This window comes from Flavobacterium ajazii (assembly GCF_010614725.1).
Classification (GTDB): domain Bacteria; phylum Bacteroidota; class Bacteroidia; order Flavobacteriales; family Flavobacteriaceae; genus Flavobacterium; species Flavobacterium ajazii.
Genome location: NZ_JAAEHL010000001.1, coordinates 288,356 through 346,026, shown reverse-complemented (window position 1 = coordinate 346,026; position 57,671 = coordinate 288,356). Strand labels below are relative to the sequence as shown.

The window sequence follows — 57,671 nt, the reverse complement described above, 5'->3', positions numbered from 1 at the left end:
AAATTATCAATACTAAATAAAAATGATATTTCGGGCAGAAAAAAAACCAGCCTCCGTCTGGCGGCATTTCCATTCAAAAAATAAAGAGTATGTTCAAAACCGGGTCTGAAATTCTCAATCTTACCGGCAGAATGGGTAAAAATTGGAGCATAGGGCAGTTTCTTGAAAAACTTCAGCAGGTCATAGTTAAATACCCAGATAAAAACCGCTTTCAACGGAACATTTATCTCTACTGCTGACTTGATAACCTGCGTATTTAATATCATAATTTCTATAATGATTAACTTAAACTGAACTATTAAATAATAAAACACAAACATTTCATATATAACAGATTGAAGTTTTTGATAATTTTAGAAACCTCAGAAAAGCTGCCCGCGGCAGTCAGAGAATCTGAACCTGCTGTATTCTATTATGCGTTAATTGACAGCTGCCAGTTGAGCTCATCCCTGCCTTTATCGGTAGTGATTGCCAGAATATGGTAAATAAGGGCCGAAAGTTCAAGCCTGTGCACCTGTACCTTATCTGTTACATTCTCATTAATATGAAATCTAATTGTGTAATAAAATCCGATATATTCCTCTATTTCAACATCGGACCGATAATATCCCTGCTCAATGCCCCGTGCAAGATTCCTGCGCATGAAGACATTAAACATCTCATATTCGCTCGATACAACATATTTATATATATCCGGATATTTCTTTTTAAGCTGGTGCAGAGGCAGCGCTCCTACAGTTTTTACTACCCCTTTAAACAATCTGTGTATTTCAAAATGTTCTTCTACAGAATTATAATTAAGGTTCATAACCTGATTGATTTTGTCATAAAACTGTTTCTCCAGTATATAAGCAGCTTCCTGCACAAGCACTTCTTTATTGATAAAAAATTTGTACAGTGTTTTTTTGGATATGCACAATTCGCTGGCCAGATCATCCATGGTAACACTATTGAACCCAAGTCTTAGGAACAGCTCACAGGCCTTGCTGATTATCTTTTTTTTCATAATAGTCCTCTCTATGCTCATTTAGGGTTATCCTGAATTGTACTGCTCATAAATTTTAATGCAGCAGTAAAAGCCCTCTTGGTAAAACCTTCCGCGGCTTAGGGAAAATCTTAAATAAATATATCCGATCATTATAAATTCCCTATTACAAATGCGGTCACTGCAATGAAAAATCCAAAAATGAAAAGTGTATAGGAAAGCTCCATTGTAATGAATGATTTTTTGATTTTTTTCTCAAAGAGGTACATAGTCCTTACTTGTGCCCCAATTTGAAGCTCCTGGCTCCTGACCAGTTTATCATATGCCTGTTCGTACTGTTCTAAAGAAACCTCCGGTGTCATTCCGATGGCAAAAACATCTTCTTCAAGCCTCTGGTACTGGTTTTTCATTTTCTTTTTAAATCCCAGGATATAATCAAAGACCATGGGACGGGAAGCTTCCATGGCAAATGCAAGGGAAATAACTGAGGTTATAGCCAGGGAAATCCCAATGAATTTTCCATATGGAATAATCACAATATGCTTGAAAAAAAACATAACAGCAGAAATGACCGTCGTGTTCATCCTAATCATAATAGCCGCCTTGCGGTCAATCATATTGAAGGAATTGATATACGATTTATTCTGGTTGCGCATATAGGTATGCAGCATCTTTTTGGGTTCCTTTTTTATACGGTACAGCTCTTGATGGCTATTCTCTGCAGAAGGGTCTTCCATTTTTACTGATTGTTAGCTAAAATTCATATTATTTTAAAAATATCATATAAGTAAAAATTCGGAAGGATTTTCATCCTTCCGAAATAAAACATAACGGTGCTTACTTTCAAATCCAGACTCAATGTGAAGTCATTAGCGCTGCTTAATTATCACAAAACAGTAAATTTGATGCTGCACCGCTGCATTTTTGTTTTAGGAAGAAAATCTTCCTGCCCATTTCTCACGAACCCGGTCCACACAATAGTAAACCATAGGAACAATAAAAACAGTGAGACACAGGCTTGTTGTCAGTCCGCCTATAATAACCCATGCCAGCCCATTTTTCCATTCGCTTCCCGCAGCGGTGCTTGTCGCAATTGGGAGCATCCCGATAATCATAGCAAGGGTAGTCATTAGTATAGGACGGAGTCTGGTTCTGCCCGCCTCCACCAGAGCTGTCCAGGTAGTATCACCATGTTCTTTGCGGTGATTGGCAAAATCAACAATCAAAATCGCATTCTTGGCCACTAGCCCCAAAAGCATAATCATACCCAGTATGGTAAAAATACTCATAGAAGATTTCGTCAGCGCCAGAATAAGGAATACCCCAAGGAAAGCCACAGGTATGGCAAAAAACACTACAAAAGGATATACAAAGTTGTTGTAAAGCGCCACCATTACCAGATACATCAGCAGTAAAGCCGCTACAATGGCCGCAGCAAGTGAGCTGAAAGAATCTGCCTGACGCTCTGCATCCCCTGTCCATCGCATATCGATGCCCTCAGGCAGGGGTTTCTCCAGCAGCGACTTATTGATACGGTCTACCAGTTCTCCCGATGTGATTCCAAGAATATTGCTTTTTACCGTAACTGAAGAACGCCTGTCTTTACGCTCCAATACACTTGGACCGCTGGTCTGGGAGATTTCGGCAAACTGTGACAGGCTTATGAGTTTCCCTGAATCATTAATAAAGGAAATGTTTCTGACATCCTCCACATCATGTTTGTTGAAGTCATCAAATTTTACCCTGATGTCATATTCATTGTTCCCCACACGATATTTCGCCTCGTCATCCCCCGCATAGGCATTCTGCAGTGTAGCCCCCACGCTGTTGATGGTAAGGCCAAGCTGCCCCATTTTGTCACGGTCAATTTTCACCTCAACCTCCGGGTTTCCTGCCTCTACGCTCAAACTCGCGCTTATCGCCCCCGGCATTACCGCTATGCGTGATTTGAGCTCATTGGCAGCTTCCATTAATTTTTCCTTATCTTCTCCGTTTAATACAATCTGGATCGGGTCTCCCCCGTTAATCATGCTCACCATGCTCGGGCTGACCTTCACCCCCGGAAAATGCTGCGCTATCTCCTGGCTTTTTTTAAGCATCAGCTGCTCGGTGGTGCTGGTGCGCTGGGTTTTATCAATCACCGTTACTGTAAGCTCTGTTTTGTAATCTGAACCTACTCCCGCTACAACAGAAGACGTGCTGCTTCCGGCAACGTTGCTGAAAACTGTGGTTACATCAGCCTGTCTGCGCAGGTAATTTTCAATCTCAAGACTGCGCAGGTTATTCTGTTTTACTGTCAGGTTTTTATCAAACTCCAAAGCAAGCCTGAACTGCCCTTTATCACTCTGGGTAACAAATTCATTTCCGATAACACCCAGTTTCAGAACTGCAGTGATGCTTAGAAAAAGCCCCAGTATTAAACCGCTCATTATTAATTTGTGCTGCAGCGTCCATTTAAGGGCACCGACATACCAATGGGTCAGGGCATCGATTATTTTTTCAAACCACACCAGAGGCTTGTGGAAAAAATTGTCATTGTTTAAAATAGTAATCTTCCCAAAACGTGATGCCAGCCAGGGAGTCAGCGTATAACATACAAACAGGCTCATTAAGGTGGCAACTACAATGGTAACGGAATACTGGCGCAGTATATCCCCTATCGTATTCTGTATCAGGCAAAGCGGACCAAATACCACAACGTCTACTGTTGTGATGGCCAGGGCTGAAAAGCCGATTTCATTTCGCCCGTCAAGCGCCGCAGTTCGTTTGTCTTTGCCCATATGCAGGTGCCGGTGAATATTCTCCAGCACTACAATACTGTCATCGACCAGAATCCCAATGACCAGTGACAGGGCCAGAAGGCTCATTAGATTTAGTGTAAACCCAAAAAGGTACATGGCTATAAAGGTGGATATGAGTGAGGTCGGAATGGCAACCAGTACAATAAGCGAATCCCTGAGACTGTGCAGGAAAAGCAGCATAATGGCCGCAACCAGAAACACCGCAATTATAAGATCATGCACCACACCATCAGCTGAATCCAGCGTATAATCTGCCGAATCATCTGCAATGATGAATTTTACCCCGCTTTTCGAATATCTTTTCTCTATCGTGCCGATCTTCTGCTTTACCTGTTCACTGATATCCACAGCATTGGCATCACCCTGCTTTTTGATTAAAATCCCAATCCCATTCTGACCGTTATAGCGGAACACCGAACTCGGGTCTTTGGTGACATCGGAAACTGTAGCTACATCGCCTAATTTTACAGGGCTTCCTGCGGCGGGAAGTGCAACAATAACTTCTTTTAACTGCTCCACTGAGGTGAATTTTCCCGCAAGGCGCACTGTCATCTGCCCAATACTGCCTTCAGATTTAACTTTACCGGCCGGAAACTCAACATTGGCATTATTGATCGCCTGTGTAATGGATAATATCGAAAGGCCGTAATAGTCCAGTTTGTCTTTAATGACATTTACCTGAATTTCCCTTTCCTGGCCTCCAATTAAAGTAATCTCACCTACCCCTCCAATCTGCTGAAGCTGGGGTTTGATCTCATTTTTCATGACATCATAAAACGCCGCATTGGTCAGGTTTGAAGTGGCGGTAAGCTGCATAATAGGAGAATCACTCGGGGTAACCTTGGAGATGCTCGGCGTTTTTACATCATCAGGAAGCTCACTTAAAATATTATTAATTTTTCTCTGGACTTCCTGTTCCTTGCTGTCGATATCTGTTCCCACATTAAACTCAGCTGTGATAATGGAGTTTCCTTCCATTGACTGGGAGGATATTGTTTTAATCCCGTCAACCCCGCTCAGTACATCCTCTATTTCCTTGGTTACGGTCTGCTCGACATTCACCGGTGCGGCTCCCGGATACTGGGTCGTAACGACAAGTGTAGGCTGGCTCATATCGGGCATAAGCTCATAACTAAGCTTGGTGTAGCAGAAGGCCCCGCCTAAAAGAAGGACCGCAAAGATTACAATAATCAGCGACGGTCTTTTGATTGATATTTCGGTTAATGTCATATTGTTATTTTTTTAACTTTTGATACATACCGGTGCATCCGGCCTGTACAATTAAACTTATTTTGCAATGGATACTTTAGTCCCGTTGGTTAGGTTCACCAGCCCGCCCGATACAACCTGCATGCCTTTGTCGAGTCCTGCAGTAACCTCTATACGGGTTTCATTTCCTCCGCCTGTCTGAATATTACGGATTTTTGCCGCCCCGTTCTCGATCACATATACCTGCGGTTTTATAGATGATCCGATTAAGGCTGATCTTGGAATTGTAAGGGCCTGGTCCGAGACTGTGCTCTGCAGTGAAACAGTGCCGTACATACCCGATCTTAATAAAGACTTGGCATTAGGGACAAGGATTCGTATCATGAAATTATGCGAAGCATCTGCTTTTGATGCAATCAGGTCAACCTTTCCCTGAAAAGAGATTCCGGGATGCACATCGGTACTGATTGAAATACTCTGCCCTGATCTGAATTGGGAAACGCTCTTCTCAGGAACATTAATTTCAAGTTTTACAGAGCTGATATCTATTAAAGCAGCCATTTCCATACTTGGCGACACTATAGCCCCCAGGTCAAAATTACGGGTAGTGATAATACCGCTGAAGGGCGCCCTTATGGTATGCTGGTTCAACTGCTTTTTCATTTGGTCGATCTCGGCCTTAGAGGTCAAAACATCTGTTTTGGCATTGTCTATCTGTAGCTGTGTAACCCCTGATACGGCCTGCTGATAACGTCTCAGGACATTGGAAGCTTTATCATAACTAGCTTGTGCAGACTGCAGCTGGGCACGGATAAGATCATTGTCCAGCTGGGCGATGACCTGCCCGGCCTGTATATGGGATCCTTCTTCTACATTTACTTTAACCACTTTTCCTGATATCTCCGAGCCGACAATCACTTCCCTGTTTGGACTGAATGACCCCGTAAAAGAGTTTGTAAGGTCAAAACGGCCGGATTTTACTGTATCGGCCTGAACAATTACAGCCGTATTCACATCGGGGTGGTATACTTTTGAAACTACTTCTTTTTTATTATTAATAAGCTTGAAAACCACTGCGGCAAGCATGCCCCCTGCAATCACTACTGTAATAATTAATTTGGTTGATCTGTTCATTTTTATATTTATTTTAATGCTTCTAGTTTAAAATTTATATGCCTGTCCCTATCAAGGCAGGAGTTTTCCTTTTGCTTTTTTAAGGTCCAGTTCAGCCTGCTTAATGTTGATAAGCGCCGTTACGTAATTGTTTTGTGCTGTCTGCTGGTCACTGGTGGTATTAATCACATCACTTACTTTTACAAGCCCGCTTTGATACTGTACATTGATATCATTCATTACTTTCTGTGCCAGGGCTAGATTTCTTTTTTGGTTTTGATACGTAATGAGGTTACTGTTTAAATCTGCCAGTGCATTAGCCGCATCCTTCTCATTCTGCTGCAGGGTCTGCTTGGTCTGTACCTCTAATTTGCTGATTTCTATCTCTTTTTGTTTCGCCTGATACTTTATGCTGAAGCCGTCAAAAACAGGTACTTTTAATTTCACGCCCAAAGTAGAGCTTGGATAGAATTTGTCGTTTATATTCTTAAAAGGGCTGAAATCATTATAATAGCCGTTTACACCATAATTGGCAAAAAACGAAAGTGTAGGCAGGTAGCCTGCTTTAATATTTTTATACTCCAGTTCGGAAACTTTTTTGTTCTGCACCAGCTGCAGGTAATTGGTTTTCTGCGCCGCATCAAAGTCATTCAATGATGCTGAAATCAATTCTTCATCCTTAAATGGATAAACTCTCACCACTTGGTCCAGCGGCATATTCATTAAAACTTTCAGCAGGTTATAGTACTTTTCCTTGCTGTTTTGAAGTCCGGCAAGGTCTGCTTTGGTATTATCACGGGTTACAGTAAGCCGGTCCACATCTGTCTCTGTGGCAAGCCCTGCTGCCAGCTGATCCATACTGCTTTTTAATAGCGCTTCCGTGTTCTGCAGGCTGAGCCCTGTTAATTCTTCCTGTTTTAAAAGCGACTGGATATTGTAATAAGTAGCCGCCACATTATACACCAGATCTTCCTGGCTGCTTTTAATCTGAAGCTGATTGCCCGCCACAAGAAGTTTTGCCGCCTTTAAGGCTATCACTGCAGAAGCATTAAAAAGGGTTTGGGAAAGCTCTGCAGTAGCCGATGTATTCTGGGCTACACCCAGCTGGGCAGCGGAATAAGTCCCGGCCTGCCCCCCGAATGTTTCTCCCGGCAGCACCGAAGTCTGCACCTTAGGGGAATATTGATAACTTCCGTTGAGATTAATACTGGGAAGCAGTGCACTGTACGCCTGCTTTATGGAGGCATTTGTTTTATCCAGGTCCAGGGCATCTGCTTTTAATTGAAGACTCTCTCTGAGTGCTGTGGCTGTACACTGCTCAAGGGTATAAGTCTCCTGAGCCTGCAGGCTTCCGCTTATCACTATCGTAGATAAGATAGTCCAGTAGAAGATGTAAATCTTGTGTTTCATACTATTTTAATCTTTATTTATTGGGTTTATTAGGTTCGACTTTTTTGTTCGACTTTTTTGTCGAATTATGTATAAAAAATTTTTGCCTCTTCTTACAGGTCAAATGTAATATTCGACTTTTTTGTTCGACTTTTTTGTCGAATACAGAGCAAAAAAATATTACGGCAGAAATGCCGTTTCAACAAACTTAAGCAGGTATTCCCTGCGTTCATTCATCAGATTAATATAAGCTTCATCAGTGAGCTTCATAAAGGTTTTTATCGCTCCCATACCGGCAAATGGGAACATACACATTGACATTAAAGAAATAAATATCTGCTCCGGATTTCCTTTAAGCTCTCCATTAGCGCAGGCTTTTTGAATGGCGCTCATCAAATAACTTGGAAGGTCCTTATCATCACTGTCTCTTGCCATGAGCATAAGTTCAGGATTTTCATTAAATTCATTAAGCATAAATAAATCTATTTCGGGTGTTTGTATCGCACTTTCAATATATCCTCCTACAAACTGTTTCATAATGTCAATAACCGGCCTGTCCAGATCACCATAATTGGTAACTCTGGAACCTATCGCTGAGAAAAAATCTTTTAAAACCTCTGAGAACAAATTCTCTTTGCTGTGGAAATAATAATGCAGGGCAGTACGCCCGATTTTAGCCTCATCTGCAATCTCCTTTAATCGTGTCCCGGCAAAACCTCTTTTTACAAATATCTTTTTTGCCGCAATTTTGATCAGCGTCTTGGTATCTGAAGCAGATTCATCATATAACATAGTGTTCGACTTTTTTGTTCGACACAAATGTCGAATATTAATTTAACTCTGCAAACTTTTATGTCAAATTTATGAAAATTTTAAATCTATATCGATTTCAAAAAGTTTTTTAATTTCAAACAAAACAATTAATACACTAATAAACAAGCAATTAAAATTTAAATTCTGCAGATAAATACAAAATAATACTTTAAGGTTAATCTTATCCTAAACAAAGGCAATATTTAAGAGAAAAGTATAATTTTGTCACATTTGATAATCAAATCTATGAAAAAGAAACTCTGGCTCAATGCTTTCCTTATATCTCCGATAATTGCTTTATATGCGGCAAGCCCGGCATATTTTGTAGATAATCTCAGTTTAAGCTTCTCCCTTCTTTTCTTTGCTATTATTACCGTTGCCACCCTTATACTGTGGGCAGCCCATATCTATTTAGCATTAAACCTTCCTCATCTGCATCTGATATGGAAATTCTTAATTGCCCATGCTGTCATTTTTTTAACAAGATTGCTTTCCCAGGCTATGCTGCCTTTTGAGGATCTTTCCAGATACTCTATAGAAAATCAGCATCTCGTCTACAGTATTTTCATCTCGCTGCTTCCCAATGCCGTTATTATGATCTTATGCCGGACTATAGTGGCTGATTTTAAAAGAAACGCTGCCGAAAAAGAAGTTCAGGAACTCAGGCTTCAGAACAGTGAGGCTCAGAAACTGGTTTTAGCACAGCAGCTCCAGCCTCATTTTTTGTTCAATGCTCTGGGGGTTTTAAAGTCGCTCATCTCTACAAATGAGAAAAAAGCAGTTGAATATACCATACGTTTGTCCCATTTTCTACAGTATTCTATTCATTCCCAAAAAGAAGATGTAGTAATTCTGGAAAAAGAACTGGAATTTGTGAGGGACTATATTGCCCTGCAGGAAGTACGCTTTGAGGATGCCTTCTCCTGCAGCATTGATATACCGCCGGCAGTTTTCCACCACAAAATTCCCATATTTGCTTTACAGACACTCGTTGAGAATATTTTCAAGCACAATCATTTTACAAAGAAAAGGCCCCTGCATTTTTCAATCACCTATCTTGAGGATAATTTAATGGTAAGCAATATTAAAATCCCGGCAAAACATGTCGAACAAAACCATACCGGACTCTCAAACCTCAATAACCGGTACCTGCTTATAACCGATAAAGAAATAATAATAAATCAGACCGAGGATAATTTCACAGTCATAATTCCGACCATATCATAGATGAAAATTATAATAATTGAAGATGAGAAACCCCTGGCAGAAGATCTCTCAAGAACAATCTTATCTATTATACCAGAAGCGGTTATTAAAGCCGTAATACCATCGGTGGAAGAAGGTATCGAATACCTGTCCAAATCACCCGATATTGACCTGATCTTTTCCGATATCAAACTCGGCGACGGATTAAGCTTTGATATATTCAAAGAAGTCGACAATAAGGTTCCCGTTATATTCTGTACGGCATTCAACCAGTATACCCTTGAAGCTTTTGATTCGATGGGCATCGATTATATTATAAAACCGTTCTCTAACGAGGCCGTTGCAAAAGCTCTTCAGAAATTTAAATTATTACAGCCTAAAGCCCCTGTTGACTTTGCTAAAATAATCAGCACCTTTAAAACACAGTCAATGCCTTCTGTTATTGTTTATCAGGGGGAAAAAATCATCCCAATATCAGGAAATAACATTGCCTTGTTCTACATTCAGGACAATGCCGTTATTGCCTATACTTTTGATAAAAAAACCTGGGTTCTGGGGCCAAAACTAGATATCCTGGAGCAGAAATTTTTTCCTTTTTTCTACAGGGCCAACCGCCAGTTTCTAATTAACCGCAAAGCTGTCAATTCAGCCTCACAGTATTTTCACCGCAAAATAATACTGACTTTAAACATTGATTTTCCCGAAAAAATACTCGTAGGGAAAGAAAAAGTTACAGACTTTCTGGAATGGCTTTCCCAAAATTGATGCATTTTATTTTTTTGTCCACTTTATATGCCTTTCTGTCCACTTCATTTAAAATATCCTTAAAACTTAGTAATGCTTTTTCATTTTTGCTGTAAAACACAGTAATAAATGAAAACATTTTTAATAAGGCATTTTGCATTAGCTGCGATGCTTTTCTCTTCCGCTGTGGCAATGGCCCAGAAATACACCATAAGCGGAACCATAAAAGATAAAAATAACGGTGAGTTCATGATAGGAGCTGCTGTGCAGATAGCGGAAAATCCTGCTGCTGGAGCGATAACCAATGAATACGGTTTCTATTCCCTCTCAATGCCGGAGGGAGAGTATACCATACTCTGCAGTTACGCAGGGTTCGACCAGCAGCAGAAGTCCGTTACCCTGAATAAAAATATCCGTCTGGACTGGCTTTTGGACACCCCAAGGACAAATGCACTGGATGAAGTGGTAGTGGGTTCTGTAAAAAAAGACAAGAATCTCTCTCAGGCCCAGATGGGTATTGAAACCCTAAACATTAAAAAAATAGAAAAACTGCCGGTGCTCTTCGGAGAAAAGGATGTAATGAAAACCATCCAGCTGCTTCCCGGCATTAAAAGCAATGGCGAAGGCAGCAGCGGTTTCAGCGTCAGGGGCGGCGCCGCTGACCAGAATTTAATTTTACTTGATGAGGCCCCCGTTTATAATGCTTCCCACCTTTTGGGATTCTTCAGCACTTTCAATAGTGATGCCTTAAAAGATGCCAGTATCATAAAAGGAAACAGCCCCTCACAATATGGGGGGCGGCTTTCCTCGGTTATGGACGTGAAGATGAAAGATGGGAACAATCAGGACTACAATGTAACGGGAGGTATCGGACTTATCAGCAGCAGACTGAGCGTAGAAGGCCCTATCCAAAAAGACAAGTCCTCTTTTATAATATCAGGCAGAAGGACTTATGCTGATTTATTTCTTAGGGGCAGCGAAGATTTCAAAGACAGCAAACTCTACTTCTATGACCTTAATATCAAAGCCAACTACCAGATCAACAGCAATAACCGCATCTATCTCTCGGGTTATTTCGGACGTGATGTACTGGGACTGGGAAGTACATTTGGCACCGATTGGGGAAATACAACAGCGACCCTTAGATGGAACAGTATTCTCAGCAGGCAGCTCTTTTCAAATACTTCACTCATATACAGCAATTACGATTATAAATTAAATTTTGAAAGTGCAGGCAGTAATCTGGGGCTTAATTCCCAAATTAAAGATTATAACCTCAAACAGGATTTTTCATGGTTTGCCAGCAGCAAACATTCCCTTAGATTTGGGCTTCAGTCCATATATCACGGCATAACACCCAGCAAGTCTTCAGGTACCAGTGTGGACAGCTACCCTAAAAAAACCAGGTACTCATGGGAAAATGCCTTATATATTAATGACGATTTCAAAGCCTCCGAGCAGCTGACTCTCAATTACGGATTAAGGCTTTCTGCATTTACGATCATCGGCGGGGATACCTATAATATTTATCAGAACGGCGAGCTTACCGGCAGCAGGGATCTTGAGAAAGGCACTCTGGGCAAAACATACCTTAATCTGGAACCGCGTCTGACAGCCAATTACCGTATTGATGAACTCAGCAGTGTAAAGGCCGGATATTCCCGAAATACACAAAACCTGCATTTATTAAGCAACAGCAGCTCGGGCAGTCCTTCGGATCAGTGGATTGGAAGCAGTTATACAGTAAAACCTGAAATTGCTGATCAGTTCAGTGTGGGGTACAGCAGAAACTTCTCCGATAACAACTACGAGATAAATACTGAGGTGTATTATAAGGATATGCAGAATCAGATTGATTATAAAAATGGGGCAGAAATCACTTTTGATGCAGGAAAAGATGTCGAAAGCGAACTGCTTTTTGGTAAAGGAAGGGCTTACGGTGTCGAACTTATTGCAAAAAAGAAAAGCGGAAAATTAACCGGATGGGTATCCTATACTTTATCAAAAACAGAGCGGAAGATAGACGGTATTAATAACGATAAATGGTATAATACACGTCTGGATAAAACCCATGACCTCTCAGTAGTAGCCACCTATACCCTTAATCCTAAATGGTCTTTGTCCGGACTCTTTGTTTACAGCACCGGAAATGCCGTGACCTTTCCTACCGGAAAATACGAACTTAACGGACAGACGGTTTTTCAATACAGCAGCCGTAATGCAGACAGGATGCCGGATTATCACAGAATGGACCTGAGCGCTACCTACGAACCAAATAAAAAAAAGCGATTCCACGGCTCTTGGACTTTTGGCCTCTACAATGTTTACGGTCGTGAGAATGCATACACCATAACTTTTGAAGACAATCCTGATAAGCCCGGCACGACCCGTGCCATGCAGACATCACTCTTTAGATGGGTGCCAAACGTAACTTATAACTTCAAATTTTAAAAATGAAAAATATACTTTTTATACTATTCTGCGCCTTTCTTTTCAGCAGCTGTGAAAAAGAAATAGATCTGCAGCTCGATGACAAAAGCGGCACCATTGTCATTGAAGGAAATATCACAGACCAGCAGGGACCTTACTATGTCCGTATCACCAGATCGGTGGCTTTTACCGAAGATAACCAATACCCTGCAATTACTGATGCTGTAGTAACCATTAGTGATAATACCGGACAGAGTGAAACGCTTCAGTACGAAGGAGACGGGCGCTACAAGACAAGCAGTCTGGTTTCAAGCCCGGGTAATACCTATACGCTCAATGTACTCATTGACGGGGTAAATTACTCCGCACAAAGCACAATGCCCTCCCCTGTTACCCTCGACGGCCTGATTCAGGACTCCATTACCATAGCAGGTGAAACCACTTATAATATCCTGCCTGTTTATACCGATCCCTCTTTTCTGGGCAACCGTTATCTGTTCATTTTGACCATTGACGGCAAAACAGATAAAACCCTTCAGGTATTTTCTGATAATATCAACAACGGTATGGTAAACCAAAGAACTATAATGCCGTCCCTGGACGACGATGACGAAATTGTACCTGGTGATATTATAAATGTAGAGATGCAGTGTATCGATCAAAATATATATACCTATTACAGTGCCCTGATCCAAATCTCCGGCGGCGGCGGCCCGGGAGGCAGTGTGACCCCCGCAAATCCGCCAAGTAATATAAACAACGGGGCGTTAGGTTATTTTTCTGCCCATACCACTGCTTCCAAAAGCATGGTAATTCAATAAAACAGCATGAGAGACAGTAGAATTTACAGCAATAGTTTAATGAAAAGGTGGAGCATCATGGCTTTCTTTAAATTCATAACTATCTCTTTTGCCTTATTTGGATTTACATGGATCTATAATCTGTGTTCCTATGAATATGCCGCTTATTATTACAGTGAAGGTTTTTATCAAAATTCCCCGGATGATACCTCTTATGGGAAACAAAAAATAATCAGGCTTCAGGATACAATACTGCAGCGTTATACAGGCATATTTGTACTTGACACAGACTCCTCACAGCGGATTGTTATTTCACTTAAAAACAACCGGCTCTCTATAGCAAATAACAATTGGAACAAAATAATTCTTCCCGGCAGCGAGACCTTATTTTTTGAGAATTCAGAAGTACAAAACAGCTACAACTTTGTACTTAATCCAAAAACTAAGTCATATGACCTGATTATCACTTGCGCCGGGATAAAATTCAAAATGAGAAAACTGCAGTAAAAAAAGGGCTTTTAAATTATAAGCACCACACCTCTGACAATTCAAAAATTAGATTCAAAAAATACCACAGCACCAAAAATGCCTGTCAAATAATACAATACCCGCCATGGATTATCCAAAAACAAAAATCAATCTTATAATTCTGTTCTGTTTTATTATATTCAATGTGAAAGCACAGAACGATTCCATAACCAAGTTAGAAGCAGCCAACAAGTTAACGGCAACTGAAATTTTTCTAAGCCAGCCTGCCTTCAGTACTTATAAAGACAATTACTTCTCCACCGGCACCACCTTAAGGGAGCCGCCCTCCTCGGATAATTCCGATGCCAAGTTTCAAATCAGCATTAAATACAGGCTGTCTAAAAACCCTGTATTTGACAACGTATACGGCTTTTTGACCTATACTCAAAAAGCATTCTGGGACATTTACAAAGAATCGTTTCCTTTCAGGGATATTAATTTTAATCCGGGTATAGGCATGATAAGGCCTTTTATGACTAAAAAAGGCAGACTTGGGTATTATTCCTTAATGGTAGAACACGAATCCAATGGTAAAGACAGTCTTTCTTCCAGAAGCTGGAATTTTGTATCGCTGAACTGGAGCGAGGAAATCAGCCGCAGAGTACTTCTGGAAGCTAAAATTGTCCTCCCTTTCGGCTCTAAATCAGACAATCCCGATCTTTTAAAATATATTGGATACAGTGATCTGGGATTAACCTATATATTCAAACCCCAGAGGCTCTATGCCAAAATCAACCTTAAGACCGGTGCTTCCTGGTCATGGAAAGGCTCTATAGAAACCCAATTGATTATGAAGCCCAAGGAATCTTCCAACTTATACCTGATGCTGCAGGGATTTCACGGCTATGGGGAGAGTCTTCTGCAGTACGATAAAAAAGTAAGCATGATCAGGGCAGGGATTATAATTAAACCCAATTTCATGAATTTCTTCTAAAAACAAACCTCAATCAGGCCAAATACTTCATTTTAAGGCCTGCAGCAGCTAAAAATGGGTTTCTGTCCACTTTAAACATTATTTGTCCAGTTCGCATTCAATACAGTTTCATACCTGATCCCAGATGAACATTTTTGCAGTATAAAATTTCAAATTATGAACGCAAAAAAAATTATTATCAGCCTTAGTGCTATAGCCCTTATGAGTTTTCAAACTGCTGCCTATGATCCTAATACCTTAATTGGAAACTGGAAAGGTGAAGGTGAACCGGGTATTTCTGTAGAATTTTATTTAGCCACTGACGGCGCATATTACGGAAAACTAAATGACAAAACCGATAAAAATTACGGAAAAATTGTCTTTAAGAAAATTATATACAACCCGAAAGAAAAGAACTTCACAGGAACCCTTATCCCGGCCGACAAAGATATTACCCTTAGTGTAACGGTGAGCTTTGAAAGCAGCAGCAGGATAAAAGTGATCGCTAAAAAATTCCTGATAACAAGAGTGGTTTATTTTTCAAAAACAAAGCAGTCATGAAAAAAATCATTTTAATTCTAATACTGCTTATAGTGTCCCATACCCGTGCACAGGAAAAATTTACGGACCTGGACGGCCTTTTAGTATATGCTTCCAAAAACAGTTTAACGCTGCAGAGCAATACTATTAAGCTCACAAAGGCAAAAAAGGCAAAACTTGCCGCTGTTATAAGTATATTGGATCCCACAGGCACTCAGACTTTAACCTTTAAAAATAACACCAAACTGGGAGTAACATTATTTCCCGATGAAAACAATCCTGGAAAATATAATGAAATAAAGCTTGGACAGCAGTATAATACTTCCATTGATCAGACTTTAGACATCAAACTGATCAACTTTGAGGGCTGGGAAAGACTCAAACTGGCTAAAATTAATATTGACCTGACCAGCTCAAATTCAATGATAACATTAAAAGAGCTTCAGGAAAACATTGCCGCCAATTATTACAATATTGTTTCGCTGCAGGCGCAGAAAGTAAGTGCAGTGCAGAATCAGGCTGTAGCAGATACACTCTATCAGATCGCCTCAAATAAATACCTTCAGGGACAGGTGAAACAGCAGGATATAAATGATTCTAAGTCTGCTTTTCTAAATGCACAGGAAAACACCAATCAGATTCAATACCTTATTGAACAGAATTATTTAAGCCTGAAAATACTCTGCGACATTCCCGAAGAAAAAGAAATTATAATAGAGAACAAAAAAGAGGATTTTTCAGAACTTTTTGTACCCACAGTAGAAGAAAACAAACTCAATGTCGAGAATTCAATGCTGCAGGAAAAATATGCCCTGAGGTCCTTGAAACAGATAAAAAGATCCATACTGCCAAGTTTGTCATTTATAACCAATTCTTCTTCACAGCAGTACAATGATGCTTTTAAACTCTTTGAAGGAACCTGGTATAAAAGCAGTTATATGGGGCTTAAACTCTCTATGCCGTTTCCTGACTATACGATGACCTCTAAAAAGTATAATGCGAAATATGAATATGAGCTGGCAAAAAATTCTTCTCAGCAGGCTGAAATCAAATCTGCTTTGGAAGTTAAAAAACTGGAAAACGAATACAGTAAAAATAAATCCCAGTTTCTGTCCAATAAAGAGGTTTTTGCCCTGAGAAAAGATACCTATGCAAAAAACAAGAATCTGTACGCTGAGGGACTGCAGTCTCTGGAAAATACTTTAAACAGTTATAATTCAATGGTAAACGCAGAATACAGCCTTATCTCATCACGAATCAATGTTGACTTAACACTTGCAAAAATTGACATCAATAATAAAATCAGATAATATGAAAAAGTCTTTAATCATTATTGTTTTATCGCTGCTGGCAGCATCCTGCGGAAAAAAAACAGCCGAAACCAAACCTATTAGAAAAGATGTTACCGAATCCGTTTTTGCATCGGGTATACTCGAAGCAAAAGGTACTTATGATTTAACAGCCCAGTCAGACGGTTATTTATTAAATATAAATTTTGAACAGGGAGATTTAATTTACAAGGGGCAGATACTGGCAGAGCTTGACAACAGGGAAAGTGATTTCAATACGCAGAGTGCAAGTGATTTGTTCCGGATTTCACAGTTCAATATGTCCTCAAATGCTCCGGCACTGGTACAGGCACAGAGCGCTATTACTCTTGCGAAACAAAAATTGGAATTGGATTCCCTGCAGGAACACCGCTACAAATCACTTTCAGAGAGAAACAGCATTGCTAAAGTAGATTATGAAAATGTACTCTATACCTACAATACTTCCAAAAGTAATTATCAGACGGCAGTCGAGAATTACAAAAAATTAAAACAGGAAGCCCAGCAGCAGCTCATTACAAACAAAGCTGCCAAGGAAATAAATAAAATTATTTTAAGTAAAAATGAAATCAAGGCTGTCGTTCCTGGAAGGGTGTATAAAAAATTAAAACAGCAGGGCGACTTTGTAAAAAAAGGGGATGTTATTGCTACTATTGGCGATGCTGATACTATTTATGCAAAAGTAAATATTGATGAGACCAATATTTCTAAAATAAAAATCGGACAGCATGCTGTTGTCCAGCTCAACATCAATAAAAGTAAAAACTACAGGGGTGTGGTCTCTGAGATTTACTCGTCCTTTGATGATGCCACACAGTCTTTTATCTGTAAAATTTATTTTGAAGATAATATAGGCTTTAATATTGTCAATACCCAGCTTCAGGCAAATATTATTATTGGGGTTCAGAAAAATGCCCTGCTGATCCCAAGAAACTACCTTGACTTTTCTAACTACGTCCAAATTAAGGGACAAAAAGAAAAAACGAAAGTAGTCACTAATTTCATCAGCAATGACTGGGTTCAGGTTCTCTCGGGCATTGACCAGAACACCACTTTAATAACCGAAAACCTTCCGGAGAACAATATCAAGACTTCAGAAGCAGGTTCTCAATTAAAATAAACGTGTTATGAAAAACATCAATTACGACATTGCCCTCACCCATATTCTTACCCGAAAAAAGCAGACTTTAGTAGCTGCTCTGGGAGTAACCATAGGGGTAGCTATTTATCTTTTCATGAATTCCCTGGGTTCGGGATTTAATAAATACGGGACAGCGGAAATATTCAAAAATAATGCGCATATTAAAATTTATAAAAAAGATGAAACAAGCAGCGTCCTGAGCAGCGATAAATCCACTTTAAATGTTATTGTAAATCCGCAGGTAACAACCTTATCCAAAACAATAATCAATCCCCAGTCCCTGCTCAATACTGTCAGGAAAGAACCCTATATCACAAATGCAATTGAAGTTGTGGATGTCTCTGTTTTTTACAACAAAGGCAAAACCCAGCTCAAAGGCACAAGTGACGGCGTCAATATGGTTGAGTATGCCCAGATGTACAATACCAGTGCCTATATGCTGGCCGGGGATGTAAAAAATTTAAAACAGAATTTAAACGGGATCATTATAGGCAAAGGCATAGCTGAAAAATTCAGTTTAAATATGGATGATAACATTACAGTCACCTCTTCCTATGGTGTGAGTAAAGTCCTTAAAGTTGTTGGGATTTTCAGTATGGGAAATAGTCTGACTGACGATTCAAAATCATTTATGAATATCAGCACTGCCCAGCAGTTTTTAAAAGAAGGATCTTCTTACGTCACCACTATTTATGCCAATACAGTCAATTCGGATAATTCAACCCAGTACGCTCAAAAATTACAGGCGCTGACCCCTTATACGGTTGAAGACTGGAAAACCAGCAATGCTGACATATTAAGCAGTGATGTGACCAGAAAAACACTTATGACTTCCATTTCCCTTTCCATTCTTCTTGTTGCGGCATTCGGGATATACAATATCCTGAGTGCTACAATAACCCAGAAAATAAATGACATTGCCATCTTAAAAGCTTTAGGGTTTAAAGGAAAAGATGTTATTCGGATTTTTATAACAGAAGCCGTTATAATGGGCATAATAGGCAACTTTTTAGGATTGTGTTTTGGAGGTGCTTTAATCTATGTCTTATCACATATTCAGCTCAGCGGAACAAATTCCACCTTCCCGATTTACTTTGAAGCAAAGCTTTTTGCCCAGAGTTTTCTGCTGGGATTAATTATCACAATCTGCGCCGGTTATTTCCCGGCAAAAAAAGCAGCCAATGTAGACCCGGTATCAATTTTTAGAAAATAAAGTGATGGATAACAAAGAACTGGTGCTCAGCACAAACAATTTAGGCAAATACTTTTATGAACCTTCCAAATTCAAAGTATTAAATGATATAAGCATTCAGGCCTATAAAGGCGAGTTTCTGACCTTAGTAGGGAAAAGCGGTTCAGGAAAGTCCACCCTTCTCTACTGCCTCAGCACAATGGATACTGATTACGACGGTGAACTTCATATTTTGGGAAATAAAATTACAGGGAAAAAACCCGATGAACTCGCTGCAATCAGAAACAGGCATATCGGATTTGTCTTTCAGTTCCATTACCTGCTGCCCGAATTTACATGCCTGAAAAATATCATGATCCCGGCCCTGAAACTGGGAACGTACAGTTATAAGGAAATTGAAGAAAAAGCATATCAGAAACTGGAAGCTTTAGGATTGAAAGATCTGGCATTAAAACAGGCTTCTAAACTCAGCGGCGGCCAGCAGCAGAGAGTATCAATAGCCCGAGCACTGATAAACGACCCCGCAATAATAATGTGTGACGAACCGACGGGGAATCTGGACAGCAAGAATACGCAGATTGTATATGATATTTTCAAGCAGCTCTCCCATGAGACACACCAGACCATAATTGCAGTTACCCATGATAATGATTTTGCCAAAGCAAGCGACAGGACAATTGAACTCGAAGACGGACATATAACAAACCATCGAAAACTCTTATTTGATTAGATAACTTATAAAGAAACCGCGATATATACCTAAAGATGATAAATGTAAAAGTGAATTTAAAATACTGCTCTTTTAAGTAAAAATTATTTCCTGATTCATATATAAAACCCTCTTACACCACATAAATCTAAAATCCATATGCCTAATTTAATAACTGCGCTGCTCTCTGAAAAGAAAGCCATGATGATACTGAGCCTGCTCTCAGCACAACTGATTTTTTCACAAAAAATATACGAATACAATTCCCCTGGAGCAAACTGCTACAGCCAGTACTTATTTAAAGAAAATACACCGCTTCCAAAAGGGGTGCTGGTTATAGATGCAAAGGGAGCAGATTTAAAAGCGTATAATGAAAGCAACCCGTATTTAAACTCAGGTCTCTTCAAAGATTATAACTTTTTATATATCAACATCTTAAGCAAAGAAAACGAAATTCCTTTAAACTGCTACAACGTAATCATTTACACCGTAGCCTATATTCATGATGTTAATGAATCGGTTTTCTTTTTGGTCAGTGCCTCAGGCCTGACAAATCCGGATGCTCCTTTTTTCATTAAAAACAGCAGCTACCCCTTTAACATTATCAATAATAGCCAAAGCAGTTTAGAAAAATTAAAAACCGAACTCGATGCTGCACTGATCAGCAAAGCTTACAAAAACCCTAAGGTTTATACCAGTGAAGAGATTCAGGCAAAAAAAATGTTAAACTATAAACGAAATTTTGATGCCTCATTCTTTTATTCCCCTTTAGTTTTTTTTGGGCCAAAACTAAATAGTACCAGTGATGTTGTGGGGACTTACGGCCTTAGTTTTAGAAAATCTCTCTCATCACAAACTGCAGTGCTACTTAATTTTAATATGGGATCTAAAAAACCGGACAAGAGCGCTATTATGCAGCAGGTTCAATCCAATCAAAAAGGAAACATCTATTCCTTTGTTTTGTTTGGAGGGGAACTGATGTTCCGATATTATGACAATCCTGATAAACCTTTACGATTGTTTACCTCCTTTGGCTTTGGGATGTATTCCATGACCAATATCCGCATAAAAATAAAATCAACAGGGGTATCGGCAAAAACAAACGAAAACAGCTATTATACACCTGTTTTGGATGCGGGACTCGAATACCGCCTTTCTCCTGTTGTAAAAGTCAACGGTTCTGTACCCCTGCGTTATTTCATTAATAAATCAGACAACAGCGTAAACACATTCGCTATGGGAATAAATTTAGGGATTTCGGCAACAATCAACCCTGGTTCCCTAGGCAGTTCAGGTAAAAAAAAGAATTGAATTTTTAAACATTAGGTTCTGCCGCGTCTTTGGGGTATTAATACGGCTAAATAGTTATCCGGTTATTATTAGGATAGCGCCCCTTAGAAGTCTATTAAATAATTGCTGAAACTTAAACAAAAAATTATTTATAGCTGCGGCAGAATTCTAATATTGCTGATTTTTAATATTTTGTCTGATGGCAAAATATTAATTCATTAGCTGCATAAAAAAGCTGATTGGGTTTCTTAAAAAAGATCAGCTGTGTTGATTTTGTTAAAATTTTGATGCTCACTCGGTCCCTATCTACTGTAATTCGCCTATTATCTCGTGCATACTTCATAGAATTAATCTTCTAAACGCTTATTATTCTTACTTAATAACACAAAGCCCGGGCATTCGTCTATAACTTTGCGTATTGCGTCGATTTTAAAACGCTGTATTTTAGATGATTGCTTATTTTAACAGCGGATTAAAATAAAGCCTGTAATTTTCTATATCAGCCCGTTTGACTTTTCTCTAATTAAAAGTTTTCTCAGTAAATAACTTTGACAGTCATATGAAAATGAAATTTAAAAGCAGCAAGAATTTAGACACAGCACCTGTAATTCAGATTTTTAAACAGAAAATTAACCTCAGGCAGAGCCCTTATACCTGTAAAGGCCCCGTCACAAATATCAGAAGAGTATTAATTTGCTGCACCAGCAGAAAACTTGGAAACCTTTTATTTATCACTCCGCTTCTGCAGGAAGTTACCGCAACATATCCCAGATGTAAAATTGACCTTTTTGTAAAAGGAAACCTGGCATCCGAAATATTTAGAAACTACAACAATATAGATCAAATTATCCAGCTTCCTAAAAAGCCTTTCACGCAGCCTTTTCGATATCTGAAATTCTGGCTGCTGATCAGGCAGAGAGATTATGATCTGGCGATTAATGCGGATAAAAAATCTCTTTCAGGAAGATTAGCCGTTAAATTTGCACATTCTAGATTTAAGTTTTTTGGCAATTCATTAAGTGAATCTATAGCGCAGATATATTTTGATTTTAAGCATGCAGCCAAAGCTCCTGTTTATGATTTTCGGTTTGCCATAACTGAGGAAAATATTTTCGATTTGACTGATCGAGTTCCGTATCTTGACCTAAAACTGGATCTTTCAGAATTATCTAACGGACGCAGAATTCTGAGCAAAATTGTACCGGAAGGAAAAAAAGTAATCAGTTTATTTACCTATGGAGATAAAAGCCTTTCCTCTGAATGGTGGGAAGAATTTTATGAAAAAATACGGCTTAATTTCTCCGATTATACTGTTATTGAAATCCTTCCCTTTGAAAATGTTTCAAAAATAGGATTTAAAGCTATGGCATTTTACAGTCACGACATTAGGGAGATGGGATCAGTAATTGCCAATACATCTGTTTTTATTGGGGCTGACAGTGGAATAATGCACTTGGCGAGTGCTGCCAGAGTCCCCGTTATTGGCTTGTTCAATCTTACAGATCCTCTAAAATACGGACCTTATAACAGTAACAGCATCCCTGTTGAAACATCTGATAACAATGTGGATGATATAATTGAGATATTAGAAACAATACTTCTTTATCGCCTGCAGAAAAAATAAGAGTTATTGTTCTTTTGGCCTCAAACGGCTTTATAAGCAGCATTTTTAATGGCGTATTTATTCTGGCTATGAAAACAAAAACAGTCATCACAAGGATGACTGTCAAAATTATTCTGAAAATTTATCTGTTATTTTGCAAAATTAAATTTTCCGTTATTATTTTTCCAGGATTCTTTCCCGGCAATCGTTTCAATAACATCCCAGTGTTCAGCTATTTTCCCATTCTCTACTCTGAATAAGTCATAGAAAGAAGTGTACAGTCCTCCAAATGAACCTTCACTGACAGTCAGTACAAAATTACCTTCCCCTAAAACTTTGTGGATTTTATCATATTTCATGGTAATGCCTTGTGATGCTAAATACTGCAGCGCCTTGCCAAGGCCTGAAAGCTGGTCTGCAATCTGCGGATTATGCTGAATGTAGTTATCTCCATCAAAATACCCGGCTAGTTTCTCCATTTTTCCATTAACTAAAATATCATTTACAAAAGCTTCAACAAGGGCCTTATTAGCATTTGTGCTTTCTGCATTTTTTACTTCTGCCGGACCGTCAGTCATTGTATGCCCGCTGGGATTAGGCTTAGCCGTTTCTTGGAGATTATCCCAATGCTCCACTATTTTACCATCTTCAAATCTGAAAATATCAAATCCGATTTTAGGCCCAAAAAAATTATAATCCGTATGGGCAAACACGAAATTTCCATCCTCAAATACACGAACGGTATTCACCTTTGCAGAATTTGGAGGAAGTGCCTGTAATAATGCCCCAAATCCGGCCAGCCCGTCAGCAGCACCCAGATTGTGCTGAATATATTTATTTGGATTAATATATCCCGCCGGTTCGGCTGCACCGGTTTCAATGCTTTTTAAAAGTGCTGTTACTTTTTCCTTATTTGAAATTTCCATATTATTTGTTTTTTTAGTGTTCGTCCCTTTTTTCTTTTGTGCGTTCCCCCCTGTTACAGAAGCTGTCAGGATCAGCAGTGTAATAAATGTTTTTTTCATAATCATAAAATTTGTTTTGATAAGGGCAAAGTTAGCGGGGCACTAGAGCTGAGAAAAGGTAGAAATAAGCTTTTATGTGATACTTTTCGACAGTGCTTAAATAAAAAGCATGTCTAAAGATACTGTATTATTGAGTTACAGCCGTCAGCTGAATTACGGGTTTTATTGAATCCTTTTTTTGATTTAAGTGCGGCGTATCTTAGAAATAGTAAACAAATTGTTTTACTCCCGGCAGTTAGGGGTTAAATAGAAATTATAAAAATATGCCGCCTGTATCTGATGGCTGTAAAATCTCTAAAGGCTGATTTTACTGCGGGAATTAAAAGATTCACGAAATTCAACAGGTGTAACATCATGATGTTTCTTAAAGTATTTTATGAAATTGGTAGGTTCATCAAAACCAAGGTCAAAACCTATTTCTTTTACACTATTTGAAGTATGGGCAAGCAATCGTTTCGCCTCCAGCATTACCCTGTCATCAATGAGCTGTTTAGGGGATTTTCCCAAAACTTTAGATGTGGCCGTATTAAGTCTTCTTTCCGTAACGCTGAGATTTTCAGCATAACTGCTGACCGTTTTCAGCTTCTTATAATTTTGCTGCACCTGATCTTTAAATAATATCACATAATCCAGATCAGCTCCCCTTTTCTCTTCCTCAAGGTTTTGCTCTTTTCGTTCACGCTCCGATAGCAGCAATAAGGTATGAAGCAGGTTTTTTATAATCTCTGACTGCAGAGGACTTCCAGGGTTTAAGAGTTCTGCCTCAATAAGCTTTATGGTCTGTTCAAACATCGGTTTTACATCTTTAAGGCTAATCCGTGACACAGCAAATAAATCATTGAACAAAACATTGCTGCGAAGGTATTTTACATCGGCTTCGGTTCTTATAAAAAAATTTTCAGTGAATAAGATCACTTTGCCGTTGAAGTTCCCCCAATCATCAAATTTATGAACAGTATCCTTATTAAGAAATATAACGGTATCAGGTTCTACCTGAACTGGATTAAAATCCACCAGATGCACAGGATTTCCGCTTTGGAACCATAAGATGTGGTAAAAACCGGTGCGGTGCGGTTTTGTAAGTGTTTCCGAGAACTCCCTGTAAAGCTGGTCCATCTCAATAATTTCAAACTCCTGCGGGAGCCCCGGCTTAAAAGCATAGTTTAAAATTTTAGATTTCATCGGATTATTTTTTACAGACTTCAATAAGCTCTGGACAAATTTAAATAAGGAGGTAATTCTGTTATAAATATAATAGAAAAAGCCTTTAAACAAATGTTCTCAAAGGCTTTTTATTCATTTGACAAAACAATTATTTCTTCAAAAATGTTTAAATGCTGTCTATTTTACAGCCGCAGATTTCAGCAGTTAAAATCTGCGGCATAAAATCTTACTTACAGTTTGTTATACACAATATCGAAATAAGAACTCTTGTAATATGTTTTTGCACTTCCGCTGGTATATGACTGAAATTGAGGCGTTATCATATTCATGGAGCCTCCATCTCCATTCCACGCCCAGCCTAAAACCGTCCAGCCTTTATTTTTAGCATAATCCACAATACCTGACCAATCTGCACCAGAACCGCCGCTGTTGCCGAATTCGCCAATCATGCACTGTCTGCCCGACGAAGCAAGGTCATCAATATCAGAAGTATTCATATATCTGCCTTTTGCCTGATTATATGCACCTGGATAAATATGGGCAGAGAGAATAATTTTGGTGTCATTTATTTTGGTTTGTCCCGTCGAACATCCTTTTACGGCGCAGGCTGCTGTAGCTGTTTCCTGCCCCCAGCCCGGAATATCGATAATAATAGTTCCGCTGTACACTTTACGAACTTCTGTAATTGCCGTATTATAGGCCGCTGCATAAGCAGATGGGGTAATGTTGTGGCTTCCCCACTCGTTTGTCAGGTTAATGATAAAATTTCCTCCCAGATAGCTGTAATAATTTTTCCACCAGGTAGCCGCCGCATTCAATTCAGATGTGCTGTCGGACCCCAGCACACTGGATTTGTGATAAGAAACAATTACAGTAAAACCGTTTGATTTTGCCTCAGATATCCATCTTTTTGCATTGGTTTCCTGCCCTGGCTCTACTTCAATACGAACAGTCTTGATTTTAGTATTCTGCTTCATTAAATTCCAGCCCAAATCGCAGTTTCCGCCATTATAATAAGAAGGCTGTAAATTAACTCCATTTCCTATATCTCCAAAGGTGGATCCCGTTTTCGAGGTTAAACCTGAATTTAATACTGATGGCACTTCGGTAGTTTCTGTTTTCGCAGCTGAAGCTGTCTGATCTGTTTCAGATTCTTCGCAGCCTGCAAATACTGAAATACTTAAAGCTAAAAATAAAACATTTGCTGTTTTAATACTCTGTTTAATAAAATGTGGTTTTTTCATAAGATAGTTGTTAAGTTAATGAAGAGTTTAAGGCCTTAAAAAACTTCGATACAAATATTTAGTTTTAAGTAAGATAAAACACATCTTATTTTATCAAACAACAATACAAATAACTCATTTCAAACCAATTAAAATAAACTTACAACAAAATAAGTGTTAAAAACATTCATTTATAACAATCTTTCCTTAGCGCATCATAGATTATTAAAAAAGCGAAACACGCTGCTGGCTATAAATGCAGATGATTATAAAACAGTATTAGCAAAGGAAATGAATAGACAAATTGAAAATGGTTTTTATCATATTGTTTTATTTTTACCCAAATTTTGTGTTCCATGAAATAACCTTCTAAAATTTTAGTTTACAGTTTTTAAGAATTTAAGAGACTATGGAATTGATAATAGCAGAGCATGAAGAAATTTGAAATAAAAAAGATATCCGAAGATAACTGGATGGTTTACCATAATGAAGTGCCAAAATTTACCTGCCATTTTGAAAATAAAAAATTCAATTACAGCAGAACAATAAATGGACTTTCCAACCCAACAGGTGATCCAAAAGAAATTCAGCTGCTCCAAAAAATGGAAAAATGGCTTAGCCAGTATCATAAAGATAAAATAAACGGCTAAAACAAAACTATAATGGCTTGGTTCCTTCTTTCTACAATCCAATAAATCCAGTACAATACTGAACATTAAAAAAATATCTGGGCAGTAATATTAACCCGGAAAAAAACAGCCAGATTGCATCACAGCTTTTAAGTTTAAAACAGAGAAAGGTTTGCCATAAAGTGTCAAAGTTTTTTAATAGCTGCTAATCAAACACTTTTTACTTACAAAGTGTTATGGTATCTTCTAAATTTTCCTTTGTGATAACCGCTTTTTTCGCAAATGTTGTGCTAAACAATTACTATTCAATACTTAAAAAAATTGTCTTAATGCTTTAGGAGATAATATATCGGCATATCTAAATTTAAAGAGATTGATGTAAAAATTTCTCTTTTACCATTATAATTTAAATTATGGTAAGTATATACTACTTTACAGTAAATAATTTTTAATTTGCTAAATTAGTTATTTATAAAAATACTCCTTAAATAACTAATGTATGATAACTTTAACTAAATCCGAAGCTGAACATGTGTTTAATTATTATTCAAAAATATTAATAGGTAAACCTATTATGAAACACGGTAATTCAAATCCAATTCTAATATCATCTATCCAAATAGAAAAATTGGAAGAAGATATTTGTACTATAATGTGTATAGGAATGGTGAACGGCAGGCCAAGTACAAAGACTTTTAGGAAATTAGAAAGCATCATACAAGAATTTAATCTTGTTCTGATAGAGGAGGTTCTATCAAATCCAAATTTATAGATAAAACATATCCATCTTCTTTAATATATTCCATTTGAAATGCGTTAGGATGTTTGTCCATGACTTCTTTTAATTTATCGAAATGAAGACATGCTTCTTCGACTATTGATTGTGTGTAAGGCATAATTTTTATTTTTTAATTATTCATTCACTTAAAAATGGCGGAATGATTAGCCGTATTATTTTTTAAAAAAGCCTCTGTTTTTTCAGAGGCTTTAGTTTTAGTGTTGATATTTTCTAGGTATCAATAACAGGTTCATTGATATTATGAACATGGAGGTAAATATAACCTCTATTATGACCCAAAAATGCCAAGAATTAATTATATTAAAGACTTCTGTTATTAGAAGTATAGAATTTATTATACACGCGATAATACCTATTGTAGTTGTAAACGTGTTCGCTGGAAAAATAAAGTTTATAAAACCAAATAAAACAGTATTGGCAGATAGAGCCAAATCAAAAATAAGGAATAATAAAAGTCTAACACCAATGATAAATAAAACTATTTTTGACCAAGTAGCTAAACTATTAAACCAATTAAAACCGTCTAAAATAATGTTATCAAGAAGCCATATTACAAAAACGTACGTTAAAGCGTTAAAAAGTATGCTTGCCAACACATAAGCTACAGAAAGAAGCACCTCTCTTAATTTTCTGAAAGACTCATCCATGCGCTTAATATTACTTAGAAAAAGTTTCTATTAAAACTTCTCCATCAGCAGTTGTTTTCCATTTTAGCTTTTTATTTGTCAGTTCTTGTAGTGTGAACCTCGAAGAAGAACCGCTGCCATACCATTGAATTATTATTGTATTTCCGGATATTGAATAAGAACCGGATTCGGTAACATCTTTTCCATTAGTACCAAATCCAATATAAGTAAACGTAACGGAACCGCCGGAAGTAAATTTAACGATGTCCTGCGAATCAACTTCTTCACCACTTAATTCGCTTCTTACGTGGTTCCACGTTCCCACCAGTTCGGAAATTTCAATTGTTGGTGATTGTTCTTTGTTCTCGTTATCATCACTAGAACACGATGAAAGTGTAATAGCTACAAAAGCTATTAAGGAAATAATTTTTCTCATAAGGAGTAGTTTTTTTATCACTAAACCCAGAGTGATGTTGTTAGATAGAAAAAAAGCGTGGGTTTATAGCCTTTATCAGTCAGAGGCTTCCGACGGCCCACACACAAACAAGTACTACAAAGCCCACGCAGAAGCGTGAGCATTAGAACTTATTTTTCGATGTGTGTTGAAATTGTCGGAATTCCTGACACGAAAAATAGCTAACGCTAATATTTTATTTTGCAGAACAAATATATAAATCTATTCTTTCTTTTTTCTATCTTCTTTAGGATTATATTCTAATCCTTTTTTTAAGTTTAAATTGAACATAGACAACTCTTCTTGTTTTTTTATTGGTTTTTCTTCTTTCTCTATCTTTTTTTCAATAGATTCAAAGTTAATCTCAATTTGTCCGTTTGCTCTATCAATCATTCTGTTGAATCCATGCTTAAACTCTGCCCAACTGTTTGAAGCACTCATAATACCTATTACTTTGTATATTTGTGCTGTCAATGCAGGATGCCCAATATCAGGTGTAAGACTTTGAAAGAATCTCGCAGTATAGTTTCCTGATTCGCTTTTAGGTGTTTTAGATTTAAGTTCTTCTAAAACTCCTTTTGGAAGTTGCTTATATATTAACTCGTTAGTCCAAGTACCAATAACCCTTGGTCTTTTTTTAATTCCGTTTACAGTATAGTCCCAGTTGTTTAATCTGAAGATTTCAAAATAAAAAGAATCTGGAAAGTTTTTCTGCCATTTTAGAAGTTCTGTATTTATGTAAGCTTTAAGAACTACTTGTAAGGCATCTTTCTCTCTTTCATATTGGTAACCTGTAGCCTCATCAACTAAAGCAACAATACCAACCTTTGCAACGGAACGTATAATTATTTCTGCAAACGATGCATAAACCAGCTGTCTGGGGGTTAATTCGCCAGCGTTTTTTGCTTCAATTATAGTATCACACAGATCAATAAGAATAGTTGCGTCATGTCCGTAAGTCTTTGATGCAGAGCCTCCTGCGCCTGACCTTTCAAATTCTATAGGACTATTTAGAGCCTCAAAAACACCAGCGGAAAAATGACCTTTAATTTTTTTGTTGTTCACAAAATTAATAAGCCAGTCACCAGAAGTTCCTTCATATCCAAGCGCTTTTTGGATTCCATTTCTAGACAAAACTCTTTGTCCATTACTTAATACATAACAAGGAATTTCAACAGAACCAAGTTTTAAAGGTGTCTTATCAGAACCGTGAGTTGCGGTTAATACTTCTTTTTTAGCCATTGATTAACTCTTTATAAGTGATACGATTTTCCATATTTAAAAGCAAGTTAGTAAATCTAGTGAATTGTGTTTGTTTTCTCTGATTAAATCTGAAAACAAATTCATCAACGTATTTCTGCATGTGTTTTCTGCTCCACCAGTTGTAAATGCCATTGTAACCACGCTTTAAAATACCCCAGAATCCTTCAATTGAATTGCTGTGTATTTCCGGATTATTAAAGTCAACGTATTGTTTTTTTCCGTGATCTACTACATGATGATCAAAATGATTGTGTAAGCCTCTGTAACCGTGCCATTCATCAGATATAAAAACACTATCCTTTTGAACATGTTTTAAAATGATTGGCTGAATGGTTTTAGATTTTGTGTCTGGAATCACAAACGCTCTAACAGTTCCATCACGTTGCAACAAACCTAATACTGGTGTTTTATCTTTGAAACTGCGTCCTTGTGATTGTGCTACTTTTTTATCCTTGTGGCGGTTCTTGTTCTTTCCTCCGACAAAAGTTTCGTCCGCCTCAACTATACCATCCAACTGCTCATCATCATCAATCCCAAAACAGTTTCGAATGCGTTGTAATAAGAACCAAGCTGATTTCTGAGTAATGTCTAACTCTTTGGATAATTGTATTGAAGAAATTCCTTTCTTATACGATGTAGCTAACCATATAGCTAAAAACCATTTCTGCAGTTCAATCTTGGTGTTGTCGAAAATAGTATTAGTCTTTACATTAAAGTATTTTCCTGTGTTTTTGCATTGGTATTTATTGCCCTTGCATTTATAAACTTTAGATTCTGCATCAAATGGACTTATAACTTCGCCATCCCAACGTAGTTCCTCTAAATGATTTATGCAAGTTTGTTCATCAGGAAAAGCCTTAATTAAGTCTAATACTGATTTTATTTCTTTATTAAACATGAAATGTTTTGTTATAGGATTCGTAAATTTAAGATTATTTTAAAAACCCTCTAATTAACTTAGAGGGTTTTCTTACTCCATAATTTGATTACATTTGAATTATCACATTAAATTAATCAATTATGGAAAATTTTAAAAAGTTAAAAGACAGAGAATTATTAGAATTAATTCTAATTAATCAGGTTAGCATCATGCAAACAGCAAGTAAGATGAAGGAAGTAATTCACAGTCTAAATTCTCAAATGTATTCAGGAGCACATAATGACAAAATTCGTATTTATGATGAGCTTATGAGTCATGCAGATGGTTTTAAAATAGAGTTTGAAAATTATCTTTCTAATGAAGAGTAACTGAATTTGTACTCAGATTCTATGTTTTTTTTAAGTCTTTCAAAATCATTGTCTAGTTTTTCTTTTGACATGTTTGCGGTTGAATGTTCATTTAATTTTTGCTTTACATAGTCTAAAGTCTTTAAACAAAATTCAATTGATTGTCCTTGCATTATAAGACATATCTCATTTGCCAATTCTTGTTGTTGTAGTAATGCAATAGATGATTGTTTCATTGTTTCTTGTGACATGATTAAATAATTTAGAGTTATTAAATAATGAACCCCAAGGTGTTTAGTCTTGGGGTTCAAAAGTTGTTTCGTTAAAAGTATTTAGCTACAGTAACGCTAATTTATTTTACTGTAAAGTAGTATATACTTACCTAAATTATAATCCACTCCAGCCATTAACGACAACGGGAAATTAGCCATTGTATACCCCAGTTTCAGACCAGGTTTAAATAAAGCCTCAGTCTTTAATCTTGGAAAATTCTTGCTTTCGCTATTTAGATTGACAGAGAATGGATTTCCAATATCAAAAATATTTAAGAATAAACTGAAGTAAGAACTTGAAGAAGCCTTACGATTTTTTATATAATCACTAAATTTATTATAATTTTCATACGGTTTTTCATTATTTGTCTTTTTGGTAAGAGCTAATCCAAGAGGTATTGTAAGGCTAATAAATTGATTATTCTTATTAATTTCATATGCAATTCCAGGAAAAGATTGAATTGCAACAGTTAAATTATTATGAGATTTATACATGGTCGCACCAGGGGGAAGACTAAAGGCATCGATAACTGCTAGTGCTTCATCTATACCTTTTGCTTCTTTCAATACTGTGAAAAGAATGTTTAATCTTACTACTGATTTTATAGTTGATAATTGGTGTTCCACTTCAACTTTATTGTTTTTGTTCTCAAACTCATCGGTTAAACGACTCTCTAAAGGCATATATAAAATGTCATCCAAATCCACTAAAAAAGGCTCCGATGTCTTTGTCCTAGAACCTTCGATAAAATTAATAACCTTCAGTGAGTATTCTTGAAGCTCAGTCAGTTCATTGTTTTTAAGTTCATCTTCAAAATAAAAATCCTTGTATACTTTTAAATAAATTCTATTGAGCCATTTTGCATTTTCCTTTGCACTTTGCTTTAAATTGAGATTTGTTTTATAATCCTTATAAAGTAAGCTTATTTCACTTAGTTTATTAAAGAAATCGAAAGCCCTTTCTTCAAATGATACTGGCGTCTTATCTAAAAAATCATTCTTTATGATAGCTCTAGCCTCACTAAGACTTTTATACAACCTAGGTGACTGCACAAAAAGTAAAGAATAAAAATATTTCCTCCCCTGACTGTTTAGATTAGTTAATTCTGAAAGGGAAAGCAAATGCTGCTCTGATATGGTATTAGATATATTTTTATATATTAAATTAGCAAGACCGATACGTGGAACTGTATCATTTTCCAAACTCAAAACATTCTCAATGTTATCACTCTCAAAAATTGTAAAGATATTTTCATATGCAGCACTATATTGATTTTCAACACCTGACAACTGTTTTTTATTCCATTTTAAAATATTTTGAGGTAAATTTTCAATATCAATATTTGATGCACTTTGCAAATCCTCAACAGTCCAAAACTGATTTTTTTTTGCTACTTCCACAAGAGCATAAGTTTCAGGGAAAAAATCAATAAGATCCTTATTAGAAAGTAACTCATTCGCAAAGACTGCATTACTCAATTCTTCTTTAATTCTCTCAGAGAGAAGTCTAGCTAAACCATTTGCGAGGGAAGTTACTTCAAGATTACCTCCAAAAAAAGGTTTCGCCTCTTTTGTCATTTGTACCGGTTTGGCTTGCTGTTTATCAATTGCTACCCTAATAAAATTTTTAAGAGACTGCGAAAATAATTGTAAATCTACCTGTATTTTAAAAGAAAGCAATATTTCGAGATCATCCATAAAATTTAAAATATTTTGGATATTTTGGATCTCAATAGATGAAATCTCATTTTTTTTATTGCTTGCTAGTATCGCTTTACAAATTAGCCTAATTTCTTTACTGCGGTTAGAAAATAAATACGCACCATAATAAGCATGATTTGCGGATTCGGTTTCTACATAGCCTAAGTCATTTTCCAATACATCACAGGCTCTAATAAGTTCTTCATTATCGAGAAAAAAATTTATATTCTTAATTACTGATCTATATTTTTTTTGGTTTTTATATTTAGCAATTAGCTTATTAAAAAAAATATCCTTGTGTTTTTGCTTTTCACTATTATTCATCTTTGCAAAATTTTCAATATCCTGCATGTTCTGGGTGTAAATTGTATTTATAACCGATAACGAGTCAGATTTATATTTCTCTGATCTTAAAAATAATTCATTACCTCGTTTAAATATTAATGTCTGAGTTTGACTTGGATCCATCAATAAATTAACATTTCCATATGGTGGATTCCAAAAATAATAATCAGTCTTTTTAAAAAATTTTAACTGAATTCTTTTTTTCATATACAAACTATCAGGTAAAGTGATACGTAGAAAACCCTTATGGTAAGCATGGTTAATCTTTTGATCGATTCCAACAAAATCACCAACCGTGTTTGGTAAAATTGATAATTCATTACCATTGGATTCTTTTAGCTCAAAGTTGGAAACATGCAGTGTCTGTCCAAGACATTGTTTATATGTCAGAACTACTAACAATAATATTTTCCATAAATTATTTCTCATCAAGATAAAACACTGGATTTGTTTGGCTTACATAATATTCTTTACTACCATTGTAGGAATAATTTGCTGAAACAATTTGAAAATGATATGTCTCAATATTGGTAATGTCAGCTAAGTGTGTTATAGTACCAAAGTCATTCGAAATACCATCCAAGCCTAATTCTTCACTCAATACACGAATCCCCTTTATTGGTTCTTCTTCATTTCTAGAATAAAACTTAAACACGAATTTGGTCTTTTCCTTACTTACAAATAATGTAATAGCTTTGCTTTCAGTAATTAAAAATTTACTTTTACCTTCTATTTTAAATTTATTGTTTGAAAGCTTAAATTGAACACTGTCTTCATAATATCCTTTGGATAACTCAAAAGAAGCTATACCTCTAGAATCAACATCTGCAATTATAGACTTATTATTATTGGAAGGAATAAGTATCAAACCATTATCAAGCGTTCTAATGGGGATATCAGATAGACCTTTAGTTCCCTGTATCTGTACATTAAGGGTTTTCTGGTCATCTAAACCATTAAAAAACACACCTAGTATTACTACAATTACAAATGCTGCGAAAGGCCCTCCGGCCTTTATTTGAAAACCAAGCGCCTGACCATTTACTTCTGCTATAATTTCAGTAATAGTAAATATCAATATGGCAACACAAACTCCGAATAATAAAAGAAAAAAGATTGCTGAGTAGCTGTTTTTTCACTATCAAGCAATTTATTGGTAAAGTAAATTACTGCAAATAATGAGGCTAAAGCCAGGGTAATATAAAGCCATTTTGGCAATGTTGTATTTTTATTCCCCATAAATTAATTTTCAAAAGATTAATAAATATACTACTATTTTTTTGTTAAATTTAACTAAAAATACTGAAAACAAGCATATTAAAAATTAATACATTACAAAAAAGTTAATACAATAATAGCCATTTAGGTAAAATATCTATTTTACTATATAAAAAAGCGAGGGAATATAATGGTTAATTCTCTATGATAACTTAGTCCATAAAAAGTATTGAGAAGATCTACATCTGGAAAGTTAGATTAAAAAAAAAATGACTAAATCAAAATAACGATCGTAAATTAATAATTATCCCTAAAATGACTTAGAATATATCCAATAAAAAAAAATCGCTTAAAATTAATTTATGACACTAGTTTTTTATTTCAAATATCTATTAAAACAATACTTACAATAGGATTATCTTATATCTAATCTGAATTACTACATTTCCACAAATGCTGCCCGAAAACTCTTTTTTCAAAATGGAATCATATGCTTTTGCTGAAATGCCGTTTGAAACTATGGTGAATTGAGCTATTGCATTGTCTATGGATCTTATCATCGGTAAATTTTGAAGCGAATACTTTCAAAAGTATAATTTAATTTTACTTGTTTCAATTTGACTTTTTATATTCAAAATTTATTGCAAAAATTTACAAACGCAAAACAGGATAATAGAAATCACATCTTCATCAAATTAACGTTTTTTAACATTTAACCTCTACTATACATACAAACCGCCTCTAAACTAAAATTCAAAATAATTATCTTACAAATTCACTTGGAAATAAGCCAATTTCTTTAAATCCTGCATAAAATTTATGTGAATTTGTATCGTAGAGGTCACTCTTAAAGAAACGTTAAAACTTAGGTTTTAGCGTTTTTTTTATGTCTTTTCGATACTATTTAACCATCTTTTACGTCAAAAAATAAAAGGTTTATAAATCCTTTTAAGTTAACTCTACAGGACACAAACCAACAGTAAGGCACTTTAAACATAATACTTAACGATTTTAAATAATCATAATTTTAACAATAATTTTAGTTTACTGAAATAGTAAAAGCAGTGACGAGAGTCAAAAATATCAAGACAACATTCGCCCAAGAAAATTGCATTTTGCAAGTGATCCCCTTTATTTCTGCTTTTGGACTTATTTGGAAAAAAATAAGTTACCTTTATCGGGTATTACCACTTTATAAGTAATTAAAATTTATTTAAGCTTTAAATCCAATCCCTATGAACCAAGAAGAATTATTGGTATTAATTCGCAAAAAAGATGAAAGGGCTTTCACCCATCTCTATGATATGTATTCAAAAAGCTTGTTTTCAGTCATAAATGTTCTAGTAAAAAACCGGGAAGAAGCTGAAGATGTCCTGCAGGAAGTCTTTGTGAAAATCTGGAAAAATATCGATACGTACAACGAAAGCAAGGGCCGATTCTACACTTGGATCCTTAATATTGCAAGGAATACATCTATTGACAAGCTGCGATCCAAAAATTTCAACAACACACAAAAAAACCTTTCTTCGGATAATTTCGTAAATCTCTTAGATGATGGTAGTAAGCTCACAAACAGAATTGATTCTATAGGAATTCAGGAATTCGTAAAAAAACTGAAACCAAAATGTATCGAGATTATTGATCTGCTATTCTTTAAGGGATACACCCAGCAGGAAGCATCGGAAGAGCTTGCCATGCCGCTGGGCACTATCAAAACACAAAATAGAAACTGTATCAACGATTTAAGAAATTATTTAAAAATATAATGGAAGCGAATGAATATATTGAATCAGGCATTTTAGAACTGTACGTTTATGGCCTGCTGACAGAAAAAGAGAACCTGGAAATTGCCGAACTGGCCAGAGAAAACCCCGGGGTTGAAAGTGAAATCATTTCTATAGAAAAAGCTGTTTCAGCCTTATCATCAAGCTTCTCGCCTTTCCATTCGGTTGCTAATTTCGAGAAAATAAAAGCGCGTTTAGAGCTTAAACACAGTAAAGTTGTCAATATAAAACCAGCATCAAACCTGCCGCAATACTTGGGCTGGGCAGCTGCAGTATTATTATTGTTAGGTTTTGGATATCAGACTTTAGAATTGACAAGATCCAAACAGGCAGTCTCTGAGGCTGGAGGCGAAAAAAATAAAATTGAAAGAGAATATGCTTTTTTAGATCAGCAGAATAAACAGACTGAGAAAAACCTAAGCATTGTGAGAGATATTAAAAACACAAACGTTACTCTGGGCGGACAATCCGTATCTCCAGCATCATTTGCAAAAGTGTACTGGAACAAAGAAACAAAAACGACTTATATCGACGCAGCAGGTCTGCCAAACCCTCCAAAAGGAATGGTTTACCAGGTTTGGTCTTTAAAACTAAGTCCGGTGCTTACCCCGACAAGTATTGGTCTGCTGGATAATTTTGAAGGAAACTCTCAAAAAATCTTCGCCGTAAGCCAAACCGATTCAGCTGAAGCTTTTGGCATCACGCTGGAACCTGCAGGGGGAAGCCTGACACCTACAATGGAGCAGCTTTATACTTTAGGAAAAGTTTAAACCCATAATCAGTCCTAAATAAAAAGCGCCTATTGATCCTGTTGAATATGCGCTTTTTGGGATTTACTACTGCACACTGGCGGAACTTACACAGCCCGATTGCAGACTGCTTTAATTCTGCCGGCTGGAACGGATACCCTTTTCTTCTGCAAAAAGCTAAGGCCGTTTTAATATAAAGGATTAATAGAGCAGATACTTTTTAATGTATTTTTCTTTTTTACAAGCACATTGAAATAAAGAAAGAAAACTGTAAAAGAGTAAATATTTACATGAAAAAAATAAGATAAATTTAAACTTAGCGTTCGTTAATCTAACAGGATTCTATCACCAAAATTGGAAGAGAAATCATTACCCCTATTTTTTTAATTTTCTATTTAAATGAAATAATGAAATCCCATTTAAAACTGGTTTAATATTTATCATTTATTGAATTTTCCGCTCTCATTCTTTTATTATCAATTCTTGCTCAGCTGAGGCAAGATTGGTTTACTGCTTTTTTATAAGATGGATTAATGATGACAGATTATTCAAAGTAGAGAAGATAACTATAAAAATTTATTAATAATCATTTAATTGTCACTAAATTAATTGATCAAACTTTACCCAATGAGGAATGGATTACTCCTATGCAAAATTAAGTAAACATTTTTTGGAAGATTATGTTCATGGACAAACCCGTCGGCAGCGTGCAGCGCAACGACGGGTTCTATTTTTTTATTGTCTTTTTCAGACTATAGCACAGGATATAAGATGAAGTTGGTCAGATATTTACGACAAATTGATTTTGTATTTTTCTTCTATTGGTGAAGAAGCCTTATTCGGCGCAAACTGTCCTATCTGAAATACCTTCTCAATAAATTCAATACTTTGATCTACTGAAGTGTTTTCATTTTTTAAATGGCTGGCAAAATGGTTTGTTAATTTTTGAATAATTCTCGAACTGACTAAATCAATCTGAACATCATCAAAATTGGCTGTTTTCTTTTTTTGAAATGCAAATTCAGCAGATACAATTTCATTTAGCTTAGATTTTAATGCATGAATTGTCGGCGCACATTTCCTGCCGTTTATCCATGCACTAAATTCTAATTTCATATCCTCAATAATAGCTTCTGCAGCTGGAATATGCTGTTTTCTTTTCTCCAGCGTGTCATCAGTAATTTGGGATAAATAATCCAGATGTATCAAAGTTACTCCTGGTATTTCTTCTACATTAGCATCTACATTCCGTGGAATGGATAAATCAAGAATCAACAAAGGCTTATTTAAATCCAGTAAAGTTTTTTCAATAGTTGGGATCTGAGCGCCTGTAGCTACAACCAGCACATCGGCCCTTTGTATTTCTTTTTGTAAATCCGAGTAATCTTTTACAACAACATTGAGTTTTCCAGCTAATAATTCCGCCTTGTTTTTGGTTCGGTTTATAAGAGCTATATGGCTGTTTTTAGTGTGTTTTACTAAATTTTCACAAGTATTTCTGCCTATTTTTCCTGTTCCGAACAACAAAATATTTTTGTTTCCGATATCTGCAACACTTTTAATGATGAACTGTACTGATGCAAAAGAAACAGATGTTGCCCCAGAAGAAATTTTAGTATCTGTTTTGACTTTTTTGCTTGCCTGAATAACCGTATTTACCAACCGGTCCAGAAATGTATTTACCAAACCTTCCTGTTTGCTATGATTAAAAGCATTTTTAATCTGGCTGATGATTTCAAAATCACCCAGAATCTGACTGTCTAAACCTGTCCCCACTCTAAACATATGGTTAACAGCTTCCTGATTCTTATATATATAAGCAGCCTGCTGAAATTCTTCTACAGAACCATTGCTGTTTTCGCAAAGAAGTTTGATTAACTCATAGGGATGATGGGCAAAACCATAAATTTCAGTCCTATTGCATGTAGAAGTGACAATCAAAGATTCGATGCCTTCATCTTTGGCCTGCTGCAATAAATTAGATTGTCCTTTAGTATCTAAACTGAATTTTCCTCTAACAGCTGCATCTGCTTTTTTGTAGCTCAACCCTAATGCGTAAAAAGTGGTGGATCTGGACATATTAAAATTTTCCATATTTATGGTTTCCTTAAAAAGTTCAAAAATTATTACCTGCTAGTTTATACAACAGCGCTAGAAGTGCTTTTTATATCAATATGTAATAAATTGATTCAGACTGCCGGTTTTATATAATCTCCGGGCATTAAAACAATAACAGGCTTCGAAAATATTTATATACTTCAAAATAGTATTGAAATATAAAACGCTGCCTTTTTACAGGCAGCGTTTTGAGAAGAGATTTATTTTTGAACTATAGGAGTTCTCAATGATTCTAAAACAGCCACAATATCTGTATAAAGTTCTGTATTTGAAGCAACACCATTTGCATTGGCTGCAGCTCCAACGTATCCTTCAAATTTTGTATAGTCAGCACTGCTGGATTTTGTTCCCATACGAGGATTTTTTGCAGGATCATGCGCTGCTGACATACTCAAACCGGAATAAGTATTTACAACGTTTGTTCCTCCTGTATTAAACGAAAAGAAATCAGTCAGATTATCTGATAATTTAGCAATATTAGTAGACTGAGTAGACCCTGTTTCTGCTAATAAAGGGGCAAAATGTGCCTGTAAATTTCCTGAAGCGTTCGATTGGATATCAGCAACGATTAATCCAATAGTTGAATTTACCACTTTGCGGAAACTTAAACGTCCCTGCTCTATCATCTGGCCGGAATTATCTGGATCAGAAACCATTTTAGTTCCACCCAAACGATCGTAAATGGAAGCCTTAACTGGTTCTGGGGTTTCGTCGTCATTACTGCTGCAGGAAATCATAGCCGCAGACGCAGCGAGCAATACACTAAGTGTAAGTTTTGAATAAATTTTCATAAATTTAAGGTATTAAAGGGTTAATTAAAAAAATGATTTATTTTTTGAGAGAATTTATAACTCAAACTATTTTGATCCATAGGACAGACTTCTTTGTTTGCTAAATTTGCCGGCAGAATATAACGCTTAGCATCATAACGTCCTTTAGCTATCAACTCATTGAAAACTTTCTCAGAGTTTGTAATTTTATTATTATGGAAATACACCACAACATTTCTTTTAACGATAATAGAGTCAGATGTCAGACCTTTTATACTTCGTAAGTCGGCACAGATTTGTCTGGCCTGCAGTGAATCTATATCTGAATTAAAATCGATTCTGCTTACCTGCAGATTTGGAGTATCATAAACAGGTGGTTTTGCTGTTATAATGTGAAAAAGCAAAATGACGATAAATAGCCCAAATATTCCGCTCAGTATAAAAAATCCTTTTTTGATTATTTTATTAGTTTTCATAATTTTTTATGGTTTTAATATTATCTACGTGTACTTCATCCATGCGGTTTTAGAAATAACAGCAAATCCATCAATTTAGAATTATTATAAATACAGAATTTGCTTAATAATTTAATTGTAAAGTAGATACTAGAAAACTCTGGCAAGATTAAACCCAAAAAATATATCGCCTTTTGTCCAGTCTCCTGTTGTTCTTCCAAGATATCCAGCTTCATCAATTGCCTGTGAACTGGTAAAATGCATTTGAAAAACATGTCCGCCGGTTTCTAAATCAAAACCTATAGACAGCGGATTTTTATAAAGAGAATTTGGCGCTCTGTTTAAATGCGCCGCATAATCCATATTTAAAGACCAGCGTTTAGCGAATTTATATCTTCCTCCAAACCCTATGGCATATTGAGTATTGCTTTGATCTACATCTTCAACAAAATTTTGATGAAAGAACGAAGGCACAATTTCTAAAGACAGCTTTTCTGAAAATTTTCTTGAAATCAGCAATTGCGCTACATAAGTCAGCCTGTCTTTAAATTCAAGTTTGGGATACAGGCTTTCTTTTAACGTGTTATTAATAGACAAACTATTAAATCCGGCGATAGTAACAGGGAAACCGTCTTTTATTTGAGGAAACAGCATATATTTTGTTGCAAAGTCATAAGCAAATTCACTTCGGGCTGCACTTACATTAAGTCCATTTGTTACACCGTAAATAAATTTAATCTGCGTATTGGCATTATCGAGTCCATAAAAACCTTCAAAACCATCTTTAATAGAGCCGAATCGGTGTGCAACAACAAAATACAAATCGCCTTTTGCGGCCAATTTTGTAGATTCGAGATTAACGATTTTTAAGGCTTTGAATGCAGATGTCACTTTTTCTTTTGCAGAAGGAGTTTCTACTCCAGACAATAAATCGGTTTGGGAAAAGGTTAACAGCGGAAATAAAAAAAATAATAGAATAAAGTTTTTCATGAGGTTAGTTTTAAATTGTTATTTGTATTAGTGTACAACTGAAGATTGGTCTATTTTAAATTCCTGGAGCAATTCGTCATATCCTAAAAAACGCCCTTTAATTTTTAGGGTTTTTCCAGATATAATATTTTGCGGCAAACGGTTTTTGAATGTCACAAATACTTTTTTGCTCATAACAATTCCATTACTGGCTTTATCAATACTTGTTACTCGTGCAGATAGTTCAATTGTTTTGTCCTGATATTTGATGTAAGCCAGACTGTCGTTTGAAGTAAACTCTCTTTCTAGTTCGTTAACGGTTACAACATAATCGGCAGTTTCTGATTCTATATTTCTATGCCCTTTGTAGATGTAGAGGTACGCTGAAATTCCGATTATTATAAAAAGGAAAATTGTAATTAGTATTTTTTTTCTCATAACTGGTTTTTAGTATTTCAAATTATCTACGTTAAAAAATATCTATTGGATTTAAACCATTTAATGTGCCTCTTCCCAAATCTGTATCGTTCATTTCAACGTATATCATTTCAAATCCCTGATGATTGTTAAGATCATCAGATTATTTGTAACTAAAAACCAGACATGATGAATCCCAAAACCCTTTTCGCCATCTCTTCATTAGCTTCAATTTTTGTAAGTTGTGCTAACGATGATCCAAGTACTTTAATTGACTCTACACCAATTAATGGTTTGGCAACATACAATCAAAATGTAAAATCTATAATTGATAATAACTGTGTGGTATGCCATGCAGCAGTTCCTAAAAACGGGGCGCCAATGTCCTTGGTTACTTATGAACAGGTGAAAAATGCAGTTTTAAACAGAGGATTGCTTACAAGAATTTCTTTAGAAAATGGAGATAGTTCCTTAATGCCGCAAGGTGGACCAAGATTACCTCAAACCACTATCGACATTGTAAACAAATGGAATCAGGATGGGTTATTAGAAAAATAATCTATAGCAAGAACATGAAAAAAATCATAATAATGCCAATGATATTGGCTTCCTTTATTGTTTTTTCGCAGGAAAAAATAGTAACCAAATCTGCAACCATAACACTGGAAGCTTCAGTGCCTTCCTTTCAGCCGGTTGCAGGAACCAACAGCAATGTTACTTTTGTTTTAAACCCAGTAACAGGGGAAATAGCAAGCCTGGCTTTAATGAAAGGATTCCAGTTTGAAATGGCGTTAATGGAAGAGCATTTTAATGAAAATTATATGGAAACCGATAAGTATCCAAAAGCTGTTTTCAGAGGACAGATTGAAGGTTTTGACATCAAAAAACTAACTGACGATTATAAAGATTATACTATAAAAGGAAAATTAGAAGTGCATGGAAAAACTGCGGATATAAATGCCGATGCAAAGATTACAAAGTCGGGTTCCCGAATTACTCTTATTTCTGATTTTGAAGTAAATGCAAGTGATTTTAGCATTCCAATTCCAGCACTTATTAAATATAAACTGGATAATAAAGTCAAAATTCAAATTATTGCAGTTTTAAAATAAGACTGCGCAAAAGTAGAATGATTTTATAAAAAAATAAAAAACAAAATAATGAAAAAAATCATACTTATTGCAATGCTGTCTGTTTCCGCCATTGGCATTTCACAAGAAAAAATGCTCAGCAAATCAGGAAAAGTTACTTTTGAAGCTTCTGTTCCTTCTTTTGAGGAAGTTAAGGCTGTAAACAAGAACGTTACTTTTGTTTTGAATCCGGCAACAGGAGAGATTGCAAGTTTAGCATTAATGAAAGGCTTTCAATTTAAGGTCGCTTTAATGGAAGAACACTTCAATGAAAATTATATTGAAAGTGACCAATATCCAAAAGCAGTATTTAAAGGAAAAATAGACGGATTTGATTTTAACAGCCTAACTACGGATTTTAAAGTTTTCATCATAAATGGAAAATTGGAACTTCACGGAAAATCTAAGGATATAAAAACTACAGCAAGGATACGTAGGTCAGGAAAGGGAGTTAATATATTATCTAATTTTACTGTAGATTCAAATGATTTTAATATTGAGATCCCAAGTCTCGTTAAAAACAAAGTTTCAAATAAAATAAACGTTCAAATCGATGCTGTTGTAAATTGAGAGAGACAAATTTTTTTTTTTATAGGAATGACTGCCTTTTTATTATAGACCAAAACGAGAAATAAAAAGGCTTCGATTATTAAAACTAACTTAATTTATTAAAGATCCAATGTAAGTAGAATAGGTATTGATTATTAATCCGTAAATAATGTATATACCTATTTGCAGCTAAAGCATAAATCCGCAAACAATAGAATTTTTTCATACATATTGCGGCACGGGATTAACTAGCAATTCCATGTCGCCGAAAAAACTGCAGTTAAATCATATTACTTTTGTTATACTGGACTATTACTACGGTCATTTTAACTAAAAGAGTATCCTATGAAGCATTGTAAATGTCACTAACCTTTCTGAAAATTTCATTATATCTTGAAATTTCCTTTTACAACTTTTTCCAAACTTAGATTTAAAATATCCATTATTTCCTACCTATCAAGATTTTCTGAGCATTCAATTAATCTTTAAGACGCTGCTGCGATATATTTTATCTTATCAATTAAAAGAGCCTTAAAAATTCGTTCCCAATATTTGTCATTATAATGGTTCATAAACTTTTTGAGAAAGGCACTCCTATTTGTTTTTTCGGACGTTTAGGACTAAATTTGTAAATATGACAAAATTGATCAACCTCAATATCTTCAAGCGTTTTTTTAGCTCCTCTTCTTCAGGAGGCATTCTATTGCTTTTAAGTGTTGCCTTATCGCTTATAATAGCCAATACGGCATTGGCCGAACCCTTCAGCCAGATCCTCCAGCTGCCGCTGGGAGAAGATTTTGGAATCATTCATTTAAAATATCCGCTTACAACCTGGATTAATGACGGGTTTATGGCTGTATTTTTTCTGCTGGTCGGACTGGAAATTAAAAGAGAAATAATTGAAGGCGAACTCTCTTCTTTCCGGCAGGCCTCACTTTCAGTTCTGGCTGCGCTTGGAGGTGTTGCTGTTCCAGCACTTATCTATGCAGGTTTTAACAGCTCAAATCCGCAGACCTCACCAGGATGGGGAATTCCAATGGCCACAGATATTGCATTCGCACTCGGTATCATTTCACTTCTGGGTGACAGAGTGCCGGCAGGACTTAAAATATTCCTTGCAGCACTTGCCATCGTAGATGACCTTATTGCCATACTGGTTATTGCTGTTTTTTACTCAAGTGAAATTCATATCAATTATCTGGGCTATGCCGCAGGGGTTATGATGCTGCTTATTATACTGAACAGAATCGGAGTGAAAAATATATGGTTTTATATAATTCCGGGGATGGTTATGTGGTATTTCATCCATCACTCCGGCATTCATGCCACAATCGCAGGAGTTCTAACGGCACTCACCCTTCCTACCAACGATAACGACACTGAATCTCCGCTGGAAAAACTTGAACATGCCCTTACACTGCCCGTCAACTTTATTATAATGCCTGTATTTGCAATAGCCAACACCAATATCACTTTTGAAGACAGCATGGCCACAGGCCTTTTAAGCGGTCTTGGAATGGGTATAGTATTAGGACTCTTCCTGGGTAAGCCGGCAGGAATTTACATCATGTCGTGGCTGGCAGTAAAATTGAAAATTTCCGAACTTCCCGAAGAAACCAGATGGCCGCATGTGATTGGCCTGGGGATACTGGGCGGTATTGGATTTACAATGTCTATTTTTATTGCCATGCTATCCTTTAAAGAACCGCTGCTTCAAAACCAGGCAAAATTCGCAGTTCTTACCGCATCTGTTCTGGCTGGTATTACTGGGTACACCATACTGCGTCTTTATAACAGAAAACAGAAAAAACACCAGTGATGCAGCAGTTTTGTGCATAAAATTTTATACGCCCTATAGAACACTTATCAGAGCAGATTTTTATTTTTTCTCTTACTTTAAAAAGGTTTTATTAACATTAATAAGACCTTTTTTTACATGCCCGGCTGATGAGCCTTAAATTAGCATTTATCCGGATTTAAAACATCGGCGGTCCGCCGTCTTAATGCCGTTATACCTTTATTATGGAATGGCATCCTATTTTACTGCCGTCTTCTCCTCACAAAAATTATCTGTCCTGACGATAGAGCACTACGTTTTTAACAGCCAGCCTTTCATTGAGCCATTTTCTGAATTTCTCTTTATCGGCTGCAGGAAGCGGTTTTTCTGCATCATACGCGACAGCTGTCATATCAGCAAGCGAATCATTTTTAAAGGCAGCTTTCTGGCTGGCAATAGATAAAGAATTTATTCCAGGGAACAATATTCTGGTTTCTTTCAAAAAAGCGGCATTATTAAACTGGTAGCGCGCAAGCTCCTTCTGAAGTTCTATAATTTTAAGGTCTTTAGCGTTCAGTTCGTTTTCACTGCTTTTGATCTGGCTGAGAATATCTCCTTTTAAAGCATTGAAACGGTCGGTGCTGTCCTGCCTGATTATAAGATCAGTACCTTTGAGATACTTGTTCTCGCTAATCTTTTTCTTAAGAAAAATAATTTCGGAATCTGAGAATCTCTTGGAAAGAAAGGCCAGTTCCATAACTTTTCGTTTTGGGGTGTATCCTGTTTTCTTGTAAACCATGGTATAACCTTTGGCAGTGAATTCCTGTTCTGCGAAAAGATCTGTATTTTTGATGAACTGCTGTTTTTCATAAAGGGTATAGGCCAGATAACCGCTGGGGATAATCATTACGGTAATCAGTATGGAAATAAAAACTTTTACTTTTTTCTGCTGCTGCTTATCCACTTCCTCCTTAGCCGGATATTTAAGGTATTTGACAATCAGAAATGTTGATATGCCGATAAAAACGCAGTTGATGCAGTACAAATAGAAGGCTCCTAAAAAAAAAGTCCACTGTCCTGTGGCAATACCGTATCCTGCAGTGCACAGCGGGGGCATCAGCGCCGTGGCAATGGCAACACCCGGTATCGGATTTCCTTTCTCGGTCCGGGTGACGGCAATCACTCCCACAAGTCCCCCGAAAAAGGCAATCAGTATGTCATAAATATTAGGCGAGGTGCGCGCAAGCAGCTCAGACTGCACTTCCTTAAATGGGCTTAAATAAAAATAAACCGTGGAAAAAACAAGGCTTACCAGCGTAGCATTTAGCAGATTGCGGAGCGATTTTTTAAGAAGCGAGAAATCATAAATTCCCAGCGCAAAACCCGCTCCCACTATAGGCCCCATTAGCGGAGAAATAAGCATGGCTCCAATGATTACCGCTGTGGAATTAACATTTAAGCCAATCGAAGCCACGATAATGGCACAGGCAAGAATCCACATATTGGCTCCTTTGAAATCAATGTTTTTCTTTACGCTTTCAAGCGTTTTGTTCTTATCATCCTCACCTTCATGAAGACTAAAAAGTCCGGAAAATTTTTCCATAATAAAATTGTGATAAATGATGTTATTCAATTACACTAATTTAAAAAAATAAAAGCAGACATTTCCTAATCAATTTAAAGAATGCAAAAATACCCCAGATAGCAATCTATGATATACAGATTCTTACCATCTAAACTGTGTGATTCAAAAAAAGCCCTGATTTCTCAAGGCTTTTAAAAATTCATTTAAACTGCTTACATTTTCGGAAGCAGCACTGTATCCACCACATGGATAACTCCGTTAGACTGATTAACATCTGAAATGGTAACTTTTGCTTTATTTCCGCTTTCATCGCTTATATAAAGATCTTTGCCCATCATCCATGCTGTCAGAGAACCTCCGCTTACTGTTTTTAAAACCGCTTTTCCCTTGCCCGCTTTAATAACTTTGGCAATATCAGAAGCATTCATCTTTCCAGCAACCACGTGATAAGTCAAGATGGTTTGAAGCATTTTCTTGTTTTCTGGTTTTAAAAGTGTCTCAACTGTGCCTTGCGGCAGTTTATCAAAAGCTTCATTTGTTGGAGCAAAAACGGTAAAAGGCCCTTTCCCTTTCAAAGTCTCTACCAGATCAGCTGCTTTTACAGCCGCAACTAAAGTGGTATGGTCTTTTGAATTAACTGCATTCTCTACAATATTTTTATTAGGATACATGGCCGCTCCGCCTACCATTACTGTTTTCTGCGCAGATACCGTAAAACAGAAGCCCAATGTTAAGACTGCTAATGCTAAAAATTTTCTAGTTTTCATAATTACATTTTTTTTTAAGTTATAAAGACATCTACGCTGTAAAATGATTTATGGTTTTAAGAAAAAAATATACAGCTAAAGAAAATCAGTAAAAAAAAACGCAAGCTCCTTTAAAACAATAGTATAGCAGACAAAAAATAAAAATAAAAATTTTCTATATTTTCTAGGCAAAATTTTTTTAAATAAAAAAATTGCCTTTTAAAAACCGCATCTTCCAAAATTTCGTTAATAGAATTAATCAATTTTTATCCCCAATCAAGCGACAATAAATGAATTAAATTAAACATTTTTATTTGTACAGAAAATTAGCAGATCAAAATCTCTAACAAAATTTCACTCTGATTATATTAAAGCACTATGGAAACTATAATATCCTTACCAAATTTTGATTAGAATAATCTGCACATTATTTTATAATTTTACTAAAAACTAACTTGTTTTCTTTAGTCAATACTAAATTTTATTTTCAACAATTTTATAAAAATTATTACAACTTAAATAAATTTAAATATCCCTCTGTTTTAACATTTTTTAACTTTTAACCTCTACAGGACATACAAACCGCTTTTGATTTAAAAAACAAAACAATTATCTTACAAATTCACTTGAAAATAGGCTAATTTCTTTAAATCCTGCATGAAATTTGTGTGAATTTGTATCGTAGAGGTCACTCTACGGGACAAAAGATAAAAATCGTCTTTTGTTCCGTTTTTTTTCGCTCTTAATTCTCTGTTAATCAAACATATAGACTCAATAATTTTGTTCACTCTAGCGGTTTGTATTTTATTTTCTCGAATAGTGAAATTTTCAGGATAAATTAAACCAATTAAGCTCCTCTTGTCTGATAAATCCCTGTCTGCATAAGTTTCATTAAGCTTAATAAGATTATCAACGCCTTTGTTTAGTAGCTCTTCAATACTATGCTTCTCATTGACAACCATCGATAACTCTCGTTCGAGATTTGTAATTCGTTCATGATAGTCTTCTTTCATCACTTTGTAATCGTCCGGATCAATTTTTAATGATAATAAAAGATCTCTAGCATTTCCTAATCTGATCTCATAATCTTTTATCTGTTCAGCAAGTCTTCTTTTTTGCTCACCTGCACTATTTGATAAATCACGATGAGTTTCATAAAGCAGTGAAGTATATAATTTCTTAACCTCTGGTATCGGTTGGTATTTTTTTAGATTTTCGACAAAAAGCCTGTTAGCGTTTTCTGAATTGATCCTATATTTACAAGAGGCTTCGTAATGATAGTAATAATAATGTTTATGCCTTCCTTTGCATTTACTGCCTTGTAGCTTTTTTTGACACTTAGGACAGATAATAAAACCTCTTAATGCGCTATTTGAACAATTCAAAATACTATTCCTGAATCAGGCTAATAAAGCCTTAGGGCTTTATGAAATTTCCTCAGGTGGCATTACCGGTAATGTCGTGGATCTTCGTCTGATCTTCTCAGCTGCACCAAAAGCCAATGCTACCGCCTTGATAATGATTCACAATCATCCTTCAGGACAACTTATTGCATCGGAAGCAGACAAACAAACTACACATAAGGTTAAGATGGCCGGAGAACTTCTGGATATCAACTTCTGGATATCAACTTCTGGATTCACTGATTATTACTCCTGAATCCTATTATTCCTTTACAGATGATGGCGCTTTTTAAGTGCCCTACTCTTTTTATTTATTTATTTTTATTCGGTTTAAAAAATAGTTCCGCCAATTGTGAATACGCCGATATGCCATTTTTTTTGATTTTGGATAAAAAAGCATTAAAATTTAAATAAGAACTCAGAATGAATGATATTTTAAAAAACGATTCTTTGTATAGAAACAAAATAAAAACGACTTAAAATAGAATTATGAAGTTTTATTTTGATAGTTTTTTATTATTGCTTTAAGTTACAAAATAGAATATATAAATAGTAATATTTAAACTCAAAAACACTACTTCAAACAGAAATTAATTAAAATGGAAAAAAACGAGCTCAAATTTATCAGCTGTTAATAAAGGACATTATATTTTGCAAGTAGAAGATAAAAAAAGGTACAGAAGTTCATCCTATCATAATAAAATAAGACAATTTTATAACCTTTATAAAATCGTTCTCATTATTATAATCGTCTATTTTCATTATATATAAATTATCCTTTTTTAATTCAATATACTACTAAGCAGGCTTCAAAAAGCTATGTATTCTCAACAATGAATACTCATCAACTGCATATTACATCACTAACAACCAATGATTTATTTTAAGAATTAAAAAGCCAGATTAAATTTTATTGTGCCCTTTGTCACCATTCGAATAATATTTTCATTTGACTATTTTTCTAAAAAAAATGCAATGAGTTAAATCTCATCGCATCTTTTTAAACATTCGTTCACTTATCATTAAAATAGTATTAAGGCAAAACACCAATCAAGCAAAAAACTCTATGATAGAAACAATTAGATTTTTAATGAATTCAATAATTCTATAAGTTCCTTCTCAGATGGTCGAGGCGCATCAGCTGAAACAATTATTCCTTTTGGATCTATAAGAATAAATCTTGGAATACCTTCAACCATGTAATCATTAATAAAAGTCTGGTCTTCTTTAGCAAACAGCTGAAGACCTGAAAGTTTACTGTCAATTACCATTTTTTTCCACTTCTCATGGTCTTTTTTCTTATCAATAGATATACTGACAAATACAATGTTTTTATCATGGTACTTGCTTTCCACTTCTTTCAAAGATGGAAATTCTTTTCTGCACGGACCACACCAGGTAGCCCATAAATCGATATAAACATATTTTCCCTTTAAATCATCAAGCGATACATCTCCTCCAGTAAAATTTTCATAATTTATAAATTTTGGTGAAATTTTGCCGTTTAATGTAAGTACTTTCTGCCTCTCTTCGTAAAGCGAATTCATCAGTTTTACCAAACTTTCAATACTTTTTTTCTGGGCCTCAACGAAAATCGGATCGATATCTTTTGAACTTGTAAGCATTGTATTCAATTGCGCTTTTACGCTTTGCATCTTACTATCGAACTCAGCCTTGCTAGTATCCATAGAAGAAGAATCAAATGTCTTTATTTCAAGACGAGTTCGATCCGCTAAGTAATTGTTCTCCAATCTGCCATTACCTTCATATTTGATAGTTTGCTCAAGCTGCTTTGCATCAAAAGTAACTTTTAGATCATAACCGTTCTTTAAATATACTTTTGTCTTTTCTTTCCCATCAAAAAGGATATAATCGCCTTCTTTTACTTTTAAAGTATCGGCAAAAGAACCATCTTTTCCTACTTTAATCGTTTTAACAAATTTGTTTTGTGCAATTATCAATGAATCTGAATTTCTATTGGCAATTTTTCCTGATAAGGTAACATACTCCATAGAAGTAGCCTTTTTCCCTGCTGCAATAATAATGGCTATTGCAAGTATTAAAAATATTTTCTTCATTTTTCTTTCTTTCTTAAGTCATTTTAAATGGTACTCTCAAATAATTATTTTTTGTTTAATTAAAAGGGCTGCTTTGAGGGCAGCCCCGCCCCCTTTATCATCTGCTTACTAATTCAAAATTTTAAAAAAGGCTATGCTATTAAATTTCTAACCTAATTTTCTTTTTTGTATATGTGAAAACTTTTCTAATGTGCAATTGAAACGAGAAAGTGTAATTGTATGTTAAAATTGAATTATTTTTCTTTTAGGGTACCTGCTTTGATGATAATCATTTTATCAGGTTTGATATACTTCTTAATCGCATCATTTACCTGCTGTAAAGTCGCTTTTTCAATATCTTTAGGGTACTGGCCAATATAACTTGGTTCAAGTCCCCTTTCAATAAAACCTAAAATTGTTTTAGCCATCCCGTCTGTTGTTGCCATTCCGACTTTAAAACTTCCAATCAGATTGGCTTTCTTGTTTTCAAGCTCTTCTGCTGTAACTCCTTCTTTAACCCATTTATCTACCTGAACCATTGTAGCATCAAGTCCTTTTTGAAATAAATCCGGATTGAAAGATGCGTTTACAAACCAGTAACCGCCTGTTTCATTATTTCCTGCCATTCTTGATCCGATATTATAGGTTAATCCGTCATTGTCACGGACTGTCTGCATCAAACGCCCTGCAAAACCACCGCCAAGCGCATAATTCGCTATATAAAACGGAATATAATCGGCATCGGCTCTTTTTAAACCTGTAAACTGTCCAATAAATAACTCGGCACTTGGTTTTTCCGGAATAGTAATTAATTCTGTTTTTGCTGCAGCTTTTGAAGCTTCTTCGAATTTTAATTTTTCCGTTACACCGCCATTCCAGTTTTTGAATGATTTTTTTAATGAAGCATTTAAATTTGCTCCCTCAGTATCTCCTACAATTACAAAACGCATAGAAGCTGTTCCGAAATACTTTCTATGGAAAGCTTTTACTTCATCCAGAGTTGTTTTTTTTATATTTTCGATAGTTTCTTCAATGCTCAAACTATAATTTGGATTGTTTTTTGGATAAACCGCCTGAGACAAAGCTATATTACCTCTTTCTCCAGGATCATTTAGCATCTGTTGTACATTACCAATAAACTGCTGTTTTAAGTTTTCGAATTCTTTTGCATCAAACAATGGGTTTCGTAACTCTTCAGCCAATAAAGCAACCACCTGATCCATATCTTTTTTCAGGCATTTGAACCCGATATTGATTTTAAATTTCGAAGCGTCAATATTAATGTTCACACCTAATTTCTGCAGTTTTTCCGAAAACTTAAACTTGTCATTAAATGTTGTTCCCTTTGATAACATTGCTACTGTTAAATCCGGAATAACATCATTTTTAGTTTCACTGGCATAATTCCCTAATGAAAAGCTCGCCGCTACGGTTACGAAATCTTTAGCCGAAGTTTTTACTGAAACCACATCAATTCCTGCTACTTTTTCTCTTTTGAAAGCAGAAGCAGTTTTTTCTATATCAGTTGTTGAAATCGTTTCTTCCAAATTATTCTTAACTGGCAAAGAAACTGCTGAAGTATTTTCCTCATGAGCATGTCCGTCTGATTCGGGATGTCTGTAGTAAAACGGACCTTCCTTTTCCATAAAATTATTTGGCTGAGCAGTGCCTTCATTCTGCGAACCTGACTGCTTTGGCACAAAATAACCTGTTGTACTTTGGTCTTCAACTAAATATGTATTGGCAACGCGCAAGATATCGGCTGGCGCAACTTTTTTCAATCTGTCCACTCCTTTAACATACTCAGTCCAGTCTCCACAAGCAATTGCCTCATTCAATTCAGAAGCTATCGCACCAGAACCGTCACGCCCTAAAATAGTCTGAGCACTGACATTTGCCACAACACGGTTTATTTCGTCCTGACTTACACCGTTTTTCTGGATTCCAGCCACGACCTCGCTGATTTTTGCATCAATGTCTTCGTGTTTTGAAGTTGTCGGAAAACCAACTCCTATGGTAAAAAGTCCAACTTCTTTAAAGTTCGTTGCACTCGCATAAGAATAAATTCCCAAACCAGTGTCTACAAAGGTTTTGTTCAAAATAGCTGATGCTCCATTGCCTATAATCTGTCACAAAATATTTAAAGCCGGAAGATCTTCATGCAGTGCGCCAGGAATTTTATATGATTTATTGACAACACCCAATTCACCTGGTTTGCTTACAACAATTTTACGCGCTCCATATTGCTGTGGCTCTTCCGTATATGGCTGAGGCATTGCATGCGGTGCTTTTGTAATTTTTCCGAAGTATTTTTCTATTAGTCCAAAAACATTTTCTTTTCTAAAATCACCGATAATGGTTAAAGTCGCATTATCTGGCCAGTAATACGTATTGTAAAAATTACGCAGAACTTCAATTGGGGCTTTTTCAATATCCGATTTCCATCCGATTGTCGAATGATGGTACGGATGAGCAATATAAGCCGAAGCCCAGATTTCTTTGTCCAAAACACTGTTTGGATTATTCTCACCTCTTTCGAATTCATTTCTCACCACCGTCATTTCGGCGTCTTTGTCTTCTTTGGTTAATAAAGAATTACGCATTCTATCCGCTTCGATCTGCATAGCCAATTCTATTTTATCGCTTGGAAGCGTTTCATAATAATTGGTGCGGTCATACCAGGTTGTAGCATTCATCTCAGCTCCAGTATTCTGAAGTACATCAAAAATCGCATTCCCATTTTTTCTGTTGAAAGTCGGTGTGCCTTTGAACATTAAATGCTCCAGAAGATGTGTTGATCCAGTATTCCCTAAAACTTCATGTTTAGAGCCCACACGATAAACAATCTGCACCGTTGCAACCGGCGATGCATTATCCTGTAAAAGAAGCACGCTCATCCCGTTTGGCTGATAAAGATATTCTTCAATTCCGCCTAATTCCTGTACTTTTTTGAAATTGGCAGGAGTGGTTTGTGCATTCGCTGAAGCTATGGCCAGCATGATGAAAGCACTTTTGTAAAAAGGTATTTTTTTCATTTTAATTTAGAGTAATTTCTTTTGATTTTAATACTGGAGGGTAACATTTACGTGCATCACAAACCTGAAAATAAAGACCTGCATTTACAATACCTTTATTAATAGTATCGATTTTATAATACTGTATAAAATAAGGCTGATCTTCATAAATATAAACACCGTTATCGTATGGTTTACTTCGAGAATATTCTACTTTCTTACATTTTGTAAAACCTTCAGGAACATCAAATTGTACTTCTGTAACAACATAAGGTTCTGTATCAGGAACAAAAGCATAAATATGCCAGCCTGCATTAATGGAAGCTTTAAGAACAACAGCCAATTGTGTTTTATCTTCAGACCAAACTACATCTGCATTTACCTCAACGGGGTTTAAATCATTTGTTATTTCCGTTTTCAATGATTTCACTTTTTCTAAAGCTTCCGCTTTTAGTTTGGGCTGTACTGTAAAATCCTGTCCCCAGCACATTTTTACAGCAAATAAACAGGCTATTAGATAACATTTTACGTTCATTTTTTTAATTTTAAATTATATGGACTTTGTCAACTCTTTTATATCAGCTTCACTCCTTGGTCTGATTTTAGGATTTTTATTTTCATCTTTATTGATCCAGATGTAACCGCCGACCTGGGTAAATAACAGATCTTTTCTGTTTTTTGAATACCAGCTGCGCCATTCCTTTGGCAAACTGAAATTCTCTAACGTATAGCGGAGTAAAATTCTTTTTCCTTTCTGCACATCTTTGCCTTCTTCTAAAAGTTTGATCGCTTTGTCTAAAACTTTTACATCTGTATTGGCAATTTTTAGGCTTTTGATATCTTCATCTACAACAAGATCGTAAGAAGCCTCAGGTTCAGAATAAAAATAGGGTCTGTTTTCTTTTAAAAAACTTCTTATTTGCAAGGTATCTATACCCATACTTTTTGCCCAAGGCAGTCTGCTTACCATTTTCTCAAGATACTCTTTTCGAGTTGGTATTGGAGCTGCTTGGCTTTCAAAAATAATTTTATCATCCTCGCTCAATTCCTCGCCACGATCAATTTTAGCCTGTATTTTTAATTTATCAGCTTTATCTTTTTCTCCATATTTTATCATTGCATCACGGTAAGACTCGAACGATTTGGCAGTGGTATAAAACTCTAATTCATCAATAAATTCTTTTGTAGCAATACGTTCATTATACTTCCTTACAATTAACTGGTCCTTTTTATGTTTGTTCATATAAGCCACCGTATTTGCAAAAACGATTTTAGCTTCATCAGTCATATCATCTGGTGATCCTGCAAATCCCCATAAAAAGAAATTGCCATGTCTACCTAGCGCCACTGCTGTTTTTTGTTTAGAAGAAACCCCACCGGATATGATTTCAGAATTGGGTGCATCTTCAAAACCCCATCCGCGGGCAACCATACCAATTCGAACCCCATTACTGTTCTGATAACCGACTTTATCCACTTCCCACATTGGTATTTCAGCAGGCTCATCAAGTCCATCATAAGCTTCAAGTACACCAGAAGGCGTTGGCAGATTTTGCAGGGTTAAAGCAGTTTTAAAAGGGCCTTTAAAGATTTCATGATTCGTTTTGATATGGTGCGCATGCCTGTCTAGGCAAAGGCAATACCAGTCTAATTTAGAACCTAAACTGCTGCCTATAACTGAAGCGGTATGCGCTATAAAAATAGAGGAGCTATTAAATTCATTACTCAAATATTGCGTTGGTTCTATACTTGCAATTTCGCCTGTTACAGGATCATTGTGTATAACCCTGTCTTTAATTTTTGAAGGCACTTCATCAAATATGGTGACATCATAGTTCTTTGACATAGCTTCTTTATAATCGCGCGGATCAACTATAGCTACAATTGTAAAATATTTTTCCAGAAGATTTTTAAAAGCTACGCTTCTTTTTCCATATCCTTCTATAAATTTTTCTTTTGTCATACCGCCATTAACTGAAGTAGATTCCGCATTAGGAATTGGCTTATCTTTACTATAGCCGATATACAAGACTTTTATGTTTTCTTTTTCCTGACTAAATGAATCTACTGATGACAGACATAATCCTATGACCAGCATTCTAAAAATCGTTTTCATATTATTTGTTATTTTTAATTAAGAATATCCGCAAAGCGTTTTAAAATTTACTTAAAGCCACAGATTAAAAAGATTACATCTCATTTAGAACAAACCATCAACTTGAGTTATTCTCTATATTAAACTCTTTATTAAGCAATAAAAATCTGGTTAAATATTATTTTTGGATAGTTCAAAGTTTAATTCAAATACGGTATCATATCATACCGTATTTGAATTATTACAATTCAGTTAGTATTTATTCTGAATAATTACATTCTGAGAAGAAACTATTTCAGTATTAGGAATTGGTCTTGCAAACTTTCTTGATTTTAACTCCAGAGTATAATTAACAGGAGCTCCTGTGCCTGTAATACCTGATGCTGAGTATGGGAAAAAGGTTCTAGAAATTACAACATCATCAGCAGGAGAATCATTGTTGTTGAAACGTCTGATATCAGCCCAACGGGTTGTAAATGGCATCTCTCTTCTTCTCTCCAAGAGTATCTTTGTAAGGGCATCGCTTTGAGAAGTCGCACTCAAATCACGCACATTGGCAGGTGCAGAAGCATCGATTCTAGCCACTCGCAATTGATTTACAGTTTGGATTCCCTGAGCCCATTGTCCCTGTCGAGCTTCACATTCCCCTTTTATCAATAGCATCTCTGGAACAGACGGACCATTTAAGATATCTGATTTATAGAAAAAGATATAACCAGGATAATCGTAAGCCGGATTATTGGCGCCACGGCTGTATGAATACCCCTCAACTATGTGATATTTATATCTTAAATCGTATGTTTTATCAAAACAATTCAGCAAATCTTGTGAAGGATAATAATTCCATGAACCATTTTCTAAAGCTCTAAAAAAATAGGACTCCCCCCATTGCAATCTATCCGTAGCATCAGACTGCACATCATGCGTATAAGGATACTGAATGTTATAGATCTGCTGCGTCGGATTAAAAATAGTTACCGAAGACGGGATGGTCGAGTAACGCATTTCGGTATTGTAATTGCGTAGATAGCTTTCTTCAGTCAAAGCTTGTTCCGCATATAATTTAGCATTTGTATAATCGTTTTTGGCCAAATAAAATCGCGCTGCAAAACCTTTTACCGCAACCGTACTGGCTCTCCATGTTCTCTTTAATCCATTTACAGTCTCTAGAGGTCTTGTAATCTTTAATGCTGCAGCTAAATCAGCAGCCATAAAATCCCAGGTCTCTTTTAGGGTCGCTCTTTTCAAAGATTGAGTAAAACTGGCTGATGTTTTGATCGGAAGTCCCATCTCGTCCATATTTTCAGAACTAAACGGCAGGCAATACACATTGGCCAGCTGAAAATAACTGTAAGCTCTTATAAAGTGTGCCT

Annotated in this window: 53 protein-coding genes and 2 pseudogenes (2 of these 55 running past the window's edge); 23 read left to right on the top strand and 32 right to left on the bottom strand. The window is 36.0% G+C overall.

Going from position 1 to position 57,671, the window contains the following annotated elements; translation table 11 throughout:
• From GWR14_RS01380 to GWR14_RS01350, 7 genes are all read right to left on the bottom strand, one after another.
• A protein-coding gene (locus tag GWR14_RS01380) for a hypothetical protein (RefSeq protein WP_163407159.1) crosses the window boundary here: on the bottom strand, nt 1-266 show its 5' portion. 241 nt of this gene lie to the left of the window's left edge; 266 of the gene's 507 nt are visible here — the first part of the coding sequence; it begins with the start codon at nt 264-266; its stop codon lies off the left edge, out of view.
• Nucleotides 267-412: 146 nt separating this feature from the next.
• Entirely contained in the window at nt 413-1,006 is a 594-nt protein-coding gene (locus GWR14_RS01375; protein WP_163407444.1) for a TetR family transcriptional regulator, read from the bottom strand.
• A gap of 131 nt (nt 1,007-1,137) precedes the next feature.
• The gene (locus tag GWR14_RS01370; RefSeq protein WP_163407158.1) at nt 1,138-1,722 is read right to left on the bottom strand and encodes a hypothetical protein; all 585 of its coding nucleotides are present in this window, start codon (nt 1,720-1,722) and stop codon (nt 1,138-1,140) included.
• Between the two features lie 192 nt (nt 1,723-1,914).
• Nucleotides 1,915-5,016 (bottom strand): efflux RND transporter permease subunit, encoded by a 3,102-nt coding sequence (locus GWR14_RS01365; protein WP_163407157.1) that lies wholly within the window; start codon nt 5,014-5,016, stop codon nt 1,915-1,917.
• A 57-nt stretch (nt 5,017-5,073) separates the two neighbouring features.
• Nucleotides 5,074-6,129, bottom strand: coding sequence for an efflux RND transporter periplasmic adaptor subunit (locus GWR14_RS01360; protein WP_163407156.1), 1,056 nt, complete (start codon nt 6,127-6,129; stop codon nt 5,074-5,076).
• A 51-nt stretch (nt 6,130-6,180) separates the two neighbouring features.
• Complete coding sequence (locus GWR14_RS01355) at nt 6,181-7,518, bottom strand: TolC family protein (protein WP_163407155.1); 1,338 nt, start codon at nt 7,516-7,518, stop codon at nt 6,181-6,183.
• A 159-nt stretch (nt 7,519-7,677) separates the two neighbouring features.
• Entirely contained in the window at nt 7,678-8,289 is a 612-nt protein-coding gene (locus GWR14_RS01350; RefSeq protein WP_163407154.1) for a TetR/AcrR family transcriptional regulator, read from the bottom strand.
• 267 nt (nt 8,290-8,556) lie between these two features.
• Between GWR14_RS01350 and GWR14_RS01345 the strand changes: the two genes are divergently transcribed.
• From GWR14_RS01345 to GWR14_RS01285, 13 genes are all read left to right on the top strand, one after another.
• Entirely contained in the window at nt 8,557-9,537 is a 981-nt protein-coding gene (locus GWR14_RS01345; RefSeq protein ID WP_163407153.1) for a sensor histidine kinase, read from the top strand.
• On the top strand, nt 9,538-10,281 hold the full coding sequence (locus GWR14_RS01340; RefSeq protein WP_163407152.1) for a LytR/AlgR family response regulator transcription factor: 744 nt from the start codon (nt 9,538-9,540) through the stop codon (nt 10,279-10,281).
• A 108-nt stretch (nt 10,282-10,389) separates the two neighbouring features.
• Nucleotides 10,390-12,711 (top strand): TonB-dependent receptor, encoded by a 2,322-nt coding sequence (locus tag GWR14_RS01335; protein ID WP_163407151.1) that lies wholly within the window; start codon nt 10,390-10,392, stop codon nt 12,709-12,711.
• A gap of 2 nt (nt 12,712-12,713) precedes the next feature.
• The gene (locus GWR14_RS01330; protein ID WP_163407150.1) at nt 12,714-13,511 is read left to right on the top strand and encodes a DUF4249 domain-containing protein; all 798 of its coding nucleotides are present in this window, start codon (nt 12,714-12,716) and stop codon (nt 13,509-13,511) included.
• Between the two features lie 6 nt (nt 13,512-13,517).
• Nucleotides 13,518-13,997: a hypothetical protein gene (locus GWR14_RS01325; protein WP_163407149.1), complete on the top strand. Its 480-nt coding sequence runs from the start codon at nt 13,518-13,520 to the stop codon at nt 13,995-13,997.
• 106 nt (nt 13,998-14,103) lie between these two features.
• Nucleotides 14,104-14,952, top strand: a complete 849-nt coding sequence (locus GWR14_RS01320; RefSeq protein ID WP_163407148.1) for a phospholipase A — start codon at nt 14,104-14,106, stop codon at nt 14,950-14,952.
• A gap of 156 nt (nt 14,953-15,108) precedes the next feature.
• On the top strand, nt 15,109-15,492 hold the full coding sequence (locus GWR14_RS01315) for a hypothetical protein (RefSeq protein WP_163407147.1): 384 nt from the start codon (nt 15,109-15,111) through the stop codon (nt 15,490-15,492).
• Nucleotides 15,489-16,781, top strand: coding sequence for a TolC family protein (locus tag GWR14_RS01310; RefSeq protein WP_163407146.1), 1,293 nt, complete (start codon nt 15,489-15,491; stop codon nt 16,779-16,781). The genes GWR14_RS01315 and GWR14_RS01310 overlap by 4 nt, the downstream gene beginning before the upstream one ends.
• Before the next feature lies 1 nt (nt 16,782).
• On the top strand, nt 16,783-17,919 hold the full coding sequence (locus GWR14_RS01305) for an efflux RND transporter periplasmic adaptor subunit (protein WP_163407145.1): 1,137 nt from the start codon (nt 16,783-16,785) through the stop codon (nt 17,917-17,919).
• A 7-nt stretch (nt 17,920-17,926) separates the two neighbouring features.
• Nucleotides 17,927-19,153 (top strand): ABC transporter permease, encoded by a 1,227-nt coding sequence (locus GWR14_RS01300; RefSeq protein WP_163407144.1) that lies wholly within the window; start codon nt 17,927-17,929, stop codon nt 19,151-19,153.
• A 4-nt stretch (nt 19,154-19,157) separates the two neighbouring features.
• Nucleotides 19,158-19,862, top strand: coding sequence for an ABC transporter ATP-binding protein (locus tag GWR14_RS01295; protein ID WP_163407143.1), 705 nt, complete (start codon nt 19,158-19,160; stop codon nt 19,860-19,862).
• A 138-nt stretch (nt 19,863-20,000) separates the two neighbouring features.
• The gene (locus tag GWR14_RS01290) at nt 20,001-21,152 is read left to right on the top strand and encodes a hypothetical protein (protein ID WP_163407142.1); all 1,152 of its coding nucleotides are present in this window, start codon (nt 20,001-20,003) and stop codon (nt 21,150-21,152) included.
• A 544-nt stretch (nt 21,153-21,696) separates the two neighbouring features.
• Nucleotides 21,697-22,755: a glycosyltransferase family 9 protein gene (locus GWR14_RS01285; protein ID WP_163407141.1), complete on the top strand. Its 1,059-nt coding sequence runs from the start codon at nt 21,697-21,699 to the stop codon at nt 22,753-22,755.
• A 128-nt stretch (nt 22,756-22,883) separates the two neighbouring features.
• On the opposite strand, the gene GWR14_RS01280 is transcribed toward GWR14_RS01285, so the two are convergent.
• From GWR14_RS01280 to GWR14_RS01270, 3 genes are all read right to left on the bottom strand, one after another.
• On the bottom strand, nt 22,884-23,759 hold the full coding sequence (locus tag GWR14_RS01280) for a nuclear transport factor 2 family protein (RefSeq protein WP_163407140.1): 876 nt from the start codon (nt 23,757-23,759) through the stop codon (nt 22,884-22,886).
• A gap of 294 nt (nt 23,760-24,053) precedes the next feature.
• Nucleotides 24,054-24,941, bottom strand: coding sequence for an AraC family transcriptional regulator (locus GWR14_RS01275; protein WP_163407139.1), 888 nt, complete (start codon nt 24,939-24,941; stop codon nt 24,054-24,056).
• A gap of 212 nt (nt 24,942-25,153) precedes the next feature.
• Complete coding sequence (locus GWR14_RS01270) at nt 25,154-26,167, bottom strand: glycoside hydrolase family protein (RefSeq protein ID WP_163407138.1); 1,014 nt, start codon at nt 26,165-26,167, stop codon at nt 25,154-25,156.
• Between the two features lie 410 nt (nt 26,168-26,577).
• Here GWR14_RS01270 and GWR14_RS01265 point away from each other — a divergent pair, with 410 nt between their 5' ends.
• On the top strand, nt 26,578-26,796 hold the full coding sequence (locus tag GWR14_RS01265) for a hypothetical protein (RefSeq protein ID WP_163407137.1): 219 nt from the start codon (nt 26,578-26,580) through the stop codon (nt 26,794-26,796).
• A gap of 704 nt (nt 26,797-27,500) precedes the next feature.
• Here GWR14_RS01265 and GWR14_RS01260 read toward each other — a convergent pair.
• Nucleotides 27,501-27,671, bottom strand: coding sequence for a hypothetical protein (locus tag GWR14_RS01260; protein ID WP_163407136.1), 171 nt, complete (start codon nt 27,669-27,671; stop codon nt 27,501-27,503).
• 149 nt (nt 27,672-27,820) lie between these two features.
• Between GWR14_RS01260 and GWR14_RS01255 the strand changes: the two genes are divergently transcribed.
• Nucleotides 27,821-28,174 (top strand): hypothetical protein, encoded by a 354-nt coding sequence (locus tag GWR14_RS01255; RefSeq protein ID WP_163407135.1) that lies wholly within the window; start codon nt 27,821-27,823, stop codon nt 28,172-28,174.
• A 57-nt stretch (nt 28,175-28,231) separates the two neighbouring features.
• On the opposite strand, the gene GWR14_RS01250 is transcribed toward GWR14_RS01255, so the two are convergent.
• The 3 genes from GWR14_RS01250 to GWR14_RS01240 all read right to left on the bottom strand — a co-directional run bounded on the left by GWR14_RS01250 (nt 28,232) and on the right by GWR14_RS01240 (nt 30,815).
• Nucleotides 28,232-28,636 (bottom strand): lipocalin-like domain-containing protein, encoded by a 405-nt coding sequence (locus tag GWR14_RS01250; protein ID WP_163407134.1) that lies wholly within the window; start codon nt 28,634-28,636, stop codon nt 28,232-28,234.
• A 240-nt stretch (nt 28,637-28,876) separates the two neighbouring features.
• The gene (locus GWR14_RS01245) at nt 28,877-29,896 is read right to left on the bottom strand and encodes a P63C domain-containing protein (RefSeq protein WP_163407133.1); all 1,020 of its coding nucleotides are present in this window, start codon (nt 29,894-29,896) and stop codon (nt 28,877-28,879) included.
• On the bottom strand, nt 29,889-30,815 hold the full coding sequence (locus tag GWR14_RS01240) for an IS1595 family transposase (RefSeq protein ID WP_163407132.1): 927 nt from the start codon (nt 30,813-30,815) through the stop codon (nt 29,889-29,891). The genes GWR14_RS01245 and GWR14_RS01240 overlap by 8 nt, the downstream gene beginning before the upstream one ends.
• A gap of 122 nt (nt 30,816-30,937) precedes the next feature.
• Between GWR14_RS01240 and GWR14_RS01235 the strand changes: the two genes are divergently transcribed.
• Entirely contained in the window at nt 30,938-31,165 is a 228-nt protein-coding gene (locus tag GWR14_RS01235; protein WP_163407131.1) for a hypothetical protein, read from the top strand.
• On the opposite strand, the gene GWR14_RS01230 is transcribed toward GWR14_RS01235, so the two are convergent.
• The 5 genes from GWR14_RS01230 to GWR14_RS01210 form a co-directional block, all read right to left on the bottom strand.
• A complete protein-coding gene (locus tag GWR14_RS01230) occupies nt 31,144-31,395 on the bottom strand; it encodes a hypothetical protein (protein WP_163407130.1) in 252 nt (83 codons plus the stop codon). The genes GWR14_RS01235 and GWR14_RS01230 overlap by 22 nt on opposite strands.
• Before the next feature lie 96 nt (nt 31,396-31,491).
• On the bottom strand, nt 31,492-33,891 hold the full coding sequence (locus GWR14_RS01225) for a hypothetical protein (RefSeq protein WP_163407129.1): 2,400 nt from the start codon (nt 33,889-33,891) through the stop codon (nt 31,492-31,494).
• Nucleotides 33,881-34,540, bottom strand: coding sequence for a hypothetical protein (locus tag GWR14_RS01220; protein ID WP_163407128.1), 660 nt, complete (start codon nt 34,538-34,540; stop codon nt 33,881-33,883). The genes GWR14_RS01225 and GWR14_RS01220 overlap by 11 nt, the downstream gene beginning before the upstream one ends.
• The gene (locus GWR14_RS01215; protein ID WP_163407127.1) at nt 34,537-34,701 is read right to left on the bottom strand and encodes a hypothetical protein; all 165 of its coding nucleotides are present in this window, start codon (nt 34,699-34,701) and stop codon (nt 34,537-34,539) included. Before GWR14_RS01215 ends, GWR14_RS01220 begins: the two co-directional genes overlap by 4 nt.
• Nucleotides 34,702-35,084: 383 nt before the next feature.
• Nucleotides 35,085-35,240 (bottom strand): hypothetical protein, encoded by a 156-nt coding sequence (locus tag GWR14_RS01210; protein ID WP_163407126.1) that lies wholly within the window; start codon nt 35,238-35,240, stop codon nt 35,085-35,087.
• A 675-nt stretch (nt 35,241-35,915) separates the two neighbouring features.
• On the opposite strand from GWR14_RS01210, the gene GWR14_RS01205 reads away from it, so the two are divergent.
• Nucleotides 35,916-36,446, top strand: a complete 531-nt coding sequence (locus tag GWR14_RS01205; RefSeq protein WP_163407125.1) for an RNA polymerase sigma factor — start codon at nt 35,916-35,918, stop codon at nt 36,444-36,446.
• On the top strand, nt 36,446-37,234 hold the full coding sequence (locus GWR14_RS01200) for an anti-sigma factor (RefSeq protein ID WP_163407124.1): 789 nt from the start codon (nt 36,446-36,448) through the stop codon (nt 37,232-37,234). The genes GWR14_RS01205 and GWR14_RS01200 overlap by 1 nt, the downstream gene beginning before the upstream one ends.
• 768 nt (nt 37,235-38,002) lie before the next feature.
• Here the strand turns inward: GWR14_RS01200 and hemA are convergent.
• The 5 genes from hemA to GWR14_RS01175 all read right to left on the bottom strand — a co-directional run bounded on the left by hemA (nt 38,003) and on the right by GWR14_RS01175 (nt 41,963).
• Nucleotides 38,003-39,307 (bottom strand): glutamyl-tRNA reductase, encoded by a 1,305-nt coding sequence (gene hemA / locus GWR14_RS01195; protein WP_163407123.1) that lies wholly within the window; start codon nt 39,305-39,307, stop codon nt 38,003-38,005.
• A 224-nt stretch (nt 39,308-39,531) separates the two neighbouring features.
• The gene (locus GWR14_RS01190) at nt 39,532-40,122 is read right to left on the bottom strand and encodes a globin family protein (RefSeq protein ID WP_163407122.1); all 591 of its coding nucleotides are present in this window, start codon (nt 40,120-40,122) and stop codon (nt 39,532-39,534) included.
• Nucleotides 40,123-40,142: 20 nt separating this feature from the next.
• Nucleotides 40,143-40,577, bottom strand: coding sequence for a hypothetical protein (locus GWR14_RS01185; protein ID WP_163407121.1), 435 nt, complete (start codon nt 40,575-40,577; stop codon nt 40,143-40,145).
• A 129-nt stretch (nt 40,578-40,706) separates the two neighbouring features.
• Entirely contained in the window at nt 40,707-41,546 is an 840-nt protein-coding gene (locus tag GWR14_RS01180) for a DUF5777 family beta-barrel protein (protein ID WP_163407120.1), read from the bottom strand.
• A 27-nt stretch (nt 41,547-41,573) separates the two neighbouring features.
• Nucleotides 41,574-41,963 (bottom strand): OB-fold protein, encoded by a 390-nt coding sequence (locus tag GWR14_RS01175; RefSeq protein WP_163407119.1) that lies wholly within the window; start codon nt 41,961-41,963, stop codon nt 41,574-41,576.
• Nucleotides 41,964-42,131: 168 nt separating this feature from the next.
• Here GWR14_RS01175 and GWR14_RS01170 point away from each other — a divergent pair, with 168 nt between their 5' ends.
• The 4 genes from GWR14_RS01170 to nhaA all read left to right on the top strand — a co-directional run bounded on the left by GWR14_RS01170 (nt 42,132) and on the right by nhaA (nt 45,440).
• Nucleotides 42,132-42,500, top strand: a complete 369-nt coding sequence (locus GWR14_RS01170) for a hypothetical protein (RefSeq protein ID WP_163407118.1) — start codon at nt 42,132-42,134, stop codon at nt 42,498-42,500.
• Nucleotides 42,501-42,514: 14 nt separating this feature from the next.
• Entirely contained in the window at nt 42,515-43,054 is a 540-nt protein-coding gene (locus tag GWR14_RS01165; protein WP_163407117.1) for a YceI family protein, read from the top strand.
• Between the two features lie 48 nt (nt 43,055-43,102).
• Nucleotides 43,103-43,642, top strand: coding sequence for a YceI family protein (locus GWR14_RS01160; RefSeq protein WP_163407116.1), 540 nt, complete (start codon nt 43,103-43,105; stop codon nt 43,640-43,642).
• Between the two features lie 613 nt (nt 43,643-44,255).
• Nucleotides 44,256-45,440 carry a Na+/H+ antiporter NhaA gene (nhaA, locus tag GWR14_RS01155; RefSeq protein WP_163407115.1) on the top strand — a complete coding sequence of 395 codons (1,185 nt, stop codon included), beginning with the start codon at nt 44,256-44,258 and terminating at the stop codon, nt 45,438-45,440.
• 247 nt (nt 45,441-45,687) lie between these two features.
• On the opposite strand, the gene GWR14_RS01150 is transcribed toward nhaA, so the two are convergent.
• From GWR14_RS01150 to GWR14_RS01140, 3 genes are all read right to left on the bottom strand, one after another.
• Nucleotides 45,688-47,001, bottom strand: a complete 1,314-nt coding sequence (locus tag GWR14_RS01150) for a TIGR00341 family protein (protein WP_163407442.1) — start codon at nt 46,999-47,001, stop codon at nt 45,688-45,690.
• A gap of 194 nt (nt 47,002-47,195) precedes the next feature.
• Entirely contained in the window at nt 47,196-47,750 is a 555-nt protein-coding gene (locus GWR14_RS01145; RefSeq protein ID WP_163407114.1) for a fasciclin domain-containing protein, read from the bottom strand.
• Between the two features lie 593 nt (nt 47,751-48,343).
• Complete coding sequence (locus GWR14_RS01140) at nt 48,344-49,114, bottom strand: hypothetical protein (protein WP_163407113.1); 771 nt, start codon at nt 49,112-49,114, stop codon at nt 48,344-48,346.
• Between GWR14_RS01140 and GWR14_RS01135 the strand changes: the two are divergent.
• Nucleotides 49,098-49,425, top strand: a pseudogene (locus tag GWR14_RS01135) (JAB domain-containing protein); the annotation flags it as partial. The gene GWR14_RS01140 and the pseudogene GWR14_RS01135 overlap by 17 nt on opposite strands.
• A gap of 786 nt (nt 49,426-50,211) precedes the next feature.
• On the opposite strand, the gene GWR14_RS01130 reads toward GWR14_RS01135, so the two are convergent.
• The 5 genes and pseudogenes from GWR14_RS01130 to GWR14_RS01105 form a co-directional block, all read right to left on the bottom strand.
• The gene (locus GWR14_RS01130) at nt 50,212-51,210 is read right to left on the bottom strand and encodes a TlpA family protein disulfide reductase (RefSeq protein WP_163407112.1); all 999 of its coding nucleotides are present in this window, start codon (nt 51,208-51,210) and stop codon (nt 50,212-50,214) included.
• 233 nt (nt 51,211-51,443) lie between these two features.
• Nucleotides 51,444-54,086, bottom strand: a pseudogene (locus GWR14_RS01125) (M16 family metallopeptidase).
• 139 nt (nt 54,087-54,225) lie between these two features.
• The gene (locus GWR14_RS01115; RefSeq protein ID WP_163407109.1) at nt 54,226-54,738 is read right to left on the bottom strand and encodes a protein-disulfide reductase DsbD domain-containing protein; all 513 of its coding nucleotides are present in this window, start codon (nt 54,736-54,738) and stop codon (nt 54,226-54,228) included.
• Between the two features lie 15 nt (nt 54,739-54,753).
• The gene (locus GWR14_RS01110; protein WP_163407108.1) at nt 54,754-56,319 is read right to left on the bottom strand and encodes a hypothetical protein; all 1,566 of its coding nucleotides are present in this window, start codon (nt 56,317-56,319) and stop codon (nt 54,754-54,756) included.
• 231 nt (nt 56,320-56,550) lie between these two features.
• Nucleotides 56,551-57,671: the 3' portion of a RagB/SusD family nutrient uptake outer membrane protein gene (locus GWR14_RS01105; RefSeq protein WP_163407107.1), read on the bottom strand. It continues 406 nt past the right edge of the window; only the last 1,121 of its 1,527 coding nucleotides appear in the window; the start codon falls outside the window, past its right edge — the gene reads right to left on this strand; the stop codon is at nt 56,551-56,553.

What these genes read in the sequence shown, in the direction of transcription:
- GWR14_RS01375 (WP_163407444.1), bottom strand. Translation starts at nt 1,006, where the DNA reads ATGAAAAAAAAGATAATCAGCAAGGCCTGTGAGCTGTTCCTAAGACTT.
- GWR14_RS01370 (WP_163407158.1), bottom strand. Translation starts at nt 1,722, where the DNA reads ATGGAAGACCCTTCTGCAGAGAATAGCCATCAAGAGCTGTACCGTATA.
- GWR14_RS01365 (WP_163407157.1), bottom strand. Translation starts at nt 5,016, where the DNA reads ATGACATTAACCGAAATATCAATCAAAAGACCGTCGCTGATTATTGTA.
- GWR14_RS01360 (WP_163407156.1), bottom strand. Translation starts at nt 6,129, where the DNA reads ATGAACAGATCAACCAAATTAATTATTACAGTAGTGATTGCAGGGGGC.
- GWR14_RS01355 (WP_163407155.1), bottom strand. Translation starts at nt 7,518, where the DNA reads ATGAAACACAAGATTTACATCTTCTACTGGACTATCTTATCTACGATA.
- GWR14_RS01350 (WP_163407154.1), bottom strand. Translation starts at nt 8,289, where the DNA reads ATGTTATATGATGAATCTGCTTCAGATACCAAGACGCTGATCAAAATT.
- GWR14_RS01345 (WP_163407153.1), top strand. Translation starts at nt 8,557, where the DNA reads ATGAAAAAGAAACTCTGGCTCAATGCTTTCCTTATATCTCCGATAATT.
- GWR14_RS01340 (WP_163407152.1), top strand. Translation starts at nt 9,538, where the DNA reads ATGAAAATTATAATAATTGAAGATGAGAAACCCCTGGCAGAAGATCTC.
- GWR14_RS01335 (WP_163407151.1), top strand. Translation starts at nt 10,390, where the DNA reads ATGAAAACATTTTTAATAAGGCATTTTGCATTAGCTGCGATGCTTTTC.
- GWR14_RS01330 (WP_163407150.1), top strand. Translation starts at nt 12,714, where the DNA reads ATGAAAAATATACTTTTTATACTATTCTGCGCCTTTCTTTTCAGCAGC.
- GWR14_RS01325 (WP_163407149.1), top strand. Translation starts at nt 13,518, where the DNA reads ATGAGAGACAGTAGAATTTACAGCAATAGTTTAATGAAAAGGTGGAGC.
- GWR14_RS01320 (WP_163407148.1), top strand. Translation starts at nt 14,104, where the DNA reads ATGGATTATCCAAAAACAAAAATCAATCTTATAATTCTGTTCTGTTTT.
- GWR14_RS01315 (WP_163407147.1), top strand. Translation starts at nt 15,109, where the DNA reads ATGAACGCAAAAAAAATTATTATCAGCCTTAGTGCTATAGCCCTTATG.
- GWR14_RS01310 (WP_163407146.1), top strand. Translation starts at nt 15,489, where the DNA reads ATGAAAAAAATCATTTTAATTCTAATACTGCTTATAGTGTCCCATACC.
- GWR14_RS01305 (WP_163407145.1), top strand. Translation starts at nt 16,783, where the DNA reads ATGAAAAAGTCTTTAATCATTATTGTTTTATCGCTGCTGGCAGCATCC.
- GWR14_RS01300 (WP_163407144.1), top strand. Translation starts at nt 17,927, where the DNA reads ATGAAAAACATCAATTACGACATTGCCCTCACCCATATTCTTACCCGA.
- GWR14_RS01295 (WP_163407143.1), top strand. Translation starts at nt 19,158, where the DNA reads ATGGATAACAAAGAACTGGTGCTCAGCACAAACAATTTAGGCAAATAC.
- GWR14_RS01290 (WP_163407142.1), top strand. Translation starts at nt 20,001, where the DNA reads ATGCCTAATTTAATAACTGCGCTGCTCTCTGAAAAGAAAGCCATGATG.
- GWR14_RS01285 (WP_163407141.1), top strand. Translation starts at nt 21,697, where the DNA reads ATGAAATTTAAAAGCAGCAAGAATTTAGACACAGCACCTGTAATTCAG.
- GWR14_RS01280 (WP_163407140.1), bottom strand. Translation starts at nt 23,759, where the DNA reads ATGAAAAAAACATTTATTACACTGCTGATCCTGACAGCTTCTGTAACA.
- GWR14_RS01275 (WP_163407139.1), bottom strand. Translation starts at nt 24,941, where the DNA reads ATGAAATCTAAAATTTTAAACTATGCTTTTAAGCCGGGGCTCCCGCAG.
- GWR14_RS01270 (WP_163407138.1), bottom strand. Translation starts at nt 26,167, where the DNA reads ATGAAAAAACCACATTTTATTAAACAGAGTATTAAAACAGCAAATGTT.
- GWR14_RS01265 (WP_163407137.1), top strand. Translation starts at nt 26,578, where the DNA reads ATGAAGAAATTTGAAATAAAAAAGATATCCGAAGATAACTGGATGGTT.
- GWR14_RS01260 (WP_163407136.1), bottom strand. Translation starts at nt 27,671, where the DNA reads ATGCCTTACACACAATCAATAGTCGAAGAAGCATGTCTTCATTTCGAT.
- GWR14_RS01255 (WP_163407135.1), top strand. Translation starts at nt 27,821, where the DNA reads ATGGAGGTAAATATAACCTCTATTATGACCCAAAAATGCCAAGAATTA.
- GWR14_RS01250 (WP_163407134.1), bottom strand. Translation starts at nt 28,636, where the DNA reads ATGAGAAAAATTATTTCCTTAATAGCTTTTGTAGCTATTACACTTTCA.
- GWR14_RS01245 (WP_163407133.1), bottom strand. Translation starts at nt 29,896, where the DNA reads ATGGCTAAAAAAGAAGTATTAACCGCAACTCACGGTTCTGATAAGACA.
- GWR14_RS01240 (WP_163407132.1), bottom strand. Translation starts at nt 30,815, where the DNA reads ATGTTTAATAAAGAAATAAAATCAGTATTAGACTTAATTAAGGCTTTT.
- GWR14_RS01235 (WP_163407131.1), top strand. Translation starts at nt 30,938, where the DNA reads ATGGAAAATTTTAAAAAGTTAAAAGACAGAGAATTATTAGAATTAATT.
- GWR14_RS01230 (WP_163407130.1), bottom strand. Translation starts at nt 31,395, where the DNA reads ATGTCACAAGAAACAATGAAACAATCATCTATTGCATTACTACAACAA.
- GWR14_RS01225 (WP_163407129.1), bottom strand. Translation starts at nt 33,891, where the DNA reads ATGAGAAATAATTTATGGAAAATATTATTGTTAGTAGTTCTGACATAT.
- GWR14_RS01215 (WP_163407127.1), bottom strand. Translation starts at nt 34,701, where the DNA reads ATGGGGAATAAAAATACAACATTGCCAAAATGGCTTTATATTACCCTG.
- GWR14_RS01210 (WP_163407126.1), bottom strand. Translation starts at nt 35,240, where the DNA reads ATGATAAGATCCATAGACAATGCAATAGCTCAATTCACCATAGTTTCA.
- GWR14_RS01205 (WP_163407125.1), top strand. Translation starts at nt 35,916, where the DNA reads ATGAACCAAGAAGAATTATTGGTATTAATTCGCAAAAAAGATGAAAGG.
- GWR14_RS01200 (WP_163407124.1), top strand. Translation starts at nt 36,446, where the DNA reads ATGGAAGCGAATGAATATATTGAATCAGGCATTTTAGAACTGTACGTT.
- hemA (WP_163407123.1), bottom strand. Translation starts at nt 39,307, where the DNA reads ATGGAAAATTTTAATATGTCCAGATCCACCACTTTTTACGCATTAGGG.
- GWR14_RS01190 (WP_163407122.1), bottom strand. Translation starts at nt 40,122, where the DNA reads ATGAAAATTTATTCAAAACTTACACTTAGTGTATTGCTCGCTGCGTCT.
- GWR14_RS01185 (WP_163407121.1), bottom strand. Translation starts at nt 40,577, where the DNA reads ATGAAAACTAATAAAATAATCAAAAAAGGATTTTTTATACTGAGCGGA.
- GWR14_RS01180 (WP_163407120.1), bottom strand. Translation starts at nt 41,546, where the DNA reads ATGAAAAACTTTATTCTATTATTTTTTTTATTTCCGCTGTTAACCTTT.
- GWR14_RS01175 (WP_163407119.1), bottom strand. Translation starts at nt 41,963, where the DNA reads ATGAGAAAAAAAATACTAATTACAATTTTCCTTTTTATAATAATCGGA.
- GWR14_RS01170 (WP_163407118.1), top strand. Translation starts at nt 42,132, where the DNA reads ATGAATCCCAAAACCCTTTTCGCCATCTCTTCATTAGCTTCAATTTTT.
- GWR14_RS01165 (WP_163407117.1), top strand. Translation starts at nt 42,515, where the DNA reads ATGAAAAAAATCATAATAATGCCAATGATATTGGCTTCCTTTATTGTT.
- GWR14_RS01160 (WP_163407116.1), top strand. Translation starts at nt 43,103, where the DNA reads ATGAAAAAAATCATACTTATTGCAATGCTGTCTGTTTCCGCCATTGGC.
- nhaA (WP_163407115.1), top strand. Translation starts at nt 44,256, where the DNA reads ATGACAAAATTGATCAACCTCAATATCTTCAAGCGTTTTTTTAGCTCC.
- GWR14_RS01150 (WP_163407442.1), bottom strand. Translation starts at nt 47,001, where the DNA reads ATGGAAAAATTTTCCGGACTTTTTAGTCTTCATGAAGGTGAGGATGAT.
- GWR14_RS01145 (WP_163407114.1), bottom strand. Translation starts at nt 47,750, where the DNA reads ATGAAAACTAGAAAATTTTTAGCATTAGCAGTCTTAACATTGGGCTTC.
- GWR14_RS01130 (WP_163407112.1), bottom strand. Translation starts at nt 51,210, where the DNA reads ATGAAGAAAATATTTTTAATACTTGCAATAGCCATTATTATTGCAGCA.
- GWR14_RS01115 (WP_163407109.1), bottom strand. Translation starts at nt 54,738, where the DNA reads ATGAACGTAAAATGTTATCTAATAGCCTGTTTATTTGCTGTAAAAATG.
- GWR14_RS01110 (WP_163407108.1), bottom strand. Translation starts at nt 56,319, where the DNA reads ATGAAAACGATTTTTAGAATGCTGGTCATAGGATTATGTCTGTCATCA.